This is a genomic window from Bacteroides pyogenes DSM 20611 = JCM 6294 (assembly GCF_000428105.1).
Classification (GTDB): Bacteria; Bacteroidota; Bacteroidia; order Bacteroidales; family Bacteroidaceae; genus Bacteroides; species Bacteroides pyogenes.
In genome coordinates this window covers 1-57,671 of record NZ_KE386624.1, presented here as the reverse complement: position 1 = coordinate 57,671, position 57,671 = coordinate 1, and the positions used below count along the sequence as shown (strand labels likewise).

The window sequence follows — 57,671 nt, the reverse complement described above, 5'->3', positions numbered from 1 at the left end:
CACGGCGAACCCTATGCCGGAAAAGCATGCTGGGAAGGAATCGTTGCCGGTAAAGGCTGGGAAGACGGATTGCTGAAGAATGCAAAATTCAAATATCCTCGTCAGATCTGCTTTACGAAAGACGGGAAACTGTATATCGCCGACTCCGGGAATTGTTGCATACGTACTATCGATACAACGCTTCCGCAGGATAAAGCGACTGTGACTACAGCCATCGGTATACCCGGTTCCAAAGGCCATCAGGATGGAGGTCCGGATATCGCAAAATTCAATTTCCCTTTTGGAGTAGCGGTCAGTCAAGATGGACAGACTGTATACGTGGCAGATACGTATAACAGAGTAATTCGTAAATTATCCATTGAGTAATCTTTAAAGTATGAGAAACTATATATTATTTATATTATGCATGTTGGTCTTATCGCCGTTAGATGCATATAGCCAGGATAAGAAACAATTTACAGTATCGGGTATTGTTGTGGATGATTCGGGCGAACCGTTTCCCGGTGCTACTGTTTATGTGAAAAACATGCCCGGAAAAGGAACCGTTTCCGATTTAGACGGTAAATTTAAAATCAGAGTAGACGCTAATGCGGTTTTGGTGGTACAATCGGTTGGTATGAAATCGGTGGAAACTCTTATCAATAAAGACATGCCTAAACTGAAAATTGTGTTGACCGAGGACTCTGAAAGTCTTGAAGAAGTAGTTATCACCGGTTTGAGTTCACAGAAGAAAGTTTCAGTGGTAGGAGCCATCTCTTCACTGGATGTCAGCCAAATTAAGACTCCGGCCACTTCATTGAGCAACATGATCGGTGGTCGGTTGGCAGGTGTTATCACCATGCAGACTTCGGGTGAGCCGGGAAAGAATCTTTCGAACTTCTGGATTCGCGGTATCAGTACCTTTGGTGCCGGAGGCGGCGCTTTGGTGCTTATCGACGGATTGGAAGGAAATCTTAACGATATCGACCCGGATGATGTGGAATCATTCAGTATCTTGAAAGACGCTTCGGCTACAGCCGTTTACGGTGTACGCGGAGCGAACGGTGTTGTGCTTGTAACTACCAAGCGCGGCGGAAAAGATAAGTTGAACATTACCGGTCGCGCTACTGTGAAAATGTCTCACATCAAACGCTTGCCTGAGTATTTGGGTGCTTACGACTATGCATTGCTTGCCAACGAAGCGCGTGCCATGTCCGGACAAGAAGACCTCTATACTACCTTGCAACTCGACTTGATACGATCCGGTTTGGATAAAGATTTGTATCCGGATGTGAATTGGACCGATGAAATCATGAAGCGTAACTCCTGGCAACAAAACTATTATGTCAGTGCCCGTGGCGGTGGAGATATCGCTACTTATTTCCTTTCTCTGGGATATCAGGACGAAGGGGCCGCTTATCGTCAGGAACAAAATATTTTTGACGAGCCGCTGGCTTATCGGAGATTGACTTATCGCGCCAATATCGATATGAATCTGACCAAAAACACCAAACTTTATTTCGGTGTCGATGGGCATATTTCAAATTACACTACTCCCGGTGGACAAAGTACGCAAGATGTGTGGAACGCCGTTCGTTTGCTTAACCCGTTAATGTTTCCGGTTGTTTATTCCGATGGAACAATGCCTACATACGGCAGAAATGATTTAATCTCTCCTTATGTAATGTTGAACCACACTGGATACCGTTCTCAAGATAATAACCGGAACGTGCTTACGCTTAAAGTGTCGCAGAAATTCACCGGCGCGCTCAAAGGACTGACTTTGTCGGCGCAGGCCATGACTGAGCATGTGGGGAATTTTAACGAACGCCGGTTCATCAGTCCGAACCTGTATCGTGCTTCGGGACGTACTTCCCAGGGTACCTTGATTAAAACTTTGCGTCACAAACAGCAGGATATGGTTTACTCCTCGAATACTGTTACTTTCCGGAAGTATTATATGGAGTCTAAAGCCGATTATAACCGTTCTTTCGGCAATCATAATGTGGGCGCGCTTCTTTTTTATTACATGGAGGATGCTCAAGGTTCCAATTGGGGTACCGACGCATTGGGAATTAACGCAATTCCTCAACGTCGTCAGAACTTGTCCGGACGTCTTTCTTACGGATACAATAACTGCTATTTTATCGACGGAAACTTTGGTTATACCGGTTCCGCCCAATTTAAAAAAGGAGACCGTTTCGGTTTCTTCCCCTCAATTGCTGTGGGTTGGGTGCCTACGGCCTATAAGTGGGTGAACAAAAACATGCCATGGTTGAGCTTCTTTAAAATACGCGCTTCTTACGGATTGGCAGGTAACGACCAAATCGGTGGCGGAAGATTCCCTTATTTGACTTTGATAGACCATCACGCTCCGGTATATTGGGGATATGTAGGTCGCGGAATCAGAGAAAAACAAACCGGAGCCGATAATCTGACATGGGAAGTTGCCAAAAAAGCGAATCTGGGTATCGATACGAAATTTTTCAAAGATAAGCTTTCTGTGACGGTAGACTTCTTCCGCGACGAACGCGATCATATCTTCCAGGATAGAGTTACTTTGCCCCGCTATGTAGGTATGGTTACTTTCCCGAAATCCAATGTGGGACGTATGCACAGCTACGGTTCGGACGGTAATATTTCATATTTCCATGAGATAAATAAGAAAATGAATTTTACGTTACGCGCCAACTACACGTTCTCACAGAATATTGTAGATTATTTTGAGGAGAACAAACTTCCTTATGACTATTTGAGTGTAACCAACAAACCTTATGGTTTGATACGAGGTTACATTGCAGAAGGGTTGTTCAAGAGCAAAGAAGAAATCAATACAAGTCCTGATCAGCAAAGCTCGTTCGGACGTGTCCGTCCGGGTGACATCAAGTATCGCGATGTAAACGGCGATGGCAGAATTACTGCCGATGATAAAGTGCCTTTGTCTTATGGCAATCAAGTTCCCCGCGTGATGTATGGATTTGGCGTGGATTTCAACTATAAGGATCTGACCGTAGCTGTTTTGTTCAAAGGAGCTGCGAAAGTTGAGTATTACCGTTCCGGTTTTGGAGGTAATGATGCCGGTTGGATTCCGTTCTACAACGGAGAGTTGGGTAATGTTATCAAATTGGCCAATAACCCCAAAAACCGCTGGACGCCGGCATGGTATTCGGGAACAACGGATACTGAGAATCCGAACGCAGAATTCCCGCGTTTATCTTATGGAGGCAATGCCAATAACTCTCAATTGTCTACTTTCTGGAAACGCAACGGATCTTATCTTCGTTTCCAAGAGTTGAGTCTTCGTTATAAATTGCATGCTAAGCCTTGGATCAAGAAGATGGGGCTTTCTGGAATCGATTTAGAGTTTGTTACCAATAATATATTTACGATAGATAAAGTGAAGTATTTCGACCCGGAACAGGCTTCTTACAATGGGGCTGCTTATCCGATTCCCACTACGTATACATTTCAGGTCTATCTCAAATTTTAATACAGATATTTATATATGAAAAAGAAGATATTGACATATATTACCGGGGTAGCGATATTCGGCTCAATGCTGCTGACTTCGTGTAATTTTTTAGATGTAGATCGCTACTTTGAGGCTACATTCAAAGAAGACTCTATTTTTCACAGCCAGGCCAATGCCGAAGGTTATTTGTGGAATACGCCCTCAGCGTTTCCCGATCCGGGAAAGATTTGGGGAAGTTCTTGGAATCCCGGACAAACAGCGTCGGACGAGATTACCGTAAAATGGCAGACCTCGGAGTTTTGGGGAGCGCAATTCTCTGTGGGAAATATTAATGAGAATTATATTCCCAACTGGGGATTGTGGGATGATATGTATCGGGTTATCGCTCGTTGCAATAAGATGTTGGTCAATGTGGAGAATGTGCAAGATATGACCGACGGAGACAAACGGGAATACAAAGCTTATGTGCATTTCATTCGAGGATATGCTTATTATCACCTGCTGATGAACTGGGGCCCTTGTCTCATTGTGGGTGATGAGATTATTACTACCGATAAACCTGCCGAATACTATGATAGGGAACGTAGTACGTACGATGAATCGATCGATTATATATGTAATGAGTTTGCACTGTCGTTGAAAGGAATGCTGGGCCCTCAACAACAATCGTTGAACTTTTTCGAGCGCCCCACTAAAGGAGCGGCTTTGGCACTGATTGCGCGTTTGCGTTTGTTCCAAGCATCACCTACGTTTAATGGAGGAGCTTCTGCTAAAAGATGTTTCGGCAATTGGTTGAGAGAAAGCGATCAAGTGTATTATGTGAATCAGGAGTACGATCCCAAGCGTTGGGCAGTTGCGGCAGCGGCAGCCAAACAGGTTATCGATATGGGCTATTATGAATTGCATACGGTAGAAAAAGACAAAACAAATCCGTATCCTATACACCCGAGTGTGCCTACAGGAACTTTCCCCGATGGTGCCGGAAATATTGATCCGTTCCATTCTTATGCCGACATGTTTACGGGCGAAAGTATGCCTAAGGTAAACAAAGAGTTTATTTGGGCGGTAGAATCGTCAGGTAATGTAAGAGGATACACGCGTCATTCATTCCCTGTAAAGTATCAGGGATGGGGCGGTATGTCTGTTCCGCAAAGAGTAGTCGATTGCTTCCTTATGAATGATGGTAAGACGGTAAATGAGTCTGAAGAATATGTTTCCGATTTGACGCAAGTGACTCCGACTACGAAAGTATTGGGAACTTATCAATTGATGGCCGGAGTTCCGAAGATGTACGACAACCGTTCGGCGCGTTTTTATGCTTCTATCGGTTTCCCGGGACGTTATTGGGAGATGAATACCGCCAGTGCGGATAAGGCTTTTATAAACAAACAGTTCTGGTATTCGAATGATGATCAGGAAGCGGGTAAGGCCGGTGCCGGAAACAACCCGAACGATTATTGTATTACGGGATATGTGCCGGTAAAATATATTCATCCGGACGATTCTTATGCAAAGGTGAACGGTACCACGGTAATGGTGAAGCCATTCGCTATCATCCGCTATGCTGAAGTCCTTTTGGAATACATTGAGGCCATGAACAACATCCAAGGCAGTGAGACCGTTGAGGTGCATGACATTACGGGTGAGCTGAAACCTGTGACAGTGACCAGAGATGTTGCTGAAATGAACAGATATTTCAGTCAAATTCGTTATCGCGTAGGTCTGCCTACGGTCAGCGAAGCTGTTCTTGCCGACAGAGATGCTTTCGAGAAAGTTATCCGTAACGAACGTCAAGTGGAACTTTTCAATGAAGGATACCGATACTTCGATACACGTCGTTGGGGTACTTTCCTTGACGATTCACAGTCGGAAAACTGGAAAGGACTTGATGTAAACAGAGACCGTACCGACCAGAATGGAAATATAGGTTTTTGGAATCTCGTACAAATTAACGAACAAAATATTCGCGACCGTGTGTCTAAACCCAGGATGGTGTTCCTGCCTCTGCATCACAATGAGTTGATTAAAGTGCCTCGCATGGCGCAAAATCCGGGATGGGAAAGATAATTTATTTTAATATTGTAAGACATGAAATATAAATATTCTATATTATTATGCACAGTATGTGCTGTTTTAGGCGCCTGCAACAGCTACGATTTTGATCAGGAACAATATCGTAAGGAAATTAATTTGCTTCAAAACACAGAAGGAGTGTTTGACAGGCAAGTGGTGGATATGGCGGATGAAACGAGTGAAAAAGGCGCAATCATCAATATTGTAGCCGGTTTGAGCGGATCTCGGCCTTCCAACCAAGCATATTCCGTTTCTCTTATAAATTCCGATTCTTTATTTAATGCTTATAATAAATCGAATTTTGATATCGAAACTGAACGTTATGCGCGAAGACTGCCTGTTGAATGTTATGAAGAGCCGGAGTTGAGACAAGATATTCCTGCCGGTAAATCTCAGGTGTTATTTCCTTTCCGTTTGAAAAACCTGAGCAAACTATCACCGGACAGTGTTTATATGCTGAATTATGAGATTGACAAAGATACGGAGACTCCGTATAATCCGAAAAAGCGTCATGTGTTGCTTCGTATTCACTGGAAGAACGATTATGCGTCGACCGCAAGGCAGATGGCATACAGTTATAATAGTGCTAAAGTGATTACTCCTGCCACTACTCCGACCGGAACCGCTACATTGAGAAGACCGACAAACTCGTTGACAGCATTTCCGTTGACGAAAAACTCGGTTCGTTTCCTTGCAGGAGATGAGGAGTACGGCGACTATAAGAAAGCTTTACGGCAAATCAACCAGAAGAGTATTATTATCGAAGTGGGAGAACAACTTCCGGAAAATCCTTTGGCGAGATATATTACTATCAAACCTTATAAGGAAGAAGAAATGGAGGTAAAAATGATGACTCCGCTGGGTGAATATGACAATACTTTCCTGTTGAATGAAATGCAGGTGTTAGGAGGAGGAAACTCTAAATTCTATAAAGAATTCCGTGTACATTATAAATATCGTTTGCTTAAAGTAAAACAAAACGACGGTTCTTTTGCTCCCGGTCCGATGAAAACAGTGCAAGCTAAATTGCGCTATGAATTTAACCCCCGGGCAGATCAACTATAGAGAACTTTTAATATTTGAAATGTTATGAAAAAGAATATATTTATTATAACACTGATAGGCCTGATTGGAATAGCCGGCGGATTCTTCTCATGTTCGCCGGATTATGAGACCGATTTTCATGTGTCGAGTTTGGTAGTGTCTCATAAAAATCAGGGGCTTATTTTACTACCCCTTGAAGGAGGCAATAAAGAAATACCTGTTCAAACAAATATTCCTTTGGACAAATGGACGGCAACGTCTAACGCTCCCTGGTGTGAGGTGTCTAAAGCGGAAGGCTTAGTCACAGTCAATGCAGGTGAAAACAACAATTACAAAGAAAGAAAAGCGTTGGTAACAATTGCTTATGGGCATCAGAAGTATGATATTCAAGTGAGACAATTCGGAAAAGAGTCGACTTTGGAGATCGTAGAAAATGAGAACTTTAAAATGGTCAAGAATATAATGACCACTACTGTGGAACCGACAGCCGAAACATTGGAGATACCTTTGCGCACGAATCTGGTTGTAGACCATGTGCTTATTCCGGATACTTGTAATTGGGTGCATTACACTCCGTCCGGTAGAGGAGAATCCGACAATTCGGAAATCGTTTATCTGACATTGAATCTTGATCAGAACACTGAACTGGAAGAGCGTTATTGCATGCTTATTCTCCAATCTTCCTTAAATTACAATGTAACTAAGGAATTGCTTATCAAGCAAGATAAGAGAGGATTTATCGTGGTGCCTATTGAAGGAAAAACAGAATTTGAAGTAGAGGATGCCGGTGATATTGTCCGTGTCCCATTCGGCAGAAATGGAGGAATGACTCATATACCGTAACTGTTGCGGAAGACGCTCAAGAATGGATTCAAATTCGTCCTAAAACAAGGGGTATATCAAATGATGAATTGGTGCTCATTGTTCAACCGAATGAAGTGCAAGAACCACGTACCGGAAAAGTAACGATTAAGAGTAACAACGAAGAAGAAGAGAGTTCTTTTGTCGTGACTATTAATCAGAAGGCATTTGTTCCTGTTCCTCCCAACAATGTAGTTAATCTGATGGCAATACCGGGTGAAGGATTTATTAAACTTTCGTGGGATAAACCTGAAAAAGCGAATTATTCGAAAGTGGTAATTACTTATCTGGATACGCCGAGGAGAATGAATGTCAGAAAAGAACTGACAGACAAGAATGTGACAACATGTAAATTGGATTCCACATTTGCTTTTGCGGGTGAGTATGAATTCACTGTGAAAACATACGGTCCTACAGGGTTGGAGACTGCCTCTCCGTTGACGGTGAAGAGCCGTTCGCTTGAGTGGAGCGAGAAAAAAGAAGTCACACTGACGGAGTCCATGATTACGGCCAATGCGACACAGACTAATGACGGTGGTGGTATACCTGCTTTGGTAGACAGGAAGGTAAATACTTACTATCACTCTTTCTGGGGTCCTACTTCTCCGGGCAAGAAGCCGCATTATTTGCAATTCAATTTCTCCCAACCGATTTATAAGAAGTTTACGATAGAGTATGTCGGACGTCATAATGGTGATGGTGGAGGAGATATCAAACGTACGGATATATTGGTGAGCGACACCGGCGGTGACAACGACAGCGAATGGCACAAAATCGGTGAAATTACCTATACGCTTCCGTCCGGAAGAGGACAGCCGGGTACGGCCAACGGGTATGTGACAGCAGACAAAAATTATAATTATGTTCGCTTCTTGCCTACGGCTCGTCGTTCTAAAGATCCGCTGAACGGACCTGATCCATCCACTTGGACCGGAAAAGAATGGTGGAATATGGCCGAAATCTATATATACGAGATACATGATGAAGCTTGGATTATAGACAAACTATAGCAAAGGCTGATATGAATTTACAATGCCGCTTTATATATAAGCAGCTTCTATAAACCCCGGTGGGAGCATAAGTTGAATGAATTATACCGACTCATGTTCCCGCCTTTTATCATAAATCAACGCATTATGAATAGAAATATATTATTTTTTTACTTTTTATTTTTATGTTTGCTCAACATCGGATGCTCTTCAAGCGACGATGGGCTGTCTGCCCCGACTATTACTGTGGGGAAAGAAGTGGTAGACTTCGAAAATGGTGCCGGTGTTCAAGAGGTGAGTGTAAAAACCAATATCACCGGTTGGAGCGCAACGGCTGATAAAAGCTGGTGTCATCCTACCCCTTCCGGAAATTTTTTACGTATTTCCGTTGATGAAAGTAACGATCGACTGGTTCGCGAAGCGATAATAACGCTTACATTCGATAAGCAGACAAAGACAATCAAAGTCCGCCAATTGGGTTATGAACCGGCTATCCTTATCGATCAACAGATTTTCTTGCTTAACGCTTCGGGAGGCAATATCAAATTCACGGTAACCGCCAACGTAAAAGTGGGAATCGAAGGAGTTCCCGAATGGGTCAAACCAACTTCAAGAACGCGCGCTCCCGAAATGGTGAGCACTGATTACTCCTACACAGTAGGAGCTTCCACGAATGAACAATCGCGTGAAGCCTCTATTGAGATAACAGAAATATTGGATGCCGGCGTCAATGATATAGCTCCGAAAAAAGCGCTTATTGCCATTACTCAAAAAGGATTGGGGAACTATGAGGCCGAACCGGGCGATGAAATAAAAGACGATATCAAGATAACAGTGGTAAGCGGTACGGCATCTTCTTTCCAGCAAGGTCAAAATATAGAAAAATCATTTGACGGAGATTATACCAGTTTGTATCACTCCAATTGGGATAATAAACCGGAAAACTACTTTCCTATCCATTTGGTTTACAATTTTGAGGAACTCTCAACGGTAGATTACCTGGTTTATCATCCGCGAAGCGATGGGAATCCCAATGGCCGGTTTAAAGAAGTGGACATCGAATATTCCGAGGATGGAAGTTTCTTTAAACCGCTCATGAGTAAAGTGCTTCAAAACGTAGCCCATGCTACCAAAATGGAGTTTCCTAAATCTGTTCAGGCCAAATCTTTCCGCTTTACAGTGAAGAGCGGATTCGGAACGGGAAAAGGATTCGCCTCTTGCTCCGAAATGGAGTTTTATGTGAAGAATCCCGAGAACTTCGACTATTCGACACTCTTCAGCGACCAGACTTGCAGCGATTTGAAGCCGGGCATCACCGAAGAAGAAATTCTGAAATGCGAATATCCTTTCTTTAAAAACATCGCTTACCATATGCTGAAAGGAAAGTACGACAGAGAATTCCGTATAGATGAGTTCAAGGCATACCCTCATCCTGACATAATGGCCCGCACGCACAAGACGAATGCGTATTCATTGTTGGATAACCCCACCGGAATTTCGGTAAAAGAGAATGAGACAATCATTGTTTTCGTAGGCGACACGCATGGGAAAACAATCAGCTTGCGTGTGCAGAATCTGGACAAGCCGAAGGGCGACGGATTCGGCGGGACATATTATGCGCTAAATCCCGGAGTGAACAAATTGCGCATGTCTACCAAGGGATTGGTTTATGTGATGTATCATACATCGACGATCGAAGAAGCCGACAACGCGAAACCTATCAAAATACACTTTGCTTCGGGAAGTGTCAACGGATATTTCGATTCGAACAAACATCAGCCTTCAGATTGGAAGAGATTGCTCGATAAGGCTGTAGATCCTTATTTCGATCTGGTAGGGAAATACGCCCATCTTACTTTCCCGACTTATCGGTTCCGGACATTGACGCCCGACGGGAAAGCGTTGATAGACGCTTATGATTTGCTTGTGAATTCTGAAATGGAATTCATGGGGTTGTATAGATACGATAAAGTCTTCAGAAACCGCATGTATTTCAACGTAATGTATCATAGCTATATGTACGCCACCTGGTATCATACCGCATATCATGACGATACATTGCAACAATTGTGCGATGTGAATAAATTTAAAGCGGCTCCTTGGGGACCGGCTCACGAAGTGGGGCATTGCAACCAAACCCGTCCGGGATTCAAATGGTTGGGTACGACGGAGGTGACCAACAACGTGATGTCTTTATATATACAAACCAGCGTATTCGATCGTCCGTCCCGCCTGCAAACCGAGAATATGGGGAATGGTATCCGCAACCGCTATTCGAAAGCATGGACAAGCCTTGTCGCTCCGAGACCGCAGCTTTCCTACTCTTCATTCGGCGACAACGACGTGTTCTGCAAGCTGGTTCCTTTGTGGCAGTTAGAGTTATACTTCGGAAAAGTGCTTGGGAGAACTCCACTTCAACAATCGGACAAGGGAGGTTTCTATCCCGATGTATATGAGCATGTAAGGACACACAGCGACTTGCCGACGGCGGGAGAACAGCAGCTTGAGTTTGTTTATATCGCTTCACTGAAAGCGCAGAAAAACCTTATCGGGTTCTTCAAGAAATGGGGCTTCCTGACGCCTGTCGATGTGGAAATAGATGATTACGGAAAAGGCCGGATGAAGATTACCCAATCTCAAGTCGACAACATTATCAAAAGGGTGAATGATTTGGGATTCCCGGAACCGGACGTTGCTTTGGAGTATATTACAGACAATACAGTGGAAGTTTATAAGACCAAAGCGGACATTATACCCGGAACAGCGACTCGCAGCGGGCAGGTTTTGACTATGACAAACTGGAAGAATGTAGTGGCTTATGAGGTAGTAAACGAAGAAGAGGGGAAAATGGTTTGTATTTCAGACGGTGTGTTGGAGGCTTCGTCCATAGCAACGTTTGATGTGCGCACGCCTTGGCAAAGCTCCTTCAAAGTGTATGCCGTATCGGCAACAGGTAAACGAGTAGAAGTGGTATTGTAATGTGATGACAATGTAAACAATGTGGTATTTCAAATAAGAACGTGTATAATTAAAGAGGGTGTCCGTCGTGGGTACCCTCTTTAATTATTATCCGGTTTGATTGAAATATTCTCAGAACGTTGTTCTGTAAAACTCATTTGGATGATGCGAAATGAGGTGGGTTTATTTGCTATGATAATAGTCGATCGTTTCCACCGACAACAAGTCGATAGGCATGTAATTGACGCACGTCACCTCTTTTTTGAAGATGAGATGATCGCAAAGCGACTTGATGCCGTTGAAGCCTTGCAGTTCCGGTTGTTGGGCGATGAGGAAAGACACCTTGCCTTCTTTCAGGCAGGTCACGTTGCGCTCCAGCAAGTCGTATCCTATGAGGTTGAATCCCTCTTTCCCTCGCTTTTGCAGGTATTCGCCTATGATGTAAACTTTGGAGTTGAAGGTAATGCCGTTCTTTACCGCCGGGTGGGAACGGAAAAACTCGTCGAGCATCGCGTTGTCTTCATCGTTTCGCTCGGCATGCAGGTCGAGTTCCAATATGTTGCAGTGCGGATGATGCTCCCGCATGTATTGCCTGAAGCCTATTTCTCTGCTCTCCTGCTGGTTGGAGCCCACAATGCCTTCGTGTATTTTCCTGAAAATCACGACTTCTTTTTCATTCCCGGCAAGTAGCATCAGGATGCGGGCGGCAAAATATCCGCTTTGGCGTGAGTTCTGTCCGAAGAAAGCAAGGGGAGGCTCTTCTTTGATATTCGAGTCTATATATATATAAGGTATACCTTTCGCTTTCAGTCCGTCGGTGAATCCTTTCGTGTGCCGGGGAGCGGTGGGAGCCACCATTACTCCGTCGGGGCGTTCCGCCAGAATTGCTTCTCCGGCATTCACAAACGAGCGATAGTCGTAAGGGTCGTAGTAGCGGATGTGTGCCGAGATGTTGAAATCCGAATAAGTCACGGTCGCTTCATGAATGCCTTTCTCGATAGCTGTCCAGTATTCTCCTTCCAAATGCTTGGGAAGCAGGCAGACGAAACTGTACTTCTTGTTCGAGGCCAAGGCACTGGCATACATGTTGGGCTGGTAATCCAGCTGCTTCAGAATTTCTTCCACCCGCTTCCTGCTCGACTCCGATACGCCGCTTCGTCCGTGCAGAACCCGGTCTACTGTTCCTACCGATACGTTCGCCAGACGCGCGATGTCTTTGATTCTGATTCTTTCAGGCAATTTATTCATGATTGTTCATTTCGATTTCTTATTTGTGTACGGACACAATGATAATCTTAATATTTTCGACACAAATATATAACAACTTTTGTAATTACGAAAATAGTTGTATCTTTGTGCTCGCACACGAATTGGTTGACTCCTGAATGGTGTATGATATTAATTATCTTTTATTCAGTGTATTATGTGCATAAATATCGAAAAGATTATAATTTAAAAGTTTATTGTATCAAACAACTAAAGAATTTAAATATAAGATTATGGGAAAGAAAGTCGTTACATTAGGCGAGATCATGCTTAGATTATCAACTCCGGGCAATACCCGCTTTGTTCAATCAGACTCTTTTGACGTGGTATATGGCGGAGGAGAGGCAAACGTTGCGGTGAGTTGCGCTAACTACGGACACGAGGCTTATTTTGTAACCAAATTGCCGAAACATGAGATCGGTCAGTCCGCCGTGAATGCCTTGCGGAAATATGGCGTGAAGACGGACTTTATAGCCCGCGGCGGCGACCGTGTGGGGATTTATTATCTGGAAACCGGAGCTTCCATGCGTCCGAGCAAGGTGATTTACGACCGTGCTCATTCGGCTATCGCTGAGGCGGATGCCGCCGATTTCGACTTCGACGCAATCATGCAGGGAGCAGACTGGTTTCACTGGTCGGGCATTACTCCGGCTATCTCCGACAAAGCTGCCGAACTTACCCGTCTGGCCTGCGAAGCGGCGAAGCGTAACGGCGTGACTGTGTCTGTCGATTTGAACTTCCGTAAGAAACTCTGGACGAAAGAAAAAGCCCAATCTGTGATGAAGCCTTTGATGAAATACGTAGATGTATGTATCGGCAACGAAGAAGATGCCGAGCTTTGTCTGGGCTTTAAGCCCGATGCCGACGTGGAAGCCGGACATACGGATGCCGAAGGCTATAAGGGAATTTTCCGTCAGATGATGGAAGAATTCGGTTTCAAATATGTGATTTCCACACTCCGCGAATCTTTCTCGGCCACTCGCAACGGATGGAAAGCGATGATTTACGACGGAAAGGAATTCTATACTTCGAAACGTTACGATATCGATCCCATTATCGACCGTGTAGGCGGAGGAGACTCTTTCTCCGGCGGCATTATCCACGGTTTGCTGACTAAACCGAACCAGAGCGAAGCACTTGAATTTGCGGTTGCCGCATCCGCTTTGAAGCATACGGTGAACGGCGACTTCAACCTTGTGTCTGCCGAAGAGGTGGAAGCCTTGGCAGGCGGAGACGCGAGCGGACGCGTACAGAGATAAATGAATCATTAAACAGTAAACAGACTAAAATGGCAAAATTCGATAAAATGGCCGTGATGAGTAAGATCGGCTCTACAGGTATGGTTCCTGTATTCTATCATAAAGATGCGGAAGTGGCGAAGAAAGTGATAAAGGCTTGCTATGAAGGCGGCGTGCGCGCTTTCGAATTTACCAACCGAGGTGATTTCGCGCAGGAAGTTTTTGCGGAGATTGTGAAATTCGCAGCCAAAGAGTGCCCCGAGATGGCAATGGGGATCGGTTCGATTGTAGATCCCGCCACTGCCGCCATGTATTTGCAATTGGGGGCTAACTTCGTGGTAGGCCCGCTGTTCAATCCCGAGATTGCAAAAGTTTGCAACCGTCGTGCGGTGGCTTACGCTCCGGGTTGCGGATCTGTATCCGAAGTAGGCTTCGCGCAGGAAACGGGCTGCGACCTTTGCAAAGTATTTCCGGGCGATGTGTACGGAACAAACTTTGTGAAAGGGCTGATGGCGCCGATGCCTTGGTCTAAGCTGATGGTGACGGGTGGGGTGGAACCCACCAGAGAAAACCTGACCGCTTGGGTCAAAGCCGGAGTATTCTGCGTAGGCATGGGCTCCAAACTGTTCCCGAAAGACAAAGTAGCTGCGGAAGATTGGACGTATGTAACCGATAAATGTAAAGAAGTGCTGGGTTATATTGCCGAAGCCCGGGGTTAGTTGGCAATAGGCATATTTCATTTTTGTTTAAAGGTGTTTAAAGGGGATAAGCCATTGGAATGAAGCGATTCATTTCCGATGGCTTGTTTTTTTGTAGCATCCGAGAGCGTAAAAGTCGAAATCTTTAAGAGACACCTCCAAGAATTAAAGACATTGCAGCATGGGGCTGAGTGCTGAGTGCTTACGCTTAAGCGACAACCCCGCTAAACGCTTACAGTCAGACTGCGTTCTGAGTATTGATTCTATTGATTTCTTCGGATAAAAATTCACTCCATTCTTCCGAAGCAATGGCTTTGGAAGTTATGAAGATGTCTTTGTCTCCTCTGCCTGAGATATTTACCACTATCCTTTTTGCGGGATCTAAAGTCGGGGCAATTCTAATGGCCTCTGCGATGGCATGCGATGACTCCAAGGCCGGTACGATTCCTTCACACTTTGCTGTCAGTTTTATGGCATTTATTGCCTCATTATCCATCGCTTTTGTGAACTTGATTCTACCGGTTTCTCCTAAAAAAGCTAATTGTGGACCAATGCCGGCATAATCCAAACCTGCGCTGATTGAATGCGTAGGCAGAAGCGAGTCTCCATCATGTAAAAAAAATGATTTATAACCTTGAATACAACCTACCGAAGCATCCTTTCCGCTCATTCTTAATGAATGTTCTCCTATATGTTCTCCGTTTCCACCGGCCTCAACACCTATTAATTCTACTTCAGAGTCATTTAGAAATTCTGCAAATACTCCTATTGAATTAGATCCTCCACCCACACATGCTATAATAATGTCCGGAAGGGAATGCTCCCTTTCCAGAAATTGACTTTTTACTTCTTTTCCTATGATAGACTGAAACTCTCTTACCATATCAGGATATGGAGCCGGGCCTAAAGCGCTGCCTATTAAATAATATGTATCTTCGGTTCTTGTTTCCCATACTCTAAACGCTTCATCCACTGCATCTGTTAAAGTTTTAGTGCCTTTATCGACAGGAATCACTTTAGCACCGAACATCTCCATCCAAAACACATTTGGCCTTTGCCGTTCCATGTCAATTCTGCCCATGTAGATCTCGCAGTCCAACCCCAATCTGGCACAGATGCAAGCTGTTGCTATTCCGTGTTGTCCGGCACCTGTCTCTGCAATAATTCTTTTTTTACCCATTCGCTTAGCGAGTAAAGCTTGTCCGACAGCATTGTTTATTTTATGAGCGCCGGTATTGGTTAAGCATTCAAGTTTGAAATAGATCTTTGCTCCATTCAGATGCTTTGTGAGATTTTCCGCATATAATAAGGGAGTTGGGCGACCGATAAAGTTTTTCTGAATACATTCAAGCTCATTTTTGAAATCATCATCCTGAATATATGCTTTAAAATTGCTCTCTATTTCTTGCAGTAACGGAGATAACGATTGGCTTACAAATGCTCCGCCATATTGTCCAAAATAACCGTTTTTACTTTTCATCGTCTTTCTTGTTATTTATTCATATGATTGTTTTTCCATAGCTATTGACAATATATACACGCCTATAAACGTAGTAAACCATCTGACAGCTGTTAATTTAAGCCCTAAGATGCTTATCTCATAAGGAAGTTATCTTGAATCATATTTAATTAATATTTTAATTAGACTAAACATAATGTTGTTTAAAATCGGTATTATGAATAAATATTCTATTATTTTGTAGAATAAAATATCATATTGCTAATTAATTCTGCGAATGTATGAAAAACAAAACAAACAATGCAATAGTTCGTTAAAAAATAGCTAAGTCTAAGCGGTTTTGTTGATAAATAAAATGGGTTTCTTGAAAAGTTTGGTCGATATGTTGTAAGTATTGGTTTGTTTGATGGCTTGTTTTTTTTCAAAGCCCGCGGGCTTTGAAAAAAAGGCGGCGGGCTTTGAATACAAACACGGCGGGCTTTTTTTAAAAGGCGCACCGTGTTTTTTCAAACGTCACGGTGATTGTTGCCGGACGCTTTAATGCCTCTGCATGGGTATGAAAAGTGCGGACGACAAGGTGAAAATAAGTAGAAATAGGTATTGCCTCGTACGATGGTTTGCGCTACCTTTGTGGGTGAAACAAAAGAAACGGACTTAAAATAAGTATTTATTTTCTGGGATATATGGATTCACATCATCACCATCATCACGAGCACAATCACCGCCTGACATCGCTCAACAAAGCGTTCGTCGCCGGTATTGTCCTCAATCTTTCATTCGTTATTATCGAGTTCGGGGCCGGATTCTATTATCATTCACTGGGGTTGCTTTCCGATGCGGGACATAATCTGGGCGATGTGGCGAGCCTTGTGTTGGCTATGCTGGCTTTCCGTTTGGAGAAGGTGCGCCCCAACAGCCGCTACACATACGGCTACAGGAAAAGTACGGTGCTGGTTTCGCTGCTGAATGCCGTTATTCTGCTGGTAGCGGTGGGCGTCATCATTGCGGAGAGTGTGGAAAAGCTCATTCATCCCGCTCCCGTAGCCGGATCGGCGATTGTCTGGACGGCGGGTGCGGGAGTCGTGATCAATGCCCTTACCGCCTGGCTGTTTATGAAAGATAAAGATAAAGACTTGAACGTGAAAGGGGCTTACCTGCACATGGCGGCGGATACGCTGGTTTCTGTCGGTGTGGTGGTTTCGGGCTTTATCATTATGTATACGGGCTGGTACATTGTCGACCCCGTCATCGGGCTGCTGATAGCCGTTGTGATCATAGTTTCCACTTGGGGATTGCTGCACGACAGCCTTCGTCTGTCGTTGGACGGTGTTCCTGTGGGTATCGACTCCGGGAAGGTGAAGCAAACGATTTTGGAAACACCGGGAGTGACGGATTGCCATCATTTGCATATTTGGGCGTTGAGCACCACCGAAACCGCGCTTACGGTGCATGTGGTGATCGACGATATGAGGCAGATGGAAGAAGTGAAGCACCGGCTGAAGCACCGGCTCGAAGAGGAGGAAATACATCATGTGACGCTGGAGGTGGAATGTAAAGGCTGTTTGTGTGATTCCGCAAACACTTGTTTGTAGACCGAAGTGTCGGTCGTCAGCGCCAATCGCTGCAAACAATCTTTGAACCGCCGGGAGATGAGCGGGAAGTTTCAACGAATGAAAATAAAAATTCGTAGAGAGAAGTCTTTCTATAGACTTTTTTGTAACTTTGCCCCGCAAATTAACCAATCTTTATATTTGTATGTTTACAGATCTATTGAACTTTTCTTATTTCTCGCTCTTTCTGATTGTGGCGTTGGGCTTTATGTTGGGAAGAATTAAAATCAAAGGCCTTTCTCTCGACGTATCGGCTGTTATTTTCATTGCGCTGCTTTTCGGCCATTTTGGAGTGATTATTCCTAAAGAGCTGGGTAATTTCGGACTGGTTCTTTTTATTTTTACCATCGGTATACAGGCAGGACCCGGTTTTTTCGACTCTTTCCGCAGCAAGGGGAAGACGCTGATCATTATCACGGTGCTTATTATTGCTTCCGCCTGCCTCACGGCGGTCGGGCTGAAATATGCTTTCGATATCGATACGCCCAGCGTGGTGGGGTTGATAGCAGGCGCTCTGACCAGTACGCCCGGTTTGGCTGTGGCTATCGACAGCACCAACTCTCCGCTGGCTTCGATAGCTTACGGTATCGCCTATCCGTTCGGTGTCATCGGCGTTATCCTTTTTGTAAAGCTGTTGCCTAAGATTATGCGGATCGACCTCGATCAGGAAGCCCGCCGTCTTGAGATAGAGCGTCGCGGGCAGTATCCGGAGCTGAGAACTTGCGTGTATCGGGTTACGAATCCGGCGGTATTCAACCGCAGCTTGGCGCAAATCAATGTGCGCGCCATGACGGGAGCGGTCATATCGCGTCTCAAGCACGACGGTGAGATTAGTATTCCCAAAGCTTCGACCATGCTTCGTGAAAACGATTATATACAAGGGGTGGGGAGTGAAGAGTCACTCAATCAACTGGCGGTTCTGGTAGGCGAACGTGAAGAAGGGAAGCTTCCTTTGGATCAGACGCAGGAAATCGAATCGCTGTTGCTCACCAAAAAAGATATGATCAACAAGCAGTTGGGCGATTTGAATCTGCAAAGAAATTTCGGTTGTACGGTGACCCGTGTCCGCCGAAGCGGTATCGACCTTTCGCCATCGCCCGAACTCGCTTTGAAATTCGGCGATAAGCTGACGGTGGTGGGCGAGAAAGAGGGTATTAAAAGTGTGGCTGGGCTTCTGGGAAACAACGCGAAGCAACTGTCGGATACCGACTTTTTCCCCATTGCCATGGGCATTGTGCTGGGAGTCTTGTTCGGGAAGCTGAATATTTCTTTCCCCGATGGCCTTTCTTTCTCTCCGGGATTGACGGGCGGTGTGCTGATGACGGCTCTTTTCTTGAGTGCCGTGGGTAAGACAGGCCCCATACTGTGGTCGATGTCCGGTCCTGCGAATCAATTGTTGCGCCAGTTGGGACTCCTGCTTTTTCTTGCCGAAGTGGGGACATCTGCCGGTAAGAATCTGGTATCTACGTTCCAGGAAAGCGGGCTGCTGCTTTTCGGCGTAGGAGCCGCCATTACCTTGCTACCTATGCTGGCGGCGGTATTGGTGGGCCGTTTGGTGTTCAAAATCAATATTCTCGATTTGTTGGGCACGATTACCGGAGGTATGACCAGTACGCCCGGTCTTGCCGCCGCCGATTCGATGGTCGACAGCAACATCCCGAGTGTGGCATACGCCACGGTTTATCCCATCGCCATGGTATTCCTTATTCTGTTTATTCAGGTGATTGCCACAGCGGTGGTATAGTGCCCGACAACGAATCATTATAAATAGGGATTGGGCGGTATTTGTCTTTTTTGTATTTTTGTCGCGTAACTCGAACGATGAAACAATTGCATAAATATATATTGAAGTGGTTTCTGCCTGTACTGTTTATTTCGTACATGGCAGGCATCACTTTGTTTATGCACTCCCATGTTGTCGACAGGGTTACCATTGTTCACTCCCATCCTTTTAAGAAAGACGGCGGGCATACTCATACCACGGTCGAGTTCCAACTGATTCATCTGTTGAATCACTTGCTTACTACCGACTTCGGATTGACTCCTTTACTTACCGCCGTTGTTTTATTTCTATTACACATCCTTTTCACGCGTCCCCGGCATAGGGCTTTCCGTAGCGCTTGCCAAGGCATTGTCTCTCTAAGGGCTCCTCCCACGCGTTAAGCCGCTTTGCTGTTTGCCGTATCCGGATATATACCTTATTCCGGACTTTTCCGCGTGTCGCGTGTCCCGTACTTCGTGTCCGGTGGTTCGGCACCCCGATTCTCATATAAATAAAAAAACAAACTGACGAAAATGAAAAAATATATCATGATTCTCGTTAGCCTTTGCTGTGCTTTGACGCAGGCAATGGCAAATCATCCGGAATACCCGGAGTTGAAAAAGTCCGATGCTAATATTGTCGGACATGTGTTGGATAAAAATACAAAAGAACACCTGCCTTATATTACCGTAACGTTGAAAGGTACCACTATCGGAACGGTGACCGACGCCACCGGGCACTACTTCCTGAAGAATCTGCCCGAAGGCAATTTCGTGCTCGAAGTAAGTTCCATTGGTTATAAGACGGTAACCCGGAATGTCACCTTGAAAAAAGGCAAAACCCTCGAAGAAGATTTCGAGATCGAAGAGGATGCGGTGGCATTGGATGGGGTGGTGGTTTCCGCCAACCGTAACGAAACCAAACGCCGGCTGGCGCCTACGCTGGTGAATGTGTTGGATATGAAGCTCTTCGAACGCACCCAGTCTACCGACTTGGCTCAGGGATTGAAGTTCCAGCCGGGCGTGCGCGTGGAGACCAATTGCCAGAATTGCGGATTCAGTCAGGTGCGCATCAACGGTCTGGACGGTCCTTATTCGCAGATATTGATTGATTCGCGCCCCGTATTCAGCGCATTGGCAGGCGTATACGGCCTCGAACAGATTCCCGCCAACATGATCGAGCGTGTGGAGGTGATGCGTGGGGGAGGTTCCGCTTTGTTCGGTTCTTCCGCTATTGCCGGAACCATCAACATCATTACCAAAGAACCGTTGAGCAATTCGGCAAGCATTTCGCACGAGCTTCGCGGCTTGGGCGGACTGAATACGTTCGAAAATACCACCAACTTCAACGGTTCCATCCTGACGGATAACAACCGCATGGGAATCACTTTGTTCGGTCAGGCACGCCACCGTTCCGGTTACGACCGCGACGGCGACGGATATACCGAAATGCCGGTGCTCGACGGCCGCACCTTGGGATTCCGCGCTTTTATCAAGCCGACGGATTATTCGAAAGTCACTGCGGAGTTTCATAATACTCACGAATTCCGTCGCGGAGGCGATCTTCTGAAGAACGAACCTCATAACGCTCACATTGCCGAACAACTGGAACATACCAACAACATCGGAAGCCTGAATTACAGCCTGATGAGCCCCGACGGCAAGCATCACTTCAATGCCTACGCTTCGTTTATGAAGGTGAACCGGAAAAGCTACTACGGAGGGAGCGACAAACTGGCTTCCGACATCATCGACGGAGGAAGAAAGAATGTAGAGGCTGCCAAGGATAAATTCATCGCGGATCTGAAAAAGAAAACGCCGGACATATCCGAAGACGACATCCTCAAAAAGGTTGAAGAGGAGTTCAATCCGCAGATTCACAACGGACTGACGAACGAAGATTGGTTGGAACTCGATAAACGCATGGCGTCGTACGGACGTACCGACGGACTTACCTATATGTTGGGAGCACAATATTCTTACGATTTTTCGAAATTGCTGTTTATGCCTTCACAGCTTACGGTGGGAGGGGAGTATACCCGAGATAAGCTCGATGATATCAGCGGTTACCGCCCGGCGCCCATCACTCAGAAAGTGCATGTGAAAAGCCTTTTCGCGCAGAACGAGTGGAAGAACGATTGGCTGAGCCTGCTGGTGGGAGCCCGTTTCGACAAGCATTCCATGATCAAGCATGTCATTGTAAGCCCTCGCGCCAATCTGCGCTTCAACCCCGTGAAAGATTTGAGTCTGCGTGTAAGTTACAGCAAAGGTTTTCGCGCTCCCCAGATATTCGATGAAGACCTTCATGTCGACAACGCCGGAGGCGAACTCATCCTTTCCGTGCTCGACCCGAATCTGAAAGAAGAAACGTCACACAGTTTCAGCGGTTCGGTAGACTGGTACCACCGTTTCGGCGCATGGCAGTTGAACCTGATGGCCGAAGGATTCTATACCAAGCTGAACGATGCGTTCGGCTCGTTGCAACAGAACGCGGTGGAAAACGGAAAGGCGTTTATCCGCAAGTATCGTACCAATACCGACGGGGCGAAGGTGTACGGAGCCAATCTCGAAGGAAAGCTCGCTTACCTGAGCCTTGCCCAATTTCAGGCGGGAGTTACCGTGCAAAAAAGCCTTTGGGATACGAAGCGCCAGTGGAATGATGATGACGCTTATACCACCCGCCGCATGTATCGCACGCCGAACGTATATTCCTATTTTGTGGCTACGGTCAATCCCGTCAAACGATTCAGCGTTTCCCTTTCAGGCAACTACACTGGCAATATGCTGGTGGGGCATGAAATACCGACCGAAGATGACGGTTCGCTGACCATGTTCGATGGCAAGCCCGCCGCTACCATTCATGCCGATCGCCTGCAGCACGGTAAGGATCAGACGGCAACCACTTACGGCCCGCGTACTTTCAAAACTCCTTCATTCTTCGAGATGGGATGCAAACTGGCTTACGACTTCCCGTTGTATAAGGTCTATACCCTGCAAGCCTATGCCGGTGTTCAGAACATGTTCAACTCCTATCAGAAAGATTTCGACAAAGGTCCTTCCCGCGATTCCGCTTATATCTACGGACCGGGCGCGCCGCGGAGCTTCTTCGCCGGTGTGAAGATCAGCTATTAATGGAATCGATATTATTGGGAATTTGAATTTTTATTAAAGTTTTTTATAATAACGTTTTTTAGAGCCGGATAAAAAGTCTGTAATCTATCTGTTCCTTTTTATGTAATTTCGTAAAAGGGAATAATGATTGAGCAGACTTTTTATTTAGCTCTTTTTTATTCATTCGATTTTATTTTAAAACCAAAAGTGGGCTTTAAAAAGCTTTTTTCTTTTATTTTTGTGCGATTATTTTTTTTATTTGAAAAAATATAGTATTTTCGGCGCAAATCAATGAATGAAAAATAATCGTAAAGTATTGACTATTTATTTCTATGCTACTAAAATGAAACTCATTGAAGGTTACTTCCTTTAAATGCAAACAAAGTTAAAAATCTCTGTGTTATGAAAAGTGGTAATATTTACTATTTGTTTGAAAAATCATTATTTCGGTCACGTTTAATGATTAAACGGAGAGATCCTTTTGCTTGAAAATCACCTTCTTTTATCCTTCCGGATTAAACACGATAACAAACATTATTATTACAAAACACAAAATTTATGATTAAAAGATTCGCATTATTATGTGTGTCTGCATTCTTGCCAATATGGGGAATAGCGCAGATACAAAAAACTATACTCAGTGCTCAAGTCTATGATTACCAGCGTAATATGGTTTATTTTGATTGCGTGCAGACTCCACTTATTCATCAGGAGTTTCATGTAAACCCGGGAGAAATCCATAGTTATCCATTTGATACCGAGCAAATTGTCGCTATGTTTATCAATGGTCGGACAAAAGTTTTGTTACTGCCCGGGGATAGCTTGCATGCTGTGATTCGTTATGAAGGAAAGAATGTTACTTCTATCGATTTCACCGGGACCGAACAGGCGGTTTTTCATAATCGCTTGTATCGTGATATTGAGCGACTGAAGCGTGATATGCGTTATAAAACGCAATTGTTGGGATGTGTGGTGCTTGATGTTAAACCGAAAGATCGCATCAATGATTCACGTCTATTGCTCGATAAGGTAAAAAATATGATTGAAGAGGTCGGGAGCGCATGTGCACCTTCTGTGGCCAATTATATTATGGCTGAAATTGAGTCGCTCGTTTACAACTCGTTTATGGAATATCCTGTCATGTATGCCGAAACCCGTAAATTGCCTGTCGAAAAGCAAGAGATAGGCGATTATTGGAAATTGATGGATGGGTATGTTTTACGTAAAGATGCCGCCTCCTTACGCGTTCCTGAATATGCCGGTCTGCTTATGCGTTATTGTTTTTACCGGAACGAATATCAGGCTCGTGAAAGAGGAGAAGATTATAAAATCCCCGATGTCTTTGAAGGCATGTATAAAGAGTTGGCGTCATTTTATGAAGGTGAGCTGCGTGACTTTGTACTCTATACGCTTCTTGTCAACTTTATACGCAACGGCAAGGAGATAGAGCGTGCCGATGTACTGGTAAAGGACTATAAGGAGCGCTACAATATCAATAAAGAGCATATGCACATACTCGATAACCTTTTGCAATAACTACTAATCACTTAAATTTTTCAAAGAAAAACACATTATGAAAAAGACAAATGCAATACGATTTTTGCGCATTGTATTTCTTTTCACTGTATCTTGTATTTGGGGTACAAGCGAATCGCTATACGCTCAGAACAAAACAGATGGCAGTTGGAAAGATAATAAAATTACGTTGCGCGTAAGTAATGAACCTTTAGGTAAAATTTTTGAGAAAGTAGCTCAACAGGCTAAGGCTGACATCACTTTTCAAGGGGTGACCTTGGTAGGAATTGACAAACCTACCACCATCAATGTGAAAGATATGCCCTTGGATAAAGTATTAGGACAACTGATTGGAGATCAGAATGTGAAAATACGATATGAGGGAGTCAATCAGATTATTGTCGAGCAAGATGTTGCTCCTCAACAGAAAGATGGCTTGAAGAAACTGCTGATTGGAGGAGTAGTATTAAGTTCGGATATGAAGGAGCCTTTGATAGGCGCTACTGTCATGATAACAGATGGCACTAAAGAAGGAGGGACTGCCGGTTGTATCACAGATAAAGATGGAAAATTCAGTTTACACATCGACCCGAAAGCGTCTATTCGCGTTTCTTATATAGGTTATCAAAGTGTTTCTCAGCAGATTTTAAGAGAGAATACCAATATGAAGATTGTCTTGTCTCCTACTTCGATTAATATGGATGAAGTTGTAGTGACAGGAATCAGTAAGCGCAGTAAAGGAAGTTTTACAGGTAATTTTGTTACGGTAAAAGGAAGTGATTTGCGTAAGCTTAACCCTAATAATATCCTTAAGAGTTTGCAATATTTTGATCCGAGCTTCAAGATTATTGAAGATAATTCACGGGGGTCTGACCCGAATGCCCGCCCTGAATTCCAAATGCGAGGTGATCAGTCGCTCGGTAGAATAGATATGAATAGCATGGATCTGATGTTGGATAATGTTTCCAGTCGCCCCAATGTGCCTCTTTTTGTGTTGGATGGCTTTATTGTTCCTATCAGCCGGATATTGGATTTGGATCCTGAAAGGGTAGAGAGTATAACAATTCTGAAAGATGCGGCTTCTACGGCTATTTATGGTTCGCGAGCTTCAAACGGGGTAATTGTGGTGGAAACCAAAGTTGCACCCGACGGAGCTTTGTCGGTAACTTACAGCGGGGACTTTACTCTTCAGGCACCGGATCTGACTGACTATAATCTGATGAACGCTTCCGAGAAGCTTCAAACCGAACTGAAAGCCGGTGTATATCATCCGGATAATGCGAACTCGATGAACGAATACAACAGATATTTACGAAATGTTCTTGCCGGAGTCGATACCTATTGGCTGTCGCAACCATTGCGTACAGCTCTTCAAAGCCGCCATTCTTTGAACGCAGCCGGAGGTACGGATTTATTCCGTTACAGTTTGGGAGTGAATGCAGTGTTTACTCCGGGAGTAATGAAAGAATCCTCCAATCATTCTAAAGGAGTAAACTTCAGTATGACGTATCGCAAAGAAAAAATTGTTGTAGGAGCGAATATCAACTTAAGTGAAACGAATGGCAATAATTCACCTTATGGTTCGTTTGCGGATTATACCGGTGTGAATCCGTATTATCGTCCCAAGAATGAGTATGGAGAATATGTCCAAACGTTGGATGATTATGTCGGAGCAGGGAGTACTCCCATTTCCAACCCGCTTTACAATGCGCATATCGGCGTGAAAGACTTTACACGCAATTTGACTATCGCATCAAGCCTGAATGCGGAGTATATGGTTATGAAAAACCTGCGGATATCCGAGCAGCTTTCTTACACGCGCGGTATGGCACGCGCCGAGCAGTTCCTGCCTGCGGGACATACAAGGTTTGTTGCCGAAACAGATTTGACCCTGAAAGGGAGTTATTCTAAAAGGGTGGGTGAGATGTCGTCATGGTCCAGTAATTTAGGCTTGAATTGGAACTTGCCTTTTAACAAGCATTTGTTCAGCTTGTTTGCCAACTGGACGCTTAATGAAGACCGCAGCAACTATGTTAACCTTTTTGCCACAGGTTACCCCGATTCACATATGGATGATTTTATTTTTGGGTATAAAATGGCAACCAACCCATCGGGAACAGAGGCTATTTCTCGGTCGATGGGACTGATTGGCCAGTTTTCTTATAGTTATGATAATCGGTATTCGTTTGATTTTAACATTAGCAGCGAAACTTCTTCGCGCTTTGGCACCGATCACAGATTGGCTCCGTTCTGGTCTACCGGTGTTCGTTGGAATGCGTATCGTGAAAAATGGCTTCAAGGTAGAATTTCCAATTTGGTGTTTCGTGCCACTTATGGCGTTACGGGAGGACAGAATTTTAACCCGTATGAGGCGATTGAGTTTTATACTTTTACAAATACCATGAAGCCCTATAAATCGTTTCCGTTATTGGGAGCAGTTCTTAGAGGGTTGAATAATCCTGATCTGGGGTGGGCGAAGACAGACAATCTCAGTTTGGGAATAGATATGGGCTTCTGGAAGAATCGTTTGAATATAAGTTTTAATTATTATAATAACATCACTCGAGATTTGCTTACTAATTATGACTTGGCGCCGTCAACCGGTTTCGACTCGCAAACGATGAACTCCGGAGAATTACAAAACAAAGGATTCGATCTTTCGGTAAACGTTATTGCTTTTCAGAATATCCAGCAACAGTTTTATTGGACAATCGGAGCCAATGCCAATCATAATAAGAATAAAATTCGAAAAATATCTGATTTTCTCCGGAAAATAAATGAAGCGCAATTAGCTTCGCGCAAAGCTCCTTTGCCTACCCTTCAGGAAGGATATTCTACAACAACATTATTCACAGTACCTTCGCTTGGTATTGATCCGGTTACAGGAAGAGAAGTGTATTTGACTCGTGAAGGAAAGAAAACATTTACTTGGAATCCTGTGGATAAAGTGCCTGTAGGAGATACTAATCCGGACCTCAGCGGGACTATTAACACTTCCGTCAACTGGAAAGATTTTTCTTGCGCGTTAATTTTTACATACCGCTTTGGTGGAATCGTTTATAATCAAACATTGGTTGATAAGCTCGAAAACAGCAGTATCGCCCGAAATCTCGATCGGCGTGCCATGAACAGCCGTTGGGAGAAAGAAGGGGATGTGACCCGTTACAAGAAGTTCGTTTTGGGAGGAGATGAAACCCCTCAAAGCACGCGCTTTATTATGAATGATAATGAGCTGAAATTATCTTCTTTGAATATCGGTTATCGGATGCGGAACGATAATTTTGCTTTTCTCAGACGACTTAATATTGATGTGCTTTCTTTGAATTTCACAACCAATGATTTGCTTCGTCTGTCGACAATTCGTATGGAACGCGGGCTTTCTTATCCGTTTGCCCGTTCGTATACCCTCTCGATGTCTATACTGTTCAAATAACTTAGTTATCTCTTTATAAAAAAAGAATATGAAAAAGACATTATTATATTATATGGTTTGCCTGGTAGGGGCTGTTTCACTTTTTGCTTGTTCTGATTGGTTTGACGTGAATCCTAAAACTGACGTCAAATCTGATGACCTTTTTGATACCGAGGCAGGTTTTCAAAGCGCGCTTGCCGGCATTTATATCTCGATGACAGACAATCAAGTGTATGGAGGAGATCTTTCGTTTGGTTTGCTCGATCAATTGGCGCAATTGTATGATATGATTCCGGATCAGGTACAGGATAAATCCACTATCTATCAGTATGAGGTAGAAACTGTTGGATATATGACCAAATCTCGTTTGGCAAGTGCATGGAAAAAGGGATATAATCTGATTGCGAATGCCAACAATCTGATGAAATGGATTGATAAAAACGGAGAAAGAGTGATTCGCGATCCACAAACACGCGCTATGTTCAAAGGAGAGGCTTTGGCTATTCGCGCTTATGTGCATTTTGACTTGCTGCGTGGCTGGGGACCGATGTATGGTTCCGAACCCGATGCGTTGAGTGTTCCTTATCGCATAGTGGCGGACAACTCCAAACAGCCTTTACTTCCAGCGCGACAAGTAGTACAGAAAATATTGGAGGATTTAAAAAGCGCAAAAGAGCTTTTATCGTATGAGTCCGATCTTTCATTGGCAAGCTTTACCGGGCAAGAACGCCGTTTCCGCTTTAATTATCATGCGGTAAACGCTTTAATGGCAAGAGTTTATTGCTATGCCGGAGATACCGAAAATGCAGTTCGCTCTGCGCGGGAGGTTGTCGATCATTGTAATTTGGAATTACAAATCAGCAATCAGGAAGACCCGGTGCTTTTTAGTGAAGCGATTTGTGCATTGAATATGTATAAAATGCAAGAAAGACTTTCTACGAGATTTTCTGAAGGACCCAAATTTGTCGGTCATTACTTTTGTAAGATATCTACCCTTAATGCTCTCTTTGGCATTACGGGAACCGAAACTGAGGATATACGCGCTAAATCATCGGCTTTTATTCGTTATAGCGACCAGGAGCGGGCTATTTCACGTAAATATATAAAAAACACCGAAGGGGTTGTTCCGTTAATAAGGTTACCGGAGATGTACTATATATTATGTGAAATGTCTCCTTTGAAAGAGGCCGCTTCATTTTTGAATATGGTTCGTCAGAAGAGAGGATACTCGGAGTCTGCCGATGTGAAGTTCAATAATGATGAGGAACGCATTCGCGCTCTTGATTTGGAATACCGGAAAGAATTTTATGCTGAAGGACAATATTTCTTCTTTTTGAAACGGCATGCCTTTACGACTTTTAATAATTGCCCGATAGAAAATTTCGGGAAACCGCAATATGTGTTTCCTTTGCCCGATGCCGAAAAAGAATATGGGTGGACACCTCCCTCTGAAAATGAAGAGAATGGCAGTGATAATCAATAAAACATGTATGAAATTATGAAACGTTATATCTTATATTTAATTTTGCTGTGGTTGGCGGGCGGTTTTTTTACTGCGTGTGAAAAGGAAGAACCTCCTTTTTTCGACTCGAAAGCCAATGGTGTGTATTTCGATTATGCCGAACAGAGAGAACTTTCGGCTAGCGTAAACTTTGCCGATCATGTGCTTGATGATCCGGATTATCTTCCTGTGAAGATCAGAATTAAAGTGCTGGGTTACTTATCTGATGAAAGCAGGCAAATTGTTTTGAAGTCGAAAGCGGTAGAAGGTTATCCTGAAGTAGGGGTAATTTTGCCTGAGATAAAATTTGAGACCGGAGAAATCAAAAAGGAGATCGAGGTTAAAGTTGCAAAACCTGCCACTCAGGGAACACCATACGCAATTTGCGTATACATCGATGCCGCAGATCCTTCTGCTCAGCTTGGTGCAGGAATCGAAGGTTTTGAAGAATTTATCGTTTACGTAAAAGAGGAATATGAAAAACCGGCAGGCTGGGATTGGGGCATAGGTTATTATTTGGGTGAGTGGAATATAGAAAAACATGTTTTTATGATTCGGGTAACCCGCAACAATGACTATGCTAAGTCGAGAGATTGGGGCGAATATATGCAGTTTAATGTACAAGCTGTAAATGCTCTTCGCCAATTCCGTCAAGATCATCCGAGCGAAAAAGTCACCATTGAAATCCCCTTTGCTTCGGATTGTGAGTACGAGAAGCCTTTTTATTGGACCTCTTTGAACGACCGTTATTTAGGGGCATATTCCAGCAAAACTTTTGTAAACATATCCAGAATGCTGGGGGCGACTACGCTAAATGAAAAAGAACTTTTTACCGGTGATGAAGTTCGAATGAAAGAGTTGAATAAAGCTGCTGTAGAAGGAATGATGAGAACTTATGACAATTTTTTTTCTTGGCAGTATCCCGGTAGCGCTTACAGAGACGGTTATTGGGTGCCTGTTTTTTCAGATATCGATTATGCTTTGTTTCAGCCGGACTGTTGGGGTAATGCCGAAGCGGGAGCAATGATATCACAGTATTATGGTGATTACTCGGACGCTAAGTATAAATTCATGATAAATACTTGGTTGGCAAAAAAAGGAGCGGACGACTTTGTTTTGGTTCATCTCTTTCCTGTTATCGGCGGATGGGGTGATGACGGAAATCCGATGGCTCAATGGGACGAAAGCATTGGGGGAGAAGCCCAGATAAAAGAATGCTATCGGACTTTTAAGGCAGAATATGATAAGGACCCGGCTGCTTATCCTTTCACATTCCCTGAAGTTGCTGTTTAATGATTTAAAAAGGAGAAATTATGAAAAAAATATTATTTGGGATATGTCTGAGCTTTTTGTTCTTTGCTTGCTACGAGGACAAAGGTTCTTACGATTATCATTTCGACGATATAAATCAAATCGAAAAAGTTTCGTTTATTCCTGAAGCTTTTCAAGCAATAGGCGGGCTGACGATTGAGTTTCAACAACCTTTGTCGGAGAATAAGACGGAAAGAATTGAAGTCAAACTAGAACAGTCGCTGAATCATTCTTTTGAACATCTGGATTTTTTATGGAGAATTTTCCGGCAGAAAGAAGGAAAAACTGTGGTAGATACTGTGCGGACGAAAGGGTATTTGGATATAGAGTTTCTTGTAGGAAAAGAAGCGCAATACAGCATTATTCTTGAAGTAAAAGACCAAACGACGACTTTAACAAAATATACCAAATTGATTGTAAAGACTCGTCCGGTTTTCAAGAATAGCCTCTTTCTGTTGCATGGTTCACAGAGTGGAAGTGTAAAATTGGGTAATGTGGAAATAATCGGCGATAAAGCACATGTCCGTACAGATGCGTTTCATACGATCTATCCCCATATAGAAACCAATCCGTTCAGTAATGGAGTAGGATTGGGATATAGCGCTTATTTAGACCTTTACAAAATTAAGAATTCACATAATTTATGTGTGTTCAATATGGATGGCACATCGGGGATTTACGATCCTTTCGGATTGAAGAATAAGTTTCATCCGGGATATGTATTGCCTCTCGACCAGGAAAATCCGTTTGTTTACCATAGCCTTGTCAATACCGGCGACGCTTCCAATTTGACTGACTATAAATGTTTGATTTCCAGAGATGGACGTTTTTATGTTGCACGTAGTTTCCTGTGCTTTTATCCGCCGGCTTATGTAGACGATCCTCAGACGGACTATAAAGTTACCGCAGCTACCATTACAGATAATAATTATGTGTTTTGGGATGAATTGCATAATCGTTTCTTGTATCTTTTGAAGAATGATGCATATACATGGAATGAGCTTAATGCCCGTGATGTGCAGATGAATAATCCCGTGTTAAATGCGCACGTAGATTTCAGCGGGCTTCCTTCGCGGTTGAACCCTGTGGGAAAACAAGCCGTGTATGCTTATATCCGGTATCGTGAAAACTATAGAGAAGCACATCCGCTTTTCTTGTTCAAAGATAAAACGGAGGAAAAATTTTATCTATATGAACTGACTCCTACAGGATCGGATAAAGATGATAAAAAATCGGTGGCGAAAACCCGTGGAGCGGATAAAGGGGATGAAGGTGGAGAGCAAGGCGGTGATAATGAACCGGCCTTTACCATTACGGGGAAGGAACTGAAAAACTTCCGTCCGGGAAAGAATCTCTCTACAATCATGTATAATATGTGGTTTACTACCAATTTCCTCTTTTATGCCGAGGGCGGCAATGTGTATCGATATAATACCGAGGGCGGCAACCGGAGCACTATATACTCGGCCCCCGAAGGATATACCATATCGGTTATGAAGTTCCGGTCTGCCGACTCAGGTAGTCTTGTAGATGATTTGGGGCTATATTTGAGTATCGGATTAAATAAAGGAGATGAAGGAGCGATTGCAGAAATTAAGCTGACAACCTCTGCCGATGTTGATAAAACATATCCGGCTACATTCTACAACAAAGACGAGCAAGGCGTTAAGTTCGGGAATATCAGAGATGTGCAGTTTGCTCATATTTATACTTATAAAACGATTAATACAAAATGAGAAAAGGGATTATAATAGCGGTGTTGCTTTGTTTGAGCAATATTTATTTGATATATGCTCAACATTCGCTGGTTATCCGCGGACAGATAGAAGGCGTGGATGCCGGTCGGTTGTATCTTTTAGTTCAGACAGCAGAATATAAGGTAGACACGTTGGGCGCTGCCTCTTTTCAAGCTCCTGATTTTGTGCTGAAAGGGTGCTTGAGTGAGCCGGTTGTCGCACAGATTGTGCTTGAAGGATATCAGGGAGGATTCACTTTTTTGGCCGAGCCCGATACCGATTACCGTGCATTGTTGAAAAATGAAGATGGAGCGTTTATCCGGGGAGGAAAGTTACAGGATGAGTGGACGGCTTATGTAGAGCGCTCCAATTCTTTGTTTGCCCGAATCGATAGCTTGAGGGAAAGATATAATATGTTTAGACAGCAAAATAAGTATCGCAGCGCGAGTGCACTTAATGATACGTTAAAAATAGTTGAGGAGCGATATGAACAAGAAAAAAAACAATTTCTTTCTGCTCACGACGATTTGATTGCAGCTTATATGGTTCAGATGGATGCCATGAAGAGCGATATGGATATCGAAGGGCTTCGCCGCTTGTACGATTCTTTGGGTGAAGGAGCCAAAAATACACTAAGCGCCCGAATAATGAAGGAACGCATCGATCGTCTTGAAAAAACCGAGAAAGGACGTTTAGCACCGGATTTTACGCTTCCTGATATGGGAGGCCGAATGGTTACATTGAGTAAAACACAGGCAAAAATCAAGATATTGGATTTTTGGGCATCCTGGTGCGGACCGTGTCGACTCAATAATCCGGCGCTAAAAAAACTGTACGCCGAATATCACGGGAAGGGGCTGGAAATAATCGGTGTGTCATTGGATAATAAAAGAGAGCGTTGGGAAGATGCCGTTTCTAAAGACGGCTTGCCATGGATCAATGTTTCGTCGCTTAAGGGCTGGGGGTGTGTTGTGGCGAGGCAATACAATGTTGCAGCCATACCGGCTCTTTTTGTGTTGGATGAGAAAAATCGGATTATAGCCACTCATTTGCGTGGCGAAAAATTACACTCTTTTTTGAAAGAGAGGTTAAAGTAATTTCCCCAGTTTATAGTCCGGTGTATATAGAGTTTGATAATAAATTCAGTATGATTTAATATTTAATAAAGAAATGAGAAAAGTCGTTTTGTTTGTGCTCGGTCTTTTGCTGGTTATGCAAGGTTGGGCGCAAGATAGGGATAAATATGTTATTACGGGTGAAATGACCGGCGATTCAATGCGTTTTTCCAAACGTTCTGTGTCTAAATTGTATTTGACACGTTTACACGAAGGTCGTGAAGTAAATATAGACTCCGTAACGGTCAAAAACAAACGTTTCAAATTTGAAGGAATTGCCCCGGAATTGATGGATGTTTGCTTCATTACAGGCTTCGATAATGGGAGTGTTCAGCTTTTTCTGGAACCCGGTACCATTACCATTTTGCCTTTTGACGCAAAATTTCCGGTAGGAGCTAAAGTAAAAGGAACCCCGAATAATGACGTGTTGTATGATTTTCAGCAGATGCACGATCGGCATGTAGAGCGTGTCCGGAAAGAACAGAACGAGGTGGCGCGGAATATTCCCGATTCAATCCGGAGTAATGAGGAAGCGTATGCTGCCTATCAGAATGCTGCTTATTTCAGTAACTCTTTGATTTATAGAACAGAAGTTATGAAGTTTGTAAAAAATCACATTCATGCGCCGGCAGTTCTCTACATTATTAAGTATAATTTGTACGACATGTTCACGCCCAAAGTGCTCGAACGGCAGTTTTTACGGGCTTTGCCTCAGGAAATGCGCACTCACCCTTTATATACCGATATGCTCAATCAAATCAAAGCGAGCAATTTAAAAGTAGGGGCTCCGGCACCTGATATTGCGGGACGGAAACTGGATGGAAAAGAGTTGAAGCTTTCAGACCTGAAAGGTAAATATGTGCTGCTCGACTTTTGGGCATCCTGGTGTGGCCCGTGCCGTCGGGAGTTTCCTTATATCAAGCAGGCCATGACTGCTTCCGAGAACAAAGACAATTTTGTGGTATTGAGTTATTCTATCGACGATAAACGTGGAGAATGGATAAAATGCATTGAGGAAAACGCCCTTACGCATAAAAACTGGATACATATTTCCACGCTCCAAGGCTGGTCTTCACCTGCTGTTAAGCTGTTTAATGTGACAGCTGTTCCGCGTACGGTTTTGCTCAATCCGCGGGGTGAAGTGGTGGCTTTCGATTTGCGGGGCGAAGAAATGCTGGCGAAAGTTATGCGTATTATGGAAGGGACCGAAAAATATGAATAACAAAATTAATCAAAAGAACAATGTTGTATAGAATTTTTATATTTATAGCCGGAATGCTTTGTTTATCAGGTATAAAGGCCCAAAATGTATGTGTTATCGACGCGCGGATATTGAAAGATACCCTCCGTTTCACTTCTCAGCGTATTGAGAAAGTTTATCTTACACAAGTCGATGAATATGATCGCTTGGTTCCTGTCGACTCTGCTTTACTGCAAAACGGGCGTTTCCGGTTCGAACGTATGTTGCCTGAGGGCGCTCCTCGGTTAATGTATTTTATTACCGGTTTCGACAATGGGCAGATACCGGTTTTTGTCGAGCCGGGTAATGTTAACATTCTGCTTAGAGACGGAGCTTATCCCGGAGGTGCTAGGGTGACTGGTACAGAGACAAATGAGTTGTACAATGCGTACAAAGCAATTTCTGAGAAATGCACACAAGCGCAAAACGACTCTTTGAGAATCTTATCGCAAAGGTACGGAGAGAAATGGATGGATGAGGAAGAGGGAATGATGGAACGGATGAGAATCGGGGCGGCCGAATTAATAGAATGCAATGCCGAACGCATTCGCTTCTTGATAGCGCATAACGACTCTCCCTTGGCGCCGTTGATGATGGAACGTGAAATAGCTTATATGCTCGACAAACGTTATGCAGAATGGCTGTTGAAGTCTTTATCTCCTGTATTAAAAGATCATCCGTATTACCGTTCATTCGGCAATATGGTGCGTGCGCAAGATTTGAAAGTGGGAGGAGAGTTGCCCGATATTACTATCCCTCTTATCGAAGGTACTAAAGTGAATTTGAACAATTATCGGGGTAAATACGTGCTTCTCGATTTCTGGGCATCTTGGTGCGCTCCGTGTTTAAAAGAAATTCCGAACCTCATTCAGATTTATGACGAGGCGAAAGCGAAGAACGCCGATTTCCTAATCGTGAGTTTTTCGTTAGACAATAAGGAAAAGGCCTGGAAAGATGCCATTGTGGCGAAAGGAATGGATAAACCGGGTTGGATACATGGCTCCGACCTTCTGGGATGGGGGTCGCCTGCGGCTCGGTTGATGGGAGTGAGTGCCATTCCTCAAACCATATTGATAGATCCCGAGGGAAAAGCTGTTTCTTTTTCATTACGGGGAGAAGAGATGGTGCGACGTATTCGTCAGATATTAAGCGGGGGGTTATAAACTCTTTTATACAAATGAGGCGTGCTGCAAGACACGCCTCATTTCAAAAAAACAACCAACAAACCAACCCTAACAGGGAATACATCCTTCAAACAACCATTTTCATCCCTTCTTTCTTGTGGCAATAGCGTTTGCACTGTTGGCAAATATCATACCCCAGCATTGCTCCCAGTATAAAGTCTTCTTCCGCGCTCAGTTCGTTCAAGGGGCGGATGATGATGTGCCGTATGGCCTCCATGCATTCCGGCTTTCCGAAAAACAAATTGATTTTATTGGATCCCACTTCCTGAATCATGTAGCTGATTTGCTGGCTTTCCAACCGTTGTATGGCAAAAGATTCGTGCTTCCTGTTCATCGTGTAAAGCACCATGCTTCGTATTCCCTTTTTAAACTCATAAATATGGTTCAGGAATATCCGGATCTCACCGGGAACAAACTTTCGGGTAGTCATATTTTTTACAGATGGTATGATAAAAGTCCGGTTCAACGGATTTCCTGTTTCACTTGTGCCGCCCACTTAGCGATACGCTCCTTGGTTCGGCTCTCTTCATTCACCTCGTCCAGCGGGAGTCCCACGAATTGGCCGTCTACCACCGCTATCGACGAGTCGAACGTATATCCGTCCGTGGAGGTCGCTCCGCAGAATTTGCAGCGGGTGTCTTTCAACTCCTCGTACAAAATTCCTATCGCGTCGCAGAATGTATCGCTGTACGAGTCCGAATCTCCGCAGCCGAACAAAGCCACGCACTTATGCGAGAGGTCGCATGCCTTTAAAATCTTCACTCCGTCGTACCAGTCATCCTGCAACTCGCCCGCTCCCCATGTCGACGAGCCCAATACCAGCACATCGAACTCCTGTACCAATGCTTCCGTGAGCTTCGATACATCATACACGTTTTGCGTCTCTACCTCCAAGGCTTCTGCCACTCTCCGGGCCAAGTCTTCGGTGGTTCCCGTACTGGAACCGTAAAATACTCCGATTTTATTCATTTTCTATCTGTTTTTTTTAAGTGATACCGCAAAGATATTCCCTTTGGCGCAACCGGAAAATCCCTATTTATAGTGGAATATCGTTCTTGTAATCCCTACAAATGGGGATGTCTGCCGGAGAGCAGATCAAAATACCTATATATAGTGATTGCGCGGCTGCGATTTTTTCCGTTTCTTTGCAAGTCGTAATATTAAATAGGTATAGATGGATAATTTACAGAAATATAAAGCTACCGATAAAATGGTCGATCTTATCAGCGACAACTATTCTTTGCTACAGGTCATGAGCCGTTTCGGCCTTTCGTTGGGCTTCGGCGACAAGACGGTGAAAGAAGTGTGCGAATCCAACGGGGTCGACTGCAAGACGTTTCTGGTCATCATCAATTTCATGGCCGAAGGTTTTTCGCGTCTCGACGGGAGCAGCGACGAGGTTTCCATCCCTTCGCTGGTTCATTACCTGCGCCAGGCGCACATTTATTTCCTCGATTTCTGTCTGCCTTCCATCCGTCGCAAGCTGATCGAAGCCATCGACTGTTCGCAGAACGATATCTCTTATCTTATTCTCAAGTTTTTCGACGAGTATACCCAGGAGGTGCGCAAACACATGGATTACGAAGAGCGGACCGTCTTCAAATACGTCAATGCCCTTCTCGAAGGCAATGTGTCTAAGAAATATCAAATCAGCACCTTTTCCAAGCATCACGACCAGGTAGGAGAGAAGCTCACCGAGCTGAAGAACATCATCATCAAGTATTGCCCGGCCAAAGCCAACGAAAATTTGCTGAATGCCGCTCTGTTCGATATCTACGCTTGCGAAGAAGGACTCGAGTCTCATTGCAAAGTCGAAGATTATATTTTTGTTCCGGCCATTTTGAAATTGGAAAGGAGGATGAGAGAAAATGAAGAGTAACGATATCATCCGGGTAGCCATTGCCGAAAACTCCGTGATTATCCGTAGCGGTCTCACCGCCACTCTGAAGCGTCTCCCCAACCTCAAAATACAGCCCGTCGAACTGCTTTCCGTCGAAGCGCTGAACGACTACCTGCGCACCCAGTGTCCCGATATGCTGATTGTGAACTCCAATTTCGGCGACTATTTCGATGTCGCCCGTTTTCGCGAAGAAAACGCCGGCAAAAACATACGTCTCATCGCTCTTGTCACCTCGCTCGTCGACGCTTCCGTATTGAGCAAATACGATGAGACAATCTCCATATTCGACGATTTGGACACCCTTTCCGGGAAGATACACGGATTGCAGGACGCTCCTCCCGAAGAGGCGGAGGTGGAGAGCACCGAAACCCTCAGTCAGCGCGAACGGGAAATCGTGATATGCGTGGTCAAGGGAATGACGAACAAAGAAATAGCCGAGCAGCTCTTTCTCTCCATCCATACCGTTATCACCCATCGCCGCAACATCAGCAAGAAACTTCAGATACACAGCGCCGCCGGCCTGACCATCTATGCCATTGTCAACAAGCTCGTTGCGCTGAATGAAATCAAAGATTTATAAGGCTCAAAGAATGTTATAGAATCGAAAAACGTTTGCGTGCACGATTTTTTTTCATACCTTTGCAGAGCAATTGGGAAATTGCTATTAGTTTTAGAGGTAAAAATTGAATTATTTTAGGTATTAGATTTTTTATTATTGTAATTTCAGATAGGGATAGTTTTTTATAAAGGTAAAAGGATTACAATAGGTAACAAGTTTTTTAAGGTAAGAAGAAAAAAGTTTTCAGGAAAAAAAGAGGTAACAAAAAGAAAAGCCTTCCGGGCTTTTCTGATGCCGTGGCGAGTGATTCCGTAAAAAGGAATTGGCTCGTTTTTTTATTCCCGTACTTCGTGTCCGTAGGGAGCTGATTCCGGATCAGCCTGAAAATCCCGTGTGTGGACTTCTCTCTTCATTCTGCGGGAGACCGGTTGTATAAGCCATAAAAAACAGAATCCCGGCGAAATCACTTCGGCGGGATTTGTTACATTCTTACTTAAATGTGGCTACGTAATAAAATTATGACTAATTAATTCAATTCTGATACTGCAAAGATAGCGGCTTCCGTTTGCCCCCGCAATACCTCTTATGTGGTATATTGCAGCTCAATCCTCCCTATTAATGGTTATATAACTCCTTTTCAGGAGGCGATTTCCCGTTTCCGGGCATTTCAATTCGTCATTTATCCTATTACTTTCTTAACGCGTATCTTCAATTCCAGCGGGTCGAAAGGCTTTAAGATATAGTCCGCCGCCCCTTCCGCCAGCAGTTCGATTTTCCGGTCCGCATCCTCTTCGCTCGATAAGATAACGAACGGGATCGTCCTCAGCGCCTCATCCTCTTTGATGCGCTTCAGAAAAACATCTCCCGTCATGTGCGGCATATAAAGATCCGAAATAATCAGGTCGGGGCGGTTTCCTTGCTCCAGCCATTCCATCGCCATGAGCGGATTTTCCACATATATCAGGTCGTAATTTTCCGCCAGATATGCGCTTGCCACCTTCCCGATGGCCGATTTGTCGTCGATAAGCAAGATTTTCTTCTTCATTGTATCTTTCTTTTTCAGCAGTTCGTTTTCAATTTTTTATCGTTTCGTTATTTCCCCCGCCAGCGAGGAGTTCATTTTTTGCCTGATTTCCTTGTTCGTCAGTCCGTGTCCCAGCAAGAACATCAGCTTCGTCACCGCACATTCCGGCGTACTGTCGTATCCGCTTATCACACCCGCTTCCAGCAGATGCATTCCCGTTTCATACCGTTCCATCTCCACTCCTCCGGATGTGCATTGAGTGATGTTCACAATCACGATTCCCCGTTCCGTAGCCTCTTTCAGTTGCCTGATAAACCATTCTTTCTGCGGCGCGTTCCCCGACCCGAAAGTCTTCAGCACCACCGCCTTCAGTCCCGGCACATGCAACACCGAAGTCACAATCCGCTCCTCGATTCCCGGGAAAAGCGTCAGAATCACCACACTCGTGTCGAAGAGACGGTGAGCGATCAGCGGTTTCTTCCCGTCCGCCTTTCGTATCAGGTTCGGTTCATACTTGATGTGTATGCCCGCTTTCGCCAGCACCGGATAGTTGAACGAGCGAAACGCGTTGAAATTCTCCGCGTTAATCTTTGTGGTACGGTTTCCCCGCATCAGATGATTCTCGAAAAAGATACACACCTCAGGCACCGTTGCCGTTCCGTCGCTGTTTTTCGCCGCGGCTATTTCGATGGCCGTAATCAGATTCTCCTTCCCGTCGGTCCTCAGTGTGCCGATGGGGAGTTGCGAACCCGTCAGAATCACCGGTTTGCTCAGATTCTCGAGCATAAAGCTCAGCGCCGACGCCGTGTATGCCATGGTATCCGTGCCGTGCAGAATCACAAACCCGTCGTACCTCTCATAATGCTCCGCGATGATTCCCGCCAGCCTCGCCCAATGCAAAGGCTCCATGTCCGACGAGTCGATAGGCGGATCGAAAGGGTGCGATGAAATCCGGTAATTAAACCTCTTCAGTTCGGGCACATGCTTCAGCAGATGAGCGAAGTTGAAATTCTCCAAAGCCCCGGTTTCGGGATTAGCTATCATCCCGATGGTACCGCCCGTGTAAATCAGCAAGACGGAAGGTGTAGCATCTTTCATGGTTTTTGTCATTTCATAATCCGGACTGTAAAGATAATAAATTTTTTATTTGAGAAAGTTGCGTATCATATCTTTTCCCATCGGAGTCAATACCGATTCGGGGTGAAACTGAATGCCGTGCACATCATACGTCTTGTGCTTCAAAGCCATGATGAGGCCCTCTTCGCTTTCCGCCGTCACCTCCAGACAGTCGGGGAAGCCTTCCCGGCTCACCACCCACGAATGGTACCTTCCCACAGAGAGCTCCCGCCCCAATCCTTCGAAAATACGGTCGTTTCCCGTGATGCTTACCGGAGTCTGCATGCCGTGGCATACCTCTTTCAGATTGCTCAGCCGCGCTCCGAAAACTTCGCCGATGGCCTGATGTCCCAGACATACTCCGAGAATGCTTTTGGTAGGCGCGTACCGCCTGATCACGGGCAACAACAACCCCGCCTCTTCGGGCAGTCCGGGACCGGGCGAGAGAATAATCCGGTCGAATCGCTCCACCTCTTCTATCGTTATCCGGTCGTTGTGCACCACCTCCACTTCCTTCGCTCCCAGCTCTTTCAACGCATGTAGCAGATTATACGTGAAAGAGTCGTAATTGTCTAAAAGCAGCGTTTTCATTTTATTTTGACGAAGCGCAAATGTACTTACTTTGTCCGAACTTTCAAACGAAAACGTTTTTTTTATCACCCGGTACCTTTAAAATCCGCAAACCGCGTTGCTATTTTGCATAAAAAGCCCTATCTTCGCAATCCATGCACTTCAGCCGATTAAAATAAAAAACATTATGAAAACGATGAATTACTCTCTTGTCCGCATCCTGTTTGCCCTGGTAGTGGGGCTGGTATTAGTCATCTGGCCCGATGCCGCCGCCGCTTATATCGTCATAACGCTGGGAGTGGCGTTTCTCATCCCCGGCATCATCACCCTTTTCGCCTATTTCGGACGGAAGAAAGGCGCGGCGGGCAAAGCTCCCCGTTTTCCCGTCGAAGGAGTGGGCAGCATCCTGCTCGGACTGTGGCTCATCATCATGCCCGATTTCTTTGCCGACGCCCTTATGTTTCTGCTCGGCTTCATTCTGATTATCGGCGGGGTGCAGCAGATATCCTCCCTTACCCTGGCTCGCAGATGGGTTAGGGTGCCGGCGGCTTTCTACCTGTTGCCCGTGCTCATCCTCATCGCCGGCTTCGTGACCCTGTTCAACCCCACTCAGACGCGCAACACCGCTTTCCTTATTATCGGTATTTGCAGCCTCGTATACGCCCTTTCCGAGTTGGTCAACTGGTTCAAGTTCATGCGTTGCCGGCCCGAGCCTCCTGTTCTCCCTCCTGCGGAAGAAATCGAAGACGCCGAAATCATCGACTGACCGGCTCTTTCAATATCTCCTGCAGCACCACCGGTTCGTTCGTCGTGATAAAGTCCGCCTGCCGATCGATCAGCCACCTCATCTCCTCGGGTTTGTCCACCGTCCACACGTTGACTTTCATCCCGAGGTCGTGACTCTCCTTGATCCATTCCGGATGTTTCTTAAACACCCCCAGATGATAGTCCGGACCGCTGCAACCGATCGCTTTCAGTTCCGCCGGAGAAAGGTCGCCGTTCAGGTAGTACACGGGCGTTCCCTCCGGCGCCATCCGGATAAACTCCTTCACGGCATGCAGTGAGAAAGAGATATACTCCATCCGTTTCTCCAGCCCCGTCCTTTTCGCCAGCGCCACGATTTCCCGCACCGCCCTCGTTTCCCGCTTCGGGCTGCTGAGCTTTTTCAGCTCCAATATCAGTTGCGTGCTTCCTTCCTTCGCAGCCTCCAGATACTCTTCCAGCAGCGGCAGCTTCTCGCCGTTGCTCAGTCTCAGCCCCGTCAGCGCCTCCGCTTTCGTCCCCTCCATACTCCTCATCTTATACACCGGGTCATGGTTCACCACCGCCTTGTTGTCCTTCGTCAGCCACACATCGAATTCCGAACCGTAACAACCTATCGAGTCGGCTTTCCGAAGCGCTGCGATGCTGTTCTGCGCCGAACCTTCCGTTTTCCAGTACCCCCTGTGCGCAATCACCTGCGTATGTTGCGCCTGCGCGCTTGCCGCCATTCCCGCAATTGCGAAAACCGCCGTCATCTTTTTCCATCCCATTGTTCTTTCCTCCATTGATTATAAATGAATGTTTGCTTCAAATATACGAAAATAAAAGCGGAATACCGTCTGACTTATTACGGCATGTTTCAAGGACTTGAGCCTGCTTCGGCGCATTCATTAAAAAATAAACACGCTAATTTAGACTAAAAGGAGGAGAATAATAAACGTTTATTAGGTTTTTTCTCTATCTTTGCACCCGATTATAATTATTCGTTGCCGCTTGCGACGAATAAAATGGGGTAAAATGAATTTAATCGATAAAAACATGGTTAACGCTGACCCTCGGGGTGGGACAGGGGAAAGCGTAGCGTGCTCAAAACGTTGGTATGTCGCCCTTGTGCGCATGCATCACGAGAAGAAAGTAGCCGACCGTTTATCCGAGATGGGAATCGAAAGTTTCGTTCCCATTCAGCAAGAAGTCCGTCAGTGGAGCGACCGTCGCAAAGTAGTCGACCGCGTGTTGCTTCCCATGATGGTCTTTGTCCATGTCGACCCTCGCCGGCGCATGGAAGTCTTCACCATTCCTGCCGTCAGCCGCTATATGGTATTGCGCGGCGAGAGTTCTCCCGCCGTTATTCCCGATGAACAAATGAACCGCTTCCGCTTCATGCTCGACTATTCCGACGAAGCCGTCTGCATGAACGATTCCCCCTTGCTGCGGGGCGAGAAAGTCTGCGTCGTCAAAGGTCCTTTGAAAGGGCTCGAAGGCGAGCTCGTCACCGTCGACGGCAAGAGCAAAGTCGCCGTCCGTCTCGACCTGCTTGGAAGCGCCTGTGTCGATATGCCCGTCGGCTATGTCGAGCCTTGCAAATGAAAATAGAAGTTTAGATTAAGCACTCCGACCTATGAAAAAGAAATTCAACTACCTTGTCCAATACCTGCGGAACAACTATTTCAGCTATTGGGCGGTCTTGGCGCTCGATACCTTTATTGCCCTGTGCAGCACGCTCGTTGCCTATACCGGTATCCACTACATCACCGAGACCTTTTTTCAAGTTCCCATGCTTTTCCGGGTATCCCTCGTTTCCATTGCGGCATCCCTGCTGGGTTCATACGTGTTCCACACCTATCGCAACACCATCCGTTTCTCGCAGTTGCGCGAACTCTGGAGGCTCGCCTGCAGCTCGCTTGTCAAAACCGCCGTCATGGCCGTCGCCTTGTGGACCTTTTTCCCGCATCCCGATTGGCAACACAGCCAGAAAGTATTCTTTCTGCTGTTCGACTGCATGCTCACCTTCATCGCCATGGTCGTTGTTCGCAACCTCCTCATCCTCGTCTACGAGTTCATGTTGAGCCGCATCACCAAAGAAAACATGCGCATCCTCATCTACGGCATCGGCGATAAGAGCGTATCCCTCAAAGTACGTCTGCTCAACAGCCCCCACTACAAAGTCGTGGGATTCTACATCTACGGCAGCAAAGCCTCTGTCCGCCGTGTTGCCGACCTTCCCGTCTACTCTTTCCGCGATAAAGACGAGTTCGAGAAGCAGATCTTCAACCACCGCATTCAAGGCATCCTCTTCGCCGCTCACGAAGACACCCGTGAAGAAGAAAAACGCCTCCTGCAATATTGCAAAGAATACGATATCAAGACACTGATCGCCCCCTCCATCAGCGAGGCCGACGAAAAAGGCGTGTTCCATCAATGGGTGCGCCCCATCAAGATCGAAGACCTTTTGGGGCGTCCCGAAATAAATATCGACATGGACCAAGTTGCCGGAGAGTTTCGCGGCAAAGTCGTTCTGGTCACCGGAGCCGCCGGCAGCATCGGCAGCGAGCTGTGCCGCCAGTTGGCGCAAATGGGCATCCGCAAACTCGTCATGTTCGATTCCGCCGAGACCCCGCTGCACAATGTCCGTCTCGAGTTCGAGCACAACTATCCCTCGCTCGATTTCGTCCCCGTCATCGGCGATGTACGTGTCAACGAACGCCTGCGCATGGTGTTCGAGACCTACCATCCGCAAATCGTCTTCCATGCCGCCGCCTACAAGCACGTCCCCCTGATGGAGGAAAACCCCTGCGAAGCCGTTCTCGTCAACGTCATCGGTTCGCGCCAGGTTGCCGACATGGCGGTAGAATACGGAGCCGAGAAGATGGTCATGGTCTCTACCGACAAAGCCGTCAATCCCACCAATGTCATGGGAGCCTCCAAGCGGTTGGCTGAAATCTACGTCCAAAGCCTCGGTTGGGCCATCCGCGAAGGCAAGGTGAAAGGGCATACCCGCTTCATCACCACCCGCTTCGGCAACGTGCTGGGCAGCAACGGTTCCGTCATACCCCGTTTCAAAGAACAGATCGAAAACGGCGGTCCCGTCACCGTCACCCATCCCGATATCATCCGTTTCTTCATGACCATCCCCGAAGCCTGCCGTCTTGTGATGGAAGCCGCCACCATGGGGCAGGGCAACGAAATCTTCGTCTTCGAGATGGGCGAAGCCGTCCGGATTGTCGACCTCGCCACCCGCATGATCGAGTTGGCAGGCTACCGTCCCGGCGAAGACATCCAAATCGAGTTCACCGGTCTCCGTCCGGGTGAGAAACTTTACGAAGAAGTCCTCAGCAACGGAGAAAACACCATACCTACCGAAAACAAAAAAATCAAAGTCGCCAAGGTCCGCCGATACGAATATGCCGACATCCTTCCCGACTATCAGGAGTTCGAGCGACTTTCCCGCATGGTCGATATCATCGATACGGTCAAGCTGATGAAACACGTGGTACCGGAATTCGTTTCCAAAAATTCGGAGTATGAGGAGTTGGATGAATGTGGAGACCGCAAAATAGAAACATTACATTTAAACAAATCACAAATATGAAAATAGCAGTAGCCGGAACAGGCTATGTGGGGCTTAGCATAGCCACCCTTCTCTCTCAACACCATGAGGTGACGGCCGTAGATGTGATTCCGGAGAAAGTTGAGAAAATCAACAATCGCGTCAGTCCTATCCGAGACGAGTACATTGAAAAATTCTTTGCGGAAAAGAATTTGAACCTTACCGCAACCCTCGACGGGGCTTCCGCTTATAAAGATGCCGACTATGTTGTCATTGCGGCTCCAACCAATTACGATCCTGTTAAAAATTTTTTCGACACCCACCATCTTGAGGATGTCATCGATCTTGTTCTCAGTGTCAATCCGGATGCGACGATGGTCATCAAGTCTACCATTCCTGTAGGCTATTGTCGTTCACTCTACGTGAAGTACGCTGAGAAGTTTAAGCAAATGCCACCGTTGGAAAACGGCAAGCGTCGCCAGTTCCGGCTTCTTTTTTCTCCGGAGTTCCTTCGCGAGAGCAAAGCATTGTACGACAATTTATATCCCAGCAGAATTATCGTCGGTTATCCCAAAATGATGCCGGAGACATTCAGTGAGGAAAATAAGGCAATTCAAGCAATTCAGGGCGACCGCATGAAAGAAGCCGCCGAGACTTTTGCCAAACTGCTTCAGGAAGGTGCTGTCAAAGAAAATATCGATACACTCTTCATGGGCATGAAAGAGGCCGAAGCAGTGAAACTCTTCGCCAATACCTACCTTGCACTCCGTGTCAGCTACTTCAACGAACTCGATACCTATGCGGAGATGAAAGGGCTCGATAGTGCGGCCATCATTCAAGGCATCGGACTCGATCCACGAATCGGGACGCATTATAACAATCCATCTTTCGGTTATGGAGGCTATTGTTTGCCAAAGGATACCAAACAGTTGCTTGCCAATTATCAAGATGTACCCCAGAACATGATGACTGCTATTGTAGAGTCCAACCGTACTCGGAAGGATTATATTGCAGATGCTGTTCTTAAGAAAGCCGGTTACTATAGCGAGAATGGAGAGTGGGATAGCTCTAAGGAGCACGAATGTGTCATTGGCGTTTATCGACTCACCATGAAGTCCAATTCCGACAATTTCCGTCAGAGTGCTATCCAAGGCATCATGAAGCGTATTAAGGCAAAAGGTGCAGAAGTTGTCATTTACGAACCAGCCATGAAAGATGGTGATTCATTCTTTGGTAGTAGAGTGGTAAATGACTTAGCCAAGTTCAAGGAGATGAGTCATGCGATTATTGCAAACCGCTTTGATGATTGCTTAAGCGATGTGGAAGAGAAAGTTTATACACGTGACATCTTTAGAAGAGACTAAAAACCATGGTAGAATATAATGTAAACCTAGAGGGAAAGACCGTATTAGTAACCGGTGCAGCAGGTTTTATCGGCAGTAATTTGGTGAAGCGTCTGTTCCACGATGTTAATGATATCAAGGTAATAGGAATCGATAGCATTACAGACTATTACGATGTCAATATCAAGTATGAACGTCTTCGCGAAATCGAAGCCTTGGGCAGAGATTGGATCTTCGTGCATGACTCTATAGCTAATAAAGAGGCCGTTGAGAAGATTTTTACTGAAAATAAGATTGCTGCTGTAGTGAATTTAGCTGCTCAGGCTGGTGTACGCTATAGCATTACCAATCCCGATGCTTATATCGAAAGCAATGTGATTGGATTCTACAATCTCTTGGAAGCATGTCGCCATCATGAAGTAGAACACTTTGTTTATGCTTCGTCAAGTTCGGTATATGGTTCAAATAAGAAAGTACCTTATTCTACTGATGACAAGGTGGACAATCCAGTCAGCCTTTATGCTGCAACAAAGAAGAGCAATGAACTCATGGCACATGCCTATAGCAAACTCTATAATATCCCAAGCACAGGATTGAGATTCTTTACTGTATATGGTCCTGCAGGTCGTCCCGACATGGCATATTTCGGTTTTACCGATAAACTCCGTGCAGGCAAGACCATTCAGATCTTCAATCATGGTAATTGTAAACGCGACTTTACCTATATTGATGACATCGTAGAAGGTGTGGTACGCATTATTCAACATGCACCTGAAAAGAAGAATGGTGAGGATGGTTTGCCAATTCCTCCTTATTCATTATATAATATAGGAAACAATCAACCAGAGAATCTTTTGGACTTTGTGACTATATTGCAGGAAGAACTGATTCGTGCAGGTGTATTGCCAGCTGATTATGATTTCGAAGCTCACAAAGTACTAGTTCCTATGCAACCAGGTGATGTTCCTGTGACTTATGCTGATACCACTCCATTGGAGAATGACTTTGGATTTAAACCTTCTACAAGTTTGAGAGATGGATTGAGAGCTTTTGCAGAGTGGTATAAACAATACTTTGGATAATATAAAATGTAGAGTTTGCACATGTTGTTGTTCAATTAACTAAATAATATAGTTATCATGTAGCACCGAAGGATGAAAATCATGGTAAAATTCCAATTAGAATTGATGATTTAATGATGATGTTATATTGAATCAAGGGCTTGCAATCCTATACTTATTGACAGAATCTATTTAGTCGTCCCTTAAAAACCTCATACTTATCTGATTTACAGTTTATTATAATGCAAATTATTTGCTTATATCTGCAAGATTTCGTACCTTTACAGTATAAATCTTGCAGATATTTATGTTAAAACGTACATCTAAACAGCTCTCTTTCTTCTCTTCTTTGGAGGATATGCTTAATCATCAACATCCCCTTTTCCAACTTAGCCATAAGATTAATTGGCAGAGTTTTGATGATGCTTTTTCGCCTTTGTATTGTAGTACGAACGGTCGCCCGGCTCATCCTATTCGCTTGATGTGTGGTCTTTTAATCTTAAAACATTTGCGTAATGTGTCTGATGAAACTGTGGTTTTACAATGGAGTGAGAATGCTTACTACCAATACTTTTGTGGACAACTTAAATTTACTCCCAAAGAGCCCTGTGATGCATCTGACTTAGTTCACTTCAGAAAACGTATCGGTGAGAAAGGTATGGAAAATAATATTGGCAGAGAGCATCCGTGTCAATACGGATAAGGATGATGAAGACCATTTTGATACGGCTTTCATAGATTCTACTGTACAGGAGAAGAATATAACTTATCCTACAGATGCGAAGTTTCATAAAAAGATAATCAAAAACGTTTTGAAGATAGTTCATGATAAGTCTCTTCCTCTACGGCAGAGTTATACACGCACCTTGAAAGGAATTTACCGTGCCCGGCGCTTTCGTAACCATCCCAAGAATCGTAAGAAAGCCCTTAAGGCAGACAGGCAACTAAAAACCATAGCAGGTCGATTGGTTAGAGAACTCGAGCGTAATCTAGGGGGAAGGAATGGCTATGAGAAGATGTTTGAGTTATACTACAGGGTTCTTTCTCAGAACCGTAAGTCAAAAAATAAAGTATATTCTCTGCACGAACCGGACGTGGTTTGTATCAGTAAAGGCAAGGAACATAAGAAATACGAGTTTGGTAATAAGGTATCCATTCTTCGCTCCCGGTCAGGACTTATTCTTGGTGCATGCTCTTTTAGGAATGAATACGATGGGCATACCATACAAAAGACGTTGGAACAAACCCAAAGGATGACCGGGAAACATATTAATAACCTAGCAGCAGATAGAGGGTATAGAGGTGTGAAACAAATTGGGGATACAAAGATACTCATCCCGGACGTTCCTAAAGCAAAAGACACCTACTACCAAAAGAAAAAGAAACACAAACTATTTTGTAAACGAGCAGGCATAGAGCCAACGATAGGACATCTTAAAGAAGACTACAGATTATCTCGCAACTTTTATAAAGGTGTGAAAGGAGATGCTATCAATGTCTTATTAGCTGCGGCGGCATATAACTTCAAAAAAGCGATGAGAGTTCTTTTGTGGCTTATAAAAAATCAGCGTGAAGTTCGCTTTTACAAACTTCACGCTGAATATAGTTTTTAAGGAACGACTATTTAAACAGTAAATAATATGGCTTATAAACATTTAAAATTCCCAGAGAACTCAAAGTTTCTGGTAACTGGTGGAGCAGGTTTTATTGGCTCTAATTTGTGTGAGGCTATTCTTAATCTTGGTTATAAAGTACGTTGTCTGGATGACCTGTCTACTGGTAAACAAGCCAATGTAGACATGTTCAAAGATAATCCGAACTATGAGTTTTTCAAGGGCGATATCAAGGATCTTGATACTTGTATGAAAGCTTGTGAAGGTGTTGACTTTGTCTTGAATCAGGCTGCATGGGGAAGTGTTCCTCGATCAATCGAAATGCCTCTTTTTTATTCTTTGAACAATATTCAAGGCACTTTGAATATGTTGGAAGCGGCTCGTCAGAATGGTGTAAAGAAATTTGTTTATGCATCTTCTAGCTCTGTTTATGGTGATGAACCCAATTTACCTAAGATAGAAGGTGTTGAAGGCAATCTCCTTTCTCCATATGCAGTAACTAAGCGCTGTGATGAAGAATTTGCTAAGCAATATACTCGACACTATGGTCTTGATACTTATGGCATGCGTTACTTCAACGTGTTTGGTCGTAGACAAGATCCAGATGGAGCCTATGCTGCTGTTATTCCAAAGTTTATTAAGCTGTTAATAAATGGAGAAAAATGCTGCATTAATGGCGATGGTAAACAAAGTCGAGATTTTACATATATTGAGAACGTAATTGAAGCTAACCTAAAGGCGTGTTTAGCTACTCACGAGGCTGCTGGTCAGGCTTATAATATTGCCTTTGGTGGTCGTGAATTTTTGATTGACATATACTATGGATTGACTAAGGCTCTTAATATTAATATAGAACCAGAATTTGGTCCAGATCGTCCAGGCGATATTAAACACTCAAACGCAGATATCTCTAAAGCAAAGAAATTCCTTGATTATAATCCAGAATGGAGTTTTGAAGAAGGAATTGCTGCTGCAATAGATTGGTATAAAACAAATCTTTAACAATTAATTAAAACAAAATGAAAGAGACAAAAATTTGTGTCATAGGCCTTGGTTATGTAGGTCTTCCACTTGCACGTCTGTTCTCAACAAAGTATCAGACAGTAGGTTTTGATATGAATCAGAAACGTGTTGACGCTTTGATGGCTGGTCACGATTCTACGCTTGAGGTTGCTGATGATTTACTTCAGGATGCTATCAACAATCATGGGTTTAAGTGTACTACACAATTTGACGATATTAAGGATTGTAACTTCTATGTTGTTGCTGTTCCTACTCCGGTTGACGATGATCGCAATCCTGATTTGACGCCACTTTATGGCGCTTCTACTACTGTAGGTAAGGTAATTAGTAAGGGAGATGTGGTTGTATATGAGTCAACTGTTTATCCAGGTGTAACTGAGGATGAATGTATTCCTGTTGTGGAGAAAGTCTCTGGTATGAAGATGAATGTAGATTTCTTTGCAGGTTATTCTCCTGAGCGTATTAATCCAGGTGATAAACTGCATACTGTAGAGCATATTAAGAAGGTAACTTCTGGTTCTACACCTGAAATTGGTAAATATGTCAATGAGGTATATTCTTCTGTTATAACAGCAGGAACTCACCTTGCACCAACAATGAAAGTTGCAGAGGCAGCAAAAGTAATTGAAAATAGCCAACGTGATATCAATATTGCTTTTGTAAATGAACTTTCAAAAATCTTCACCAAGATGGGTATTGACACCCTTGATGTTTTAGAGGCTGCAGGTACCAAATGGAACTTTCTTCCTTTCCGTCCCGGACTAGTCGGGGGGCACTGTATCGGTGTTGATCCTTACTATTTAGCTCAGTGTGCTCAGCGACATGGATACAACCCTGAGATTATACTTGCTGGACGTAGAATGAATGATGGTATGGGTGAGTATGTTGCAACTGAGACAATCAAGCACATGTTGAAGAAGGGTATTCAGGTATTAAATTCTGAGGTTATTATTCTTGGATTCACTTTCAAAGAAAATTGCCCTGATGTGCGCAACACCAAGGTTATTGATATTTATACTGCATTAAAGGAATATAATCTCAATATTACAGTATACGATCCATGGGCTAATCCTGTAATCGTAGAGCGTGAATATGGAATAAAAGTTATCAATGAACTTCCTTCATACAAATATGATGCTGTGATTGCTGCAGTTGCGCATGAGAAGTTTAACGGAATGGATGTGAGAGCAATCCTCAAAGATAACCATGTTGTATTTGATGTAAAATGTACACTAGATCGTTCTATAGTTGACGGTCGTCTTTAATATATAGTTTCTGGTAGCATACGTGGAGCACTAGCTTGCAGTGCGATACTGCCTACCAGATACTATTATGACTTATGAAGAAGGATATAAATATATGGTTAGAAAAATTCCATTGAAACGTTTTTATAATTCAGGAGCTAAAACTCTATCTTGGCTTTTGATATCCAATATTTTTTACTCTTTATCTCATTGGGGGCTTTTAGTTATTCTAGTTAAATACTTTACCACCAAAGATGTGGGCTTTTTTACTTATGCTACAGCTTTAGCGGCTCCTATTTTTATGTTGTCAGAAATGCAAATGAAGAGTGTTTTGGTTGTAGAGCCGGAAAATGGCAAAGATGATTTTAAAACTTATCTTACAATTCGATTTTTAGCTACAACTATTGCAGTCTTAGGTCTTGGATTATATTGTGCTTTTTTTGAAGAAACTAATTGGATAATATTTTCTGTAATTGTTTATAAAGGCGTAGAAAGTATGATTGATATTCTATTTGGATATTTACAAAAAAAGGATATGATGATTTTAATGTCGAAAATCAACATTATAAAAACCGCATTGACTTTAATTATATGTTTTCTTGTAACGCTTCTTTGTAGTAATATTTTAACTTCACTATTTTCGATAATATGTGTTTCGTTGCTGTTTTATTTGGTTACTCTTTTCTTTATTCATTCAAAAGCCAAGGGAAACTTTGATAAGGTTAAATTTTCTACAGCTCTTGATATAATTAAAAAAAGTTTCCCTTTAGGTCTAAGTGTCCTCTTTGGCTCCTATATAACTAATTACCCGCGAATTACAGTGGGTAATATCTGTGGACCTGAAATTCTTGCTTATTTTGGCGCATATTCCTATTTGGTAATAGGAGTTTTTCAAATTAGTGCTCCTATTACAACATTTCTTAGACAGAGACTTTCAAGGTCTTATCAGATGTCTAATATTCATGATTTCACAAGAAAGATAAATTTGTCCATATCAGCTTTCTTTATTATGGGATTGGCTTTTCTATTCTCCTTTGTATTGTTTGGTTCTGTTGTTATAAAAACGCTTTACAATCAAGACTATGTGGAGTTTTGCAATGTAATATATTATTTGATAATATCTCAAATGCTTATGACTATATCTGGTATTTATTCAACAGCTATATTATCATTTAATATCTATACAAAGCAGGCTTTTATTTCTTTCTTTGTTTTTGTATTTGTTATTTTATGTTCTAATTGTTTGATAAAAAATTATGGCATTTATGGAGGAGCTTATATCAGTATTATTGCAGCTGTTATTTCTCTTTCGATTTATGCAAAAATATATTATAATAAGATAAAGGAATGGAAGAAAAACATAGCTCGATGATTGCTGTAGCATTTATGCTTTCTATACCAGTATTTTTTCTGCTGGATTCAAATGTTTATAGATTATTTGTTTTGCTATATATGGTACTTGTGGGTATTATGTATTTCAAAGTAGATATCTTATATCCTTATGTGTGGCTATCGCCATTTTTATTCCTTTATGGGACATCTGTGTTTATTCTTGATGTTTTAGGTGTTAGAACTACAGCTTTTCCTACAGAAATTCTTAATTGTGTTTTCACTAGCATTGTTACATTATATTTTGGTTGCGTACTTTTTATTAAACAAAAACATGTGCCGAGTGTGAATCTAGGGTTCCTAGAAAGAGAATCAGTAGTATTATTACGTAGAGTTGTCATAATATTAGGGGTTGTTTTATTACTATATATACCATTATTTCTAGCGAGTGGTTATACTTCAAAAATGGAAACGAATTTAAATGGAGGACTATATGGTTTTGGCATTGTTAGTCGTGCTTTTATATTGATGTATATAGTGTATATGATTTTTATCGGTACAAAATCAAAAATATTCGATTATTCTATTGCTATAAAAGCTTTAGTGATTACATTATTGATATCTTTATTCTTAGGTGAGCGTGATGTCTTCTTTTCTATCTGTCTGAGTACTTTTGTAATATACTATTACTTTAAAAAGCCTAGTATAAAAGTTATGTCAATATTTGCTGGTATTGCTATTGTCTTAGTTCCAATTCTTGGAATGACAAAACAAATTACTAATAAAGATTCGGTAGAATTTGATCAGCAGGCTATTATTGAAGGTATCTTTCAAGGTGAGTTTCTTTCTTCTGGTCATAATATTGAGGTGCTATTAGTTAATAAGAATTCTTGGGATTTTCAATATGGAAAATCACTTGTTAATGATATTCTCCGAGTCGTTGTTCCTAGTTCAATTGTTAAGGTCGACAATTCAACAGGTTGGTATAACAAAAGGTATAATCTAAGAATTGATGAAGGCTTTGGAGCTGGCTTTTCCTATGTAGGCGAAGGCTATTTGCAGGCAGGCTATTGTGGTATAGTCATATGGATTTTAATCCTTCTCTTTATCATTAAAAAGCTATATTTAAAACATCTTGAAACCGTATTTGGTTTTTCGGCCTATGTTTTCATGATTGGTTTGATAATATATGCAATGAGAGGGGATTTGTCGTATGTTATTTCACCATTAGTAAAACAAGTTTTATTTGGTTATTTGTTTATCAGATTGCTATACAAGTTCTTTGGCAATCGGTATACAAGATATTCTAATTGATTAATTCTATTTAATTATGAGTGTTATTGCTTTATTAAATTGTCATGGCGACGATGTCTTTTGTTTTCGAAAGGAAATAATCGATGCTTTAGTAAATAAAGGATTTAAAGTACTTTTATCATGTCCAGATAGCAGTAGACTTGATATATTTAGGAACAATGAAAACATATTGATAGAAGATATTTCAATCGATCGCAGGGGAACCAATCCTTTTAAAGACTTAAAGTTATTAATAGACTATATAAAGCTTTTCAAAAAGCATCGTCCAGATGTCGTTTGTAATTTTACTATCAAGCCTAATATATATGGAAGCATAGCTGCTGACATTATGAGAATACCTCACATTAATAATATTACAGGTTTAGGTAGTGGATTTCAAAACGGTGGATTTGTCCAAAAGGTGGTCAAATTATTATACAAATTTGCCTTAAGAAAAAGTAAAAAGGTATTCTTCCAAAATGCAGAAAACCAATATATTGCTCTTAATGTTGGCTTGATAAACAATGAGACTCCACATGAAATAATCCCAGGGTCTGGTGTAAATCTTGACCGCTTTGAATATAAGCCAATTGATCAAAATAAAAATGAAATAGTATTTAACTATATAGGTCGTGTACTTAAAGATAAACGAGTTGATGATTTCATAGATGCTGCAAAGATTATTAAATCAAAATATAGTAATGTTAGATTTAATATCATAGGATTCATTGAACCAACGGAGATACATTATAAAAACCTTTTAAAAACACTAGAAGATAATGGAATTATCCATTATTTGGGTTCTGTTGATGATGTTCGTTCGTTAGTTTACGCTTCTGATGCTATAATTCATCCTTCTTCTTATGGGGAAGGTATATCTAACGTTTTGCTTGAATCCGCAGCATGTGGTAGGGCAATTATTACCACAGATATAGCTGGTTGTAAAGATTGTGTAGATGATAATGTTACTGGTTATGTTTATCATGCAGAAGATGTTTCGCAGCTAGTTTCAAAGATAGATAGTTTCCTTCATTTATCAAATGAGCAACGAATAAAAATGGGGTTGCAGGGAAGATTAAAAGTTGAAAAGCAATTTGATAGGAGAATAGTGGTCGATAAATATCTAAAAGAAGTTGGAGTATGAGATTGCTATATGTAGCAGATAATGGTTTTTCTCATCAAGATGGAAAATTTTTTATGGGAAAAGTCAACAGAGTAAATTCTGAGCAGTACAGAAAATACTTTGACAATATTATATACATTGGACGAGATGGCTGTTATAAAGATGATCACGAGCCTGTCAGTTCAAATGTAATGATTAGATTAGTCAGCCGATATGGATATAATGAAGTAAAGAGGGCCATGATTGAAATGCAGGATCAGTATGATGTTGTTCTCGTAAGAAATGGCGTTCTAGGTTGTTTTGCTGCTAAGTTTGCTTCTCATCTAGGTAAGCCATTAATATCGTATTGTGGCTCAGATCCTTTTGATTTGTTTATGGCTAAACATACTTTTAAGGAAATGGTCATTGCTCATGTTTGGAGGTATTTTGAAAGAAGAAAGATGCAGTATGCGGATTTTGCCTATTATTGTACAAAATCATTGTTTTTAAAATACCCTTGTAAATGTGACTATATGATTTGTTCTAATGTAGAAATAGATATTGATAACAATGCCTTGATAGATAGACTACAACGACAATCAAAGGAACATAATCCTATTATTTTAGGCTTAATAGGACAATATCGAGAAAATGATATCAAAGGAATTTCTACAGTGATTTCTGCTTTAAGTATTTTAGGAAAGAATTATCGTTTTGAGATTGTAGGTAATGGAAATCCTAATCAGTTTTCAGAACTTATGGATAAACTCAAAGTTAAAGAACAAGTTTTCTTTAACGGTTTTTGTTCTAACCGTAAAGAACTAAATACTTGGCTAGATTCAGTTGATATTTATCTTCAACCTAGTATTTCCGAAGGGTTACCAAGGGCTACAATAGAAGCCATGGCAAGGGCCTGCCCTGTAATCGCTTCTAATGTTGGAGGAATGAAAGATCTTTTGTCCGAGGATTATCTTATAGAACCAAAGGACTTTAAAACGTTAGCTAAGAAAATTCTTGCTTTCAACGACATAAATTCAATAAATATGGCATCAAAAGCAAACTTCGCTAAAGCATCAGAATTTGCAAGAGAAGTTCGCGACAGTAAGATGGATGTTTTTTTTAATAACATTTTAAACGCTGTGAAATAATTATGACAGAGCCTATTAGAGTATTACAAGTTGTTACTCTTATGGAACGTGCAGGTTTGGAAACTCGCCTCATGGACATTTATCGTAATATTGATAGAACGAAAATTCAGTTTGATTTCCTTACCCATCGTATGGAAGAAGGCTATTATGATTCTGAAATTAAATCACTAGGAGGTAAGGTTTATCATATGCCTGGTATTAAACCTTGGGCATTGATTCAATATCTCAGGAGATTAGACAAATTCTTTAGTAATCATCATGAATATAAAATTGTTCATGTTCATTTGAATACCTATAGTGGATGGGTGCAAATTGCAGCTAAAAAAGCTGGTGTTCCTGTACGAATTACACACAGTCGCAATAATGGTTTGGATTGGAATTGGAAATCTATTTTTAAAGCGGCTTCTAAATTGATTGTAAATGGACCTACAACACATAAATTTGCATGCTCACAACAAGCAGGAGAATGGTTGTTTGGAAAGAAAGGAATTCTCCCTCCAAATAATTTTATGGTAATACCTAATGGTTTTAATCTCTCAAAATTTTCTTTTGATGTTGAAAAGAGATTAACCATGCGAAAGAAGTTAGGACTAGAGGATGATTTTGCAGTTGTACATGTCGGAAGATTATCTCCCCCCAAAAATCATAAATTCCTTTTAAATATTTTTGCGCACGTAGTGGAAAAATGTAGTAAAAGTAAGTTGTTTTTGATAGGTGATGGCGAGTTAAAAAATGAAATAGAAAAGCAGGTAGAGAACTTAAAAATCAAAGATAATGTATTTTTTCTTGGGAGTTTGACAAATGTTGGCGATTATCTTCAAGCTATGGATGCAATGATTTTTCCTTCTTTGTATGAAGGTTTTGGAACTGTAGTTCTTGAAACACAATGTAATGGTTTACCTACATTAGCTTCCGATAGATTAACCAAAGATACTCAAATAACAGAGTGTATTGAATTTCTTAGTTTAAATGAATCTCCAGAAGTTTGGGCAGATAAAGTGTTGTATATGCACGATAATATTACAAGAAAGGATAGAACAAATGAAATAAGGGTTGCAGGCTATGATATTCGTGACACATACAAAATTCTCTCGGATTTTTATCTAACACATGCTTAGTTAATTATCTATGGCGTTTGATAGAAGGATGAGAAATAGGGAATATTAATTCGTCAGATGATGTCAAAACAAATTCATAGTTGCGCTGAGACTAATAAAATGATATAAAAACAACCCGTTGGTTGAATTAAATTAGCGAATATTTTATCTTTCCAATCGGACGATGATTAGCGTAATTGACATATTGCATGAAAGTCATAGCGGCAATCTTTGCTGCCATGCGGGTGAAAAGTCCGCAGGATTGCTTTGCGTAATTTCGTATCATCATAAGCGTGTCGTTGAGTTGGGAGAATACGGTTTCGATACGTTTTCTAAACCGCTTGCAAGCCCATGATGTGGGCTCTTTCCAGTTCTTCTGATTCAGCCGATAGGGAACTTCCAGCGTA

At 43.2% G+C, this 57,671-nt stretch carries 43 protein-coding genes and 2 pseudogenes (1 of these 45 running past the window's edge); 36 read left to right on the top strand and 9 right to left on the bottom strand.

The window, feature by feature from the left end:
• From C234_RS0114155 to C234_RS0114130, 7 genes are all read left to right on the top strand, one after another.
• Positions 1-366, top strand: partial view of a hypothetical protein gene (locus C234_RS0114155; protein WP_034538524.1) — the end only. 1,104 nt of this gene lie to the left of the window's left edge; 366 of the gene's 1,470 nt are visible here — the last part of the coding sequence; the start codon falls outside the window, past its left edge; the stop codon is at positions 364-366.
• Positions 367-376: 10 nt separating this feature from the next.
• Positions 377-3,469 carry a SusC/RagA family TonB-linked outer membrane protein gene (locus tag C234_RS0114150; protein ID WP_027326291.1) on the top strand — a complete coding sequence of 1,031 codons (3,093 nt, stop codon included), beginning with the start codon at positions 377-379 and terminating at the stop codon, positions 3,467-3,469.
• Between the two features lie 15 nt (positions 3,470-3,484).
• A complete protein-coding gene (locus tag C234_RS0114145) occupies positions 3,485-5,518 on the top strand; it encodes a RagB/SusD family nutrient uptake outer membrane protein (protein ID WP_027326290.1) in 2,034 nt (677 codons plus the stop codon).
• Positions 5,519-5,539: 21 nt separating this feature from the next.
• Positions 5,540-6,589: a BT_3044 domain-containing protein gene (locus C234_RS0114140; RefSeq protein ID WP_027326289.1), complete on the top strand. Its 1,050-nt coding sequence runs from the start codon at positions 5,540-5,542 to the stop codon at positions 6,587-6,589.
• Between the two features lie 24 nt (positions 6,590-6,613).
• Positions 6,614-7,411 carry a BACON domain-containing protein gene (locus tag C234_RS16890; protein ID WP_051290284.1) on the top strand — a complete coding sequence of 266 codons (798 nt, stop codon included), beginning with the start codon at positions 6,614-6,616 and terminating at the stop codon, positions 7,409-7,411.
• Positions 7,375-8,439, top strand: coding sequence for a BACON domain-containing protein (locus C234_RS16885; protein ID WP_081688174.1), 1,065 nt, complete (start codon positions 7,375-7,377; stop codon positions 8,437-8,439). The genes C234_RS16890 and C234_RS16885 overlap by 37 nt, the downstream gene beginning before the upstream one ends.
• 123 nt (positions 8,440-8,562) lie before the next feature.
• Positions 8,563-11,397, top strand: a complete 2,835-nt coding sequence (locus tag C234_RS0114130) for a M60 family metallopeptidase (RefSeq protein ID WP_428829125.1) — start codon at positions 8,563-8,565, stop codon at positions 11,395-11,397.
• Between the two features lie 162 nt (positions 11,398-11,559).
• Here C234_RS0114130 and C234_RS0114125 read toward each other — a convergent pair whose 3' ends face one another.
• Positions 11,560-12,624 carry a LacI family DNA-binding transcriptional regulator gene (locus tag C234_RS0114125; protein WP_021644769.1) on the bottom strand — a complete coding sequence of 355 codons (1,065 nt, stop codon included), beginning with the start codon at positions 12,622-12,624 and terminating at the stop codon, positions 11,560-11,562.
• 251 nt (positions 12,625-12,875) lie between these two features.
• Here C234_RS0114125 and C234_RS0114120 point away from each other — a divergent pair, with 251 nt between their 5' ends.
• The gene (locus tag C234_RS0114120) at positions 12,876-13,901 is read left to right on the top strand and encodes a sugar kinase (protein ID WP_021644770.1); all 1,026 of its coding nucleotides are present in this window, start codon (positions 12,876-12,878) and stop codon (positions 13,899-13,901) included.
• A gap of 29 nt (positions 13,902-13,930) precedes the next feature.
• The gene (locus tag C234_RS0114115) at positions 13,931-14,599 is read left to right on the top strand and encodes a bifunctional 4-hydroxy-2-oxoglutarate aldolase/2-dehydro-3-deoxy-phosphogluconate aldolase (RefSeq protein ID WP_027326287.1); all 669 of its coding nucleotides are present in this window, start codon (positions 13,931-13,933) and stop codon (positions 14,597-14,599) included.
• A gap of 217 nt (positions 14,600-14,816) precedes the next feature.
• On the opposite strand, the gene trpB is transcribed toward C234_RS0114115, so the two are convergent.
• Complete coding sequence (gene trpB, locus C234_RS0114110) at positions 14,817-16,058, bottom strand: tryptophan synthase subunit beta (RefSeq protein ID WP_027326286.1); 1,242 nt, start codon at positions 16,056-16,058, stop codon at positions 14,817-14,819.
• A 662-nt stretch (positions 16,059-16,720) separates the two neighbouring features.
• Here trpB and C234_RS0114100 point away from each other — a divergent pair.
• From C234_RS0114100 to C234_RS16580, 12 genes are all read left to right on the top strand, one after another.
• Positions 16,721-17,629, top strand: coding sequence for a cation diffusion facilitator family transporter (locus C234_RS0114100; RefSeq protein WP_027326284.1), 909 nt, complete (start codon positions 16,721-16,723; stop codon positions 17,627-17,629).
• Positions 17,630-17,792: 163 nt separating this feature from the next.
• On the top strand, positions 17,793-19,391 hold the full coding sequence (locus C234_RS0114095; RefSeq protein ID WP_027326283.1) for an aspartate:alanine exchanger family transporter: 1,599 nt from the start codon (positions 17,793-17,795) through the stop codon (positions 19,389-19,391).
• Positions 19,392-19,468: 77 nt separating this feature from the next.
• Positions 19,469-19,810, top strand: a complete 342-nt coding sequence (locus C234_RS0114090) for a hypothetical protein (protein WP_027326282.1) — start codon at positions 19,469-19,471, stop codon at positions 19,808-19,810.
• A gap of 132 nt (positions 19,811-19,942) precedes the next feature.
• Positions 19,943-22,540 carry a TonB-dependent receptor gene (locus C234_RS0114085; protein ID WP_027326281.1) on the top strand — a complete coding sequence of 866 codons (2,598 nt, stop codon included), beginning with the start codon at positions 19,943-19,945 and terminating at the stop codon, positions 22,538-22,540.
• A 537-nt stretch (positions 22,541-23,077) separates the two neighbouring features.
• Complete coding sequence (locus tag C234_RS0114075; RefSeq protein ID WP_027326280.1) at positions 23,078-24,055, top strand: hypothetical protein; 978 nt, start codon at positions 23,078-23,080, stop codon at positions 24,053-24,055.
• Positions 24,056-24,092: 37 nt separating this feature from the next.
• Positions 24,093-27,467, top strand: coding sequence for a SusC/RagA family TonB-linked outer membrane protein (locus C234_RS0114070; RefSeq protein WP_027326279.1), 3,375 nt, complete (start codon positions 24,093-24,095; stop codon positions 27,465-27,467).
• Positions 27,468-27,495: 28 nt separating this feature from the next.
• Positions 27,496-28,929, top strand: a complete 1,434-nt coding sequence (locus C234_RS0114065; protein WP_027326278.1) for a RagB/SusD family nutrient uptake outer membrane protein — start codon at positions 27,496-27,498, stop codon at positions 28,927-28,929.
• A gap of 15 nt (positions 28,930-28,944) precedes the next feature.
• The gene (locus C234_RS0114060; protein WP_034537396.1) at positions 28,945-30,240 is read left to right on the top strand and encodes a DUF4843 domain-containing protein; all 1,296 of its coding nucleotides are present in this window, start codon (positions 28,945-28,947) and stop codon (positions 30,238-30,240) included.
• Positions 30,241-30,260: 20 nt separating this feature from the next.
• A complete protein-coding gene (locus tag C234_RS0114055) occupies positions 30,261-31,994 on the top strand; it encodes a PKD-like family lipoprotein (RefSeq protein WP_034538521.1) in 1,734 nt (577 codons plus the stop codon).
• The gene (locus tag C234_RS0114050) at positions 31,991-33,091 is read left to right on the top strand and encodes a redoxin family protein (RefSeq protein WP_027326275.1); all 1,101 of its coding nucleotides are present in this window, start codon (positions 31,991-31,993) and stop codon (positions 33,089-33,091) included. Before C234_RS0114055 ends, C234_RS0114050 begins: the two co-directional genes overlap by 4 nt.
• Positions 33,092-33,164: 73 nt before the next feature.
• Complete coding sequence (locus tag C234_RS0114045; protein ID WP_027326274.1) at positions 33,165-34,331, top strand: TlpA disulfide reductase family protein; 1,167 nt, start codon at positions 33,165-33,167, stop codon at positions 34,329-34,331.
• Between the two features lie 53 nt (positions 34,332-34,384).
• Positions 34,385-35,512, top strand: a complete 1,128-nt coding sequence (locus tag C234_RS16580; RefSeq protein ID WP_051290281.1) for a TlpA disulfide reductase family protein — start codon at positions 34,385-34,387, stop codon at positions 35,510-35,512.
• An 88-nt stretch (positions 35,513-35,600) separates the two neighbouring features.
• Here the strand turns inward: C234_RS16580 and C234_RS0114035 are convergent, their stop codons facing one another.
• Positions 35,601-35,963: a DUF2023 family protein gene (locus tag C234_RS0114035; protein WP_027326273.1), complete on the bottom strand. Its 363-nt coding sequence runs from the start codon at positions 35,961-35,963 to the stop codon at positions 35,601-35,603.
• A 32-nt stretch (positions 35,964-35,995) separates the two neighbouring features.
• Positions 35,996-36,502, bottom strand: a complete 507-nt coding sequence (gene fldA, locus C234_RS0114030; protein WP_027326272.1) for a flavodoxin FldA — start codon at positions 36,500-36,502, stop codon at positions 35,996-35,998.
• A 205-nt stretch (positions 36,503-36,707) separates the two neighbouring features.
• Here fldA and C234_RS0114025 point away from each other — a divergent pair, with 205 nt between their 5' ends.
• Together C234_RS0114025 and C234_RS0114020 are read left to right on the top strand one after the other, a co-directional pair.
• A complete protein-coding gene (locus C234_RS0114025; RefSeq protein ID WP_027326271.1) occupies positions 36,708-37,412 on the top strand; it encodes a hemerythrin domain-containing protein in 705 nt (234 codons plus the stop codon).
• Positions 37,402-38,013: a helix-turn-helix transcriptional regulator gene (locus C234_RS0114020; RefSeq protein ID WP_027326270.1), complete on the top strand. Its 612-nt coding sequence runs from the start codon at positions 37,402-37,404 to the stop codon at positions 38,011-38,013. The genes C234_RS0114025 and C234_RS0114020 overlap by 11 nt, the downstream gene beginning before the upstream one ends.
• Positions 38,014-38,671: 658 nt before the next feature.
• Here C234_RS0114020 and C234_RS0114015 read toward each other — a convergent pair.
• From C234_RS0114015 to C234_RS0114005, 3 genes are read right to left on the bottom strand one after another with little or no spacing between them, the layout of a single operon-like run.
• Entirely contained in the window at positions 38,672-39,037 is a 366-nt protein-coding gene (locus C234_RS0114015) for a response regulator (protein WP_027326269.1), read from the bottom strand.
• A gap of 36 nt (positions 39,038-39,073) precedes the next feature.
• The gene (ansA, locus tag C234_RS0114010) at positions 39,074-40,114 is read right to left on the bottom strand and encodes an asparaginase (RefSeq protein WP_027326268.1); all 1,041 of its coding nucleotides are present in this window, start codon (positions 40,112-40,114) and stop codon (positions 39,074-39,076) included.
• A gap of 45 nt (positions 40,115-40,159) precedes the next feature.
• On the bottom strand, positions 40,160-40,723 hold the full coding sequence (locus tag C234_RS0114005; protein ID WP_027326267.1) for an anthranilate synthase component II: 564 nt from the start codon (positions 40,721-40,723) through the stop codon (positions 40,160-40,162).
• Positions 40,724-40,889: 166 nt separating this feature from the next.
• On the opposite strand from C234_RS0114005, the gene C234_RS0114000 reads away from it, so the two are divergent.
• Positions 40,890-41,468 carry an HdeD family acid-resistance protein gene (locus tag C234_RS0114000; RefSeq protein WP_027326266.1) on the top strand — a complete coding sequence of 193 codons (579 nt, stop codon included), beginning with the start codon at positions 40,890-40,892 and terminating at the stop codon, positions 41,466-41,468.
• On the opposite strand, the gene C234_RS0113995 is transcribed toward C234_RS0114000, so the two are convergent.
• A complete protein-coding gene (locus C234_RS0113995; RefSeq protein WP_027326265.1) occupies positions 41,458-42,234 on the bottom strand; it encodes a glycerophosphodiester phosphodiesterase family protein in 777 nt (258 codons plus the stop codon). The two genes, C234_RS0114000 and C234_RS0113995, sit on opposite strands and share 11 nt — an antisense overlap.
• A 247-nt stretch (positions 42,235-42,481) precedes the next feature.
• On the opposite strand from C234_RS0113995, the gene C234_RS0113985 reads away from it, so the two are divergent.
• From C234_RS0113985 to C234_RS0113930, 12 genes and pseudogenes are all read left to right on the top strand, one after another.
• A complete protein-coding gene (locus C234_RS0113985) occupies positions 42,482-43,051 on the top strand; it encodes a UpxY family transcription antiterminator (protein ID WP_027326264.1) in 570 nt (189 codons plus the stop codon).
• Between the two features lie 31 nt (positions 43,052-43,082).
• Positions 43,083-45,053: a polysaccharide biosynthesis protein gene (locus tag C234_RS0113980; protein ID WP_027326263.1), complete on the top strand. Its 1,971-nt coding sequence runs from the start codon at positions 43,083-43,085 to the stop codon at positions 45,051-45,053.
• Positions 45,050-46,375, top strand: coding sequence for a nucleotide sugar dehydrogenase (locus tag C234_RS0113975; protein WP_027326262.1), 1,326 nt, complete (start codon positions 45,050-45,052; stop codon positions 46,373-46,375). Before C234_RS0113980 ends, C234_RS0113975 begins: the two co-directional genes overlap by 4 nt.
• Before the next feature lie 5 nt (positions 46,376-46,380).
• Complete coding sequence (locus C234_RS0113970; protein WP_027326261.1) at positions 46,381-47,436, top strand: NAD-dependent epimerase/dehydratase family protein; 1,056 nt, start codon at positions 46,381-46,383, stop codon at positions 47,434-47,436.
• 286 nt (positions 47,437-47,722) lie between these two features.
• Positions 47,723-49,050: pseudogene (locus C234_RS16575) on the top strand (IS5 family transposase).
• Between the two features lie 5 nt (positions 49,051-49,055).
• On the top strand, positions 49,056-50,030 hold the full coding sequence (locus C234_RS0113960) for an SDR family oxidoreductase (protein ID WP_027326260.1): 975 nt from the start codon (positions 49,056-49,058) through the stop codon (positions 50,028-50,030).
• A gap of 17 nt (positions 50,031-50,047) precedes the next feature.
• On the top strand, positions 50,048-51,316 hold the full coding sequence (locus C234_RS0113955) for a nucleotide sugar dehydrogenase (protein WP_027326259.1): 1,269 nt from the start codon (positions 50,048-50,050) through the stop codon (positions 51,314-51,316).
• Positions 51,317-51,383: 67 nt separating this feature from the next.
• Positions 51,384-52,667, top strand: a complete 1,284-nt coding sequence (locus tag C234_RS0113950; RefSeq protein WP_027326258.1) for a lipopolysaccharide biosynthesis protein — start codon at positions 51,384-51,386, stop codon at positions 52,665-52,667.
• A complete protein-coding gene (locus C234_RS0113945; protein WP_027326257.1) occupies positions 52,643-53,938 on the top strand; it encodes an O-antigen polymerase in 1,296 nt (431 codons plus the stop codon). Before C234_RS0113950 ends, C234_RS0113945 begins: the two co-directional genes overlap by 25 nt.
• Positions 53,939-53,954: 16 nt before the next feature.
• Positions 53,955-55,061 carry a glycosyltransferase family 4 protein gene (locus tag C234_RS0113940; protein WP_027326256.1) on the top strand — a complete coding sequence of 369 codons (1,107 nt, stop codon included), beginning with the start codon at positions 53,955-53,957 and terminating at the stop codon, positions 55,059-55,061.
• Positions 55,058-56,167 (top strand): glycosyltransferase, encoded by a 1,110-nt coding sequence (locus tag C234_RS16880; RefSeq protein WP_052001914.1) that lies wholly within the window; start codon positions 55,058-55,060, stop codon positions 56,165-56,167. The genes C234_RS0113940 and C234_RS16880 overlap by 4 nt, the downstream gene beginning before the upstream one ends.
• Before the next feature lie 2 nt (positions 56,168-56,169).
• Positions 56,170-57,285, top strand: coding sequence for a glycosyltransferase family 1 protein (locus tag C234_RS0113930; RefSeq protein WP_027326255.1), 1,116 nt, complete (start codon positions 56,170-56,172; stop codon positions 57,283-57,285).
• A 127-nt stretch (positions 57,286-57,412) separates the two neighbouring features.
• Here C234_RS0113930 and C234_RS17705 read toward each other — a convergent pair.
• Positions 57,413-57,671 (bottom strand): annotated as a pseudogene (locus C234_RS17705) (IS982 family transposase); the annotation flags it as partial.

Coding starts and splice junctions, on each gene's coding strand:
- C234_RS0114150 (WP_027326291.1), top strand. CDS start 377: ATGAGAAACTATATATTATTTATATTATGCATGTTGGTCTTATCGCCG.
- C234_RS0114145 (WP_027326290.1), top strand. CDS start 3,485: ATGAAAAAGAAGATATTGACATATATTACCGGGGTAGCGATATTCGGC.
- C234_RS0114140 (WP_027326289.1), top strand. CDS start 5,540: ATGAAATATAAATATTCTATATTATTATGCACAGTATGTGCTGTTTTA.
- C234_RS16890 (WP_051290284.1), top strand. CDS start 6,614: ATGAAAAAGAATATATTTATTATAACACTGATAGGCCTGATTGGAATA.
- C234_RS0114125 (WP_021644769.1), bottom strand. CDS start 12,624: ATGAATAAATTGCCTGAAAGAATCAGAATCAAAGACATCGCGCGTCTG.
- C234_RS0114120 (WP_021644770.1), top strand. CDS start 12,876: ATGGGAAAGAAAGTCGTTACATTAGGCGAGATCATGCTTAGATTATCA.
- C234_RS0114115 (WP_027326287.1), top strand. CDS start 13,931: ATGGCAAAATTCGATAAAATGGCCGTGATGAGTAAGATCGGCTCTACA.
- trpB (WP_027326286.1), bottom strand. CDS start 16,058: ATGAAAAGTAAAAACGGTTATTTTGGACAATATGGCGGAGCATTTGTA.
- C234_RS0114100 (WP_027326284.1), top strand. CDS start 16,721: ATGGATTCACATCATCACCATCATCACGAGCACAATCACCGCCTGACA.
- C234_RS0114095 (WP_027326283.1), top strand. CDS start 17,793: ATGTTTACAGATCTATTGAACTTTTCTTATTTCTCGCTCTTTCTGATT.
- C234_RS0114090 (WP_027326282.1), top strand. CDS start 19,469: ATGAAACAATTGCATAAATATATATTGAAGTGGTTTCTGCCTGTACTG.
- C234_RS0114085 (WP_027326281.1), top strand. CDS start 19,943: ATGAAAAAATATATCATGATTCTCGTTAGCCTTTGCTGTGCTTTGACG.
- C234_RS0114075 (WP_027326280.1), top strand. CDS start 23,078: ATGATTAAAAGATTCGCATTATTATGTGTGTCTGCATTCTTGCCAATA.
- C234_RS0114070 (WP_027326279.1), top strand. CDS start 24,093: ATGAAAAAGACAAATGCAATACGATTTTTGCGCATTGTATTTCTTTTC.
- C234_RS0114065 (WP_027326278.1), top strand. CDS start 27,496: ATGAAAAAGACATTATTATATTATATGGTTTGCCTGGTAGGGGCTGTT.
- C234_RS0114060 (WP_034537396.1), top strand. CDS start 28,945: ATGAAACGTTATATCTTATATTTAATTTTGCTGTGGTTGGCGGGCGGT.
- C234_RS0114055 (WP_034538521.1), top strand. CDS start 30,261: ATGAAAAAAATATTATTTGGGATATGTCTGAGCTTTTTGTTCTTTGCT.
- C234_RS0114050 (WP_027326275.1), top strand. CDS start 31,991: ATGAGAAAAGGGATTATAATAGCGGTGTTGCTTTGTTTGAGCAATATT.
- C234_RS0114045 (WP_027326274.1), top strand. CDS start 33,165: ATGAGAAAAGTCGTTTTGTTTGTGCTCGGTCTTTTGCTGGTTATGCAA.
- C234_RS16580 (WP_051290281.1), top strand. CDS start 34,385: ATGCTTTGTTTATCAGGTATAAAGGCCCAAAATGTATGTGTTATCGAC.
- C234_RS0114035 (WP_027326273.1), bottom strand. CDS start 35,963: ATGACTACCCGAAAGTTTGTTCCCGGTGAGATCCGGATATTCCTGAAC.
- fldA (WP_027326272.1), bottom strand. CDS start 36,502: ATGAATAAAATCGGAGTATTTTACGGTTCCAGTACGGGAACCACCGAA.
- C234_RS0114025 (WP_027326271.1), top strand. CDS start 36,708: ATGGATAATTTACAGAAATATAAAGCTACCGATAAAATGGTCGATCTT.
- C234_RS0114020 (WP_027326270.1), top strand. CDS start 37,402: ATGAAGAGTAACGATATCATCCGGGTAGCCATTGCCGAAAACTCCGTG.
- C234_RS0114015 (WP_027326269.1), bottom strand. CDS start 39,037: ATGAAGAAGAAAATCTTGCTTATCGACGACAAATCGGCCATCGGGAAG.
- ansA (WP_027326268.1), bottom strand. CDS start 40,114: ATGAAAGATGCTACACCTTCCGTCTTGCTGATTTACACGGGCGGTACC.
- C234_RS0114005 (WP_027326267.1), bottom strand. CDS start 40,723: ATGAAAACGCTGCTTTTAGACAATTACGACTCTTTCACGTATAATCTG.
- C234_RS0114000 (WP_027326266.1), top strand. CDS start 40,890: ATGAAAACGATGAATTACTCTCTTGTCCGCATCCTGTTTGCCCTGGTA.
- C234_RS0113995 (WP_027326265.1), bottom strand. CDS start 42,234: ATGGGATGGAAAAAGATGACGGCGGTTTTCGCAATTGCGGGAATGGCG.
- C234_RS0113985 (WP_027326264.1), top strand. CDS start 42,482: ATGAATTTAATCGATAAAAACATGGTTAACGCTGACCCTCGGGGTGGG.
- C234_RS0113980 (WP_027326263.1), top strand. CDS start 43,083: ATGAAAAAGAAATTCAACTACCTTGTCCAATACCTGCGGAACAACTAT.
- C234_RS0113975 (WP_027326262.1), top strand. CDS start 45,050: ATGAAAATAGCAGTAGCCGGAACAGGCTATGTGGGGCTTAGCATAGCC.
- C234_RS0113970 (WP_027326261.1), top strand. CDS start 46,381: ATGGTAGAATATAATGTAAACCTAGAGGGAAAGACCGTATTAGTAACC.
- C234_RS0113960 (WP_027326260.1), top strand. CDS start 49,056: ATGGCTTATAAACATTTAAAATTCCCAGAGAACTCAAAGTTTCTGGTA.
- C234_RS0113955 (WP_027326259.1), top strand. CDS start 50,048: ATGAAAGAGACAAAAATTTGTGTCATAGGCCTTGGTTATGTAGGTCTT.
- C234_RS0113950 (WP_027326258.1), top strand. CDS start 51,384: ATGACTTATGAAGAAGGATATAAATATATGGTTAGAAAAATTCCATTG.
- C234_RS0113945 (WP_027326257.1), top strand. CDS start 52,643: ATGGAAGAAAAACATAGCTCGATGATTGCTGTAGCATTTATGCTTTCT.
- C234_RS0113940 (WP_027326256.1), top strand. CDS start 53,955: ATGAGTGTTATTGCTTTATTAAATTGTCATGGCGACGATGTCTTTTGT.
- C234_RS16880 (WP_052001914.1), top strand. CDS start 55,058: ATGAGATTGCTATATGTAGCAGATAATGGTTTTTCTCATCAAGATGGA.
- C234_RS0113930 (WP_027326255.1), top strand. CDS start 56,170: ATGACAGAGCCTATTAGAGTATTACAAGTTGTTACTCTTATGGAACGT.